General features: G+C 59.9%; 54 protein-coding genes and 1 tRNA gene (2 of these 55 only partly in view). 25 read left to right on the top strand and 30 right to left on the bottom strand.

Translation table 11 applies throughout. The features are described 5' to 3' along the window. Positions 1–4, top strand: the 3' portion of a protein-coding gene (locus tag BMZ35_RS07155; protein ID WP_093092199.1) for a COG4223 family protein. The gene continues 1,319 nt to the left of window position 1, outside the view; the window shows 4 of its 1,323 coding nt (coding positions 1,320–1,323); the start codon falls outside the window, past its left edge; its stop codon occupies positions 2–4. Positions 5–14: 10 nt separating this feature from the next. Continuing rightward, positions 15–1,538, top strand: coding sequence for a heme biosynthesis protein HemY (locus BMZ35_RS07150; RefSeq protein WP_093092197.1), 1,524 nt, complete (start codon positions 15–17; stop codon positions 1,536–1,538). 65 nt (positions 1,539–1,603) lie between these two features. On the opposite strand, the gene BMZ35_RS07145 is transcribed toward BMZ35_RS07150, so the two are convergent. From BMZ35_RS07145 to BMZ35_RS07070, 16 genes are all read right to left on the bottom strand, one after another. Further along, positions 1,604–2,254: a DUF3299 domain-containing protein gene (locus BMZ35_RS07145; protein WP_093092195.1), complete on the bottom strand. Its 651-nt coding sequence runs from the start codon at positions 2,252–2,254 to the stop codon at positions 1,604–1,606. Positions 2,255–2,268: 14 nt separating this feature from the next. Beyond that, a complete protein-coding gene (locus BMZ35_RS07140) occupies positions 2,269–3,777 on the bottom strand; it encodes an FtsX-like permease family protein (protein WP_093092193.1) in 1,509 nt (502 codons plus the stop codon). Continuing rightward, positions 3,774–4,463, bottom strand: a complete 690-nt coding sequence (locus BMZ35_RS07135) for an ABC transporter ATP-binding protein (RefSeq protein WP_207502912.1) — start codon at positions 4,461–4,463, stop codon at positions 3,774–3,776. The genes BMZ35_RS07140 and BMZ35_RS07135 overlap by 4 nt, the downstream gene beginning before the upstream one ends. 119 nt (positions 4,464–4,582) lie before the next feature. Next, positions 4,583–5,716 carry a BamA/TamA family outer membrane protein gene (locus BMZ35_RS07130; RefSeq protein WP_093092189.1) on the bottom strand — a complete coding sequence of 378 codons (1,134 nt, stop codon included), beginning with the start codon at positions 5,714–5,716 and terminating at the stop codon, positions 4,583–4,585. 86 nt (positions 5,717–5,802) lie between these two features. Beyond that, on the bottom strand, positions 5,803–6,084 hold the full coding sequence (locus BMZ35_RS07125) for a hypothetical protein (protein ID WP_093092187.1): 282 nt from the start codon (positions 6,082–6,084) through the stop codon (positions 5,803–5,805). Beyond that, complete coding sequence (locus BMZ35_RS07120) at positions 6,041–7,663, bottom strand: nitrite reductase (RefSeq protein WP_479725466.1); 1,623 nt, start codon at positions 7,661–7,663, stop codon at positions 6,041–6,043. Before BMZ35_RS07120 ends, BMZ35_RS07125 begins: the two co-directional genes overlap by 44 nt. Then, positions 7,638–8,852 (bottom strand): heme d1 biosynthesis radical SAM protein NirJ, encoded by a 1,215-nt coding sequence (gene nirJ / locus BMZ35_RS07115; protein ID WP_093092185.1) that lies wholly within the window; start codon positions 8,850–8,852, stop codon positions 7,638–7,640. Before nirJ ends, BMZ35_RS07120 begins: the two co-directional genes overlap by 26 nt. A gap of 1 nt (position 8,853) precedes the next feature. Then, positions 8,854–9,342 (bottom strand): siroheme decarboxylase subunit beta, encoded by a 489-nt coding sequence (gene ahbB, locus BMZ35_RS07110; RefSeq protein ID WP_093092183.1) that lies wholly within the window; start codon positions 9,340–9,342, stop codon positions 8,854–8,856. Then, on the bottom strand, positions 9,339–9,791 hold the full coding sequence (locus tag BMZ35_RS07105; protein ID WP_093092181.1) for an Lrp/AsnC family transcriptional regulator: 453 nt from the start codon (positions 9,789–9,791) through the stop codon (positions 9,339–9,341). The genes ahbB (BMZ35_RS07110) and BMZ35_RS07105 overlap by 4 nt, the downstream gene beginning before the upstream one ends. Next, a complete protein-coding gene (ahbB, locus tag BMZ35_RS07100; protein ID WP_093092179.1) occupies positions 9,788–10,789 on the bottom strand; it encodes a siroheme decarboxylase subunit beta in 1,002 nt (333 codons plus the stop codon). Before ahbB (BMZ35_RS07100) ends, BMZ35_RS07105 begins: the two co-directional genes overlap by 4 nt. A 3-nt stretch (positions 10,790–10,792) precedes the next feature. After that, positions 10,793–11,938, bottom strand: a complete 1,146-nt coding sequence (locus BMZ35_RS07095; protein WP_093092177.1) for a cytochrome D1 domain-containing protein — start codon at positions 11,936–11,938, stop codon at positions 10,793–10,795. Continuing rightward, entirely contained in the window at positions 11,935–12,315 is a 381-nt protein-coding gene (locus BMZ35_RS07090) for a c-type cytochrome (RefSeq protein WP_093092175.1), read from the bottom strand. The genes BMZ35_RS07095 and BMZ35_RS07090 overlap by 4 nt, the downstream gene beginning before the upstream one ends. Next, positions 12,308–13,075: a uroporphyrinogen-III C-methyltransferase gene (gene cobA, locus BMZ35_RS07085; protein ID WP_093092173.1), complete on the bottom strand. Its 768-nt coding sequence runs from the start codon at positions 13,073–13,075 to the stop codon at positions 12,308–12,310. Before cobA ends, BMZ35_RS07090 begins: the two co-directional genes overlap by 8 nt. A 691-nt stretch (positions 13,076–13,766) precedes the next feature. After that, entirely contained in the window at positions 13,767–14,183 is a 417-nt protein-coding gene (locus BMZ35_RS07080; RefSeq protein ID WP_093092172.1) for a plastocyanin/azurin family copper-binding protein, read from the bottom strand. Between the two features lie 59 nt (positions 14,184–14,242). Beyond that, positions 14,243–16,036, bottom strand: coding sequence for a NapC/NirT family cytochrome c (locus BMZ35_RS07075; protein WP_093092170.1), 1,794 nt, complete (start codon positions 16,034–16,036; stop codon positions 14,243–14,245). Between the two features lie 199 nt (positions 16,037–16,235). Next, entirely contained in the window at positions 16,236–17,912 is a 1,677-nt protein-coding gene (locus BMZ35_RS07070) for a cytochrome D1 domain-containing protein (protein ID WP_093092168.1), read from the bottom strand. Between the two features lie 267 nt (positions 17,913–18,179). Here BMZ35_RS07070 and BMZ35_RS07065 point away from each other — a divergent pair, with 267 nt between their 5' ends. From BMZ35_RS07065 to BMZ35_RS07035, 7 genes are all read left to right on the top strand, one after another. Then, complete coding sequence (locus tag BMZ35_RS07065; RefSeq protein WP_093092166.1) at positions 18,180–19,364, top strand: NnrS family protein; 1,185 nt, start codon at positions 18,180–18,182, stop codon at positions 19,362–19,364. A gap of 141 nt (positions 19,365–19,505) precedes the next feature. Continuing rightward, positions 19,506–19,958, top strand: coding sequence for a c-type cytochrome (locus tag BMZ35_RS07060; RefSeq protein ID WP_093092164.1), 453 nt, complete (start codon positions 19,506–19,508; stop codon positions 19,956–19,958). Between the two features lie 14 nt (positions 19,959–19,972). After that, positions 19,973–21,340, top strand: coding sequence for a cbb3-type cytochrome c oxidase subunit I (locus tag BMZ35_RS07055; protein WP_093092162.1), 1,368 nt, complete (start codon positions 19,973–19,975; stop codon positions 21,338–21,340). A 5-nt stretch (positions 21,341–21,345) separates the two neighbouring features. Next, positions 21,346–22,158 (top strand): CbbQ/NirQ/NorQ/GpvN family protein, encoded by an 813-nt coding sequence (locus BMZ35_RS07050; protein ID WP_242654715.1) that lies wholly within the window; start codon positions 21,346–21,348, stop codon positions 22,156–22,158. 8 nt (positions 22,159–22,166) lie between these two features. Continuing rightward, positions 22,167–24,104: a nitric oxide reductase activation protein NorD gene (locus BMZ35_RS07045; protein WP_093092158.1), complete on the top strand. Its 1,938-nt coding sequence runs from the start codon at positions 22,167–22,169 to the stop codon at positions 24,102–24,104. Further along, the gene (locus BMZ35_RS07040; RefSeq protein WP_093092156.1) at positions 24,101–24,658 is read left to right on the top strand and encodes a cytochrome c oxidase subunit 3; all 558 of its coding nucleotides are present in this window, start codon (positions 24,101–24,103) and stop codon (positions 24,656–24,658) included. The genes BMZ35_RS07045 and BMZ35_RS07040 overlap by 4 nt, the downstream gene beginning before the upstream one ends. Positions 24,659–24,663: 5 nt before the next feature. Further along, positions 24,664–24,912 (top strand): cytochrome C oxidase subunit IV family protein, encoded by a 249-nt coding sequence (locus BMZ35_RS07035; RefSeq protein WP_093092660.1) that lies wholly within the window; start codon positions 24,664–24,666, stop codon positions 24,910–24,912. A 6-nt stretch (positions 24,913–24,918) separates the two neighbouring features. Here BMZ35_RS07035 and BMZ35_RS07030 read toward each other — a convergent pair whose 3' ends face one another. Continuing rightward, entirely contained in the window at positions 24,919–25,602 is a 684-nt protein-coding gene (locus BMZ35_RS07030) for a Crp/Fnr family transcriptional regulator (protein ID WP_093092154.1), read from the bottom strand. 172 nt (positions 25,603–25,774) lie between these two features. Here BMZ35_RS07030 and hemA point away from each other — a divergent pair, with 172 nt between their 5' ends. From hemA to BMZ35_RS06975, 11 genes are all read left to right on the top strand, one after another. Then, positions 25,775–27,001 carry a 5-aminolevulinate synthase gene (gene hemA, locus BMZ35_RS07025; RefSeq protein ID WP_093092152.1) on the top strand — a complete coding sequence of 409 codons (1,227 nt, stop codon included), beginning with the start codon at positions 25,775–25,777 and terminating at the stop codon, positions 26,999–27,001. Between the two features lie 199 nt (positions 27,002–27,200). Further along, positions 27,201–27,707, top strand: coding sequence for a ferredoxin-type protein NapF (gene napF / locus BMZ35_RS07020; RefSeq protein ID WP_093092150.1), 507 nt, complete (start codon positions 27,201–27,203; stop codon positions 27,705–27,707). Continuing rightward, positions 27,701–27,964 carry a chaperone NapD gene (locus tag BMZ35_RS07015; RefSeq protein ID WP_242654712.1) on the top strand — a complete coding sequence of 88 codons (264 nt, stop codon included), beginning with the start codon at positions 27,701–27,703 and terminating at the stop codon, positions 27,962–27,964. Before napF ends, BMZ35_RS07015 begins: the two co-directional genes overlap by 7 nt. A gap of 12 nt (positions 27,965–27,976) precedes the next feature. After that, positions 27,977–30,478, top strand: a complete 2,502-nt coding sequence (gene napA, locus BMZ35_RS07010; protein WP_093092148.1) for a nitrate reductase catalytic subunit NapA — start codon at positions 27,977–27,979, stop codon at positions 30,476–30,478. A 43-nt stretch (positions 30,479–30,521) separates the two neighbouring features. Continuing rightward, positions 30,522–31,382, top strand: a complete 861-nt coding sequence (gene napG, locus BMZ35_RS07005) for a ferredoxin-type protein NapG (protein WP_093092146.1) — start codon at positions 30,522–30,524, stop codon at positions 31,380–31,382. Beyond that, a complete protein-coding gene (gene napH, locus BMZ35_RS07000) occupies positions 31,382–32,302 on the top strand; it encodes a quinol dehydrogenase ferredoxin subunit NapH (protein WP_093092144.1) in 921 nt (306 codons plus the stop codon). Before napG ends, napH begins: the two co-directional genes overlap by 1 nt. Before the next feature lie 21 nt (positions 32,303–32,323). Next, positions 32,324–32,758, top strand: coding sequence for a nitrate reductase cytochrome c-type subunit (locus BMZ35_RS06995; protein WP_093092143.1), 435 nt, complete (start codon positions 32,324–32,326; stop codon positions 32,756–32,758). A 23-nt stretch (positions 32,759–32,781) separates the two neighbouring features. After that, on the top strand, positions 32,782–33,498 hold the full coding sequence (locus tag BMZ35_RS06990; protein WP_093092141.1) for a NapC/NirT family cytochrome c: 717 nt from the start codon (positions 32,782–32,784) through the stop codon (positions 33,496–33,498). A 3-nt stretch (positions 33,499–33,501) separates the two neighbouring features. Further along, entirely contained in the window at positions 33,502–33,759 is a 258-nt protein-coding gene (locus BMZ35_RS06985) for a hypothetical protein (RefSeq protein ID WP_093092139.1), read from the top strand. An 85-nt stretch (positions 33,760–33,844) separates the two neighbouring features. Next, positions 33,845–34,351, top strand: coding sequence for a DUF2478 domain-containing protein (locus tag BMZ35_RS06980; RefSeq protein ID WP_093092137.1), 507 nt, complete (start codon positions 33,845–33,847; stop codon positions 34,349–34,351). Between the two features lie 135 nt (positions 34,352–34,486). Then, on the top strand, positions 34,487–34,933 hold the full coding sequence (locus tag BMZ35_RS06975) for a DsrE family protein (protein WP_093092135.1): 447 nt from the start codon (positions 34,487–34,489) through the stop codon (positions 34,931–34,933). Between the two features lie 92 nt (positions 34,934–35,025). Here the strand turns inward: BMZ35_RS06975 and BMZ35_RS06970 are convergent, their stop codons facing one another. The 12 genes from BMZ35_RS06970 to BMZ35_RS06915 all read right to left on the bottom strand — a co-directional run bounded on the left by BMZ35_RS06970 (position 35,026) and on the right by BMZ35_RS06915 (position 50,851). Continuing rightward, a complete protein-coding gene (locus BMZ35_RS06970; RefSeq protein WP_093092133.1) occupies positions 35,026–35,895 on the bottom strand; it encodes an FAD:protein FMN transferase in 870 nt (289 codons plus the stop codon). Further along, positions 35,892–36,413, bottom strand: coding sequence for a nitrous oxide reductase accessory protein NosL (locus BMZ35_RS06965; RefSeq protein WP_093092131.1), 522 nt, complete (start codon positions 36,411–36,413; stop codon positions 35,892–35,894). Before BMZ35_RS06965 ends, BMZ35_RS06970 begins: the two co-directional genes overlap by 4 nt. After that, positions 36,410–37,231: an ABC transporter permease gene (locus BMZ35_RS06960; RefSeq protein ID WP_093092129.1), complete on the bottom strand. Its 822-nt coding sequence runs from the start codon at positions 37,229–37,231 to the stop codon at positions 36,410–36,412. The genes BMZ35_RS06965 and BMZ35_RS06960 overlap by 4 nt, the downstream gene beginning before the upstream one ends. Next, positions 37,228–38,145 carry an ABC transporter ATP-binding protein gene (locus BMZ35_RS06955; RefSeq protein WP_093092127.1) on the bottom strand — a complete coding sequence of 306 codons (918 nt, stop codon included), beginning with the start codon at positions 38,143–38,145 and terminating at the stop codon, positions 37,228–37,230. The genes BMZ35_RS06960 and BMZ35_RS06955 overlap by 4 nt, the downstream gene beginning before the upstream one ends. Then, a complete protein-coding gene (locus BMZ35_RS06950; RefSeq protein ID WP_093092125.1) occupies positions 38,138–39,394 on the bottom strand; it encodes a nitrous oxide reductase family maturation protein NosD in 1,257 nt (418 codons plus the stop codon). Before BMZ35_RS06950 ends, BMZ35_RS06955 begins: the two co-directional genes overlap by 8 nt. Positions 39,395–39,398: 4 nt before the next feature. Continuing rightward, the gene (gene nosZ / locus BMZ35_RS06945; protein ID WP_093092123.1) at positions 39,399–41,309 is read right to left on the bottom strand and encodes a TAT-dependent nitrous-oxide reductase; all 1,911 of its coding nucleotides are present in this window, start codon (positions 41,307–41,309) and stop codon (positions 39,399–39,401) included. A 13-nt stretch (positions 41,310–41,322) separates the two neighbouring features. After that, positions 41,323–43,488 (bottom strand): 4Fe-4S binding protein, encoded by a 2,166-nt coding sequence (locus BMZ35_RS06940; protein WP_423227750.1) that lies wholly within the window; start codon positions 43,486–43,488, stop codon positions 41,323–41,325. Between the two features lie 14 nt (positions 43,489–43,502). After that, positions 43,503–43,988, bottom strand: coding sequence for a DUF2946 family protein (locus tag BMZ35_RS06935; RefSeq protein WP_093092119.1), 486 nt, complete (start codon positions 43,986–43,988; stop codon positions 43,503–43,505). A gap of 322 nt (positions 43,989–44,310) precedes the next feature. Next, positions 44,311–44,931 (bottom strand): glycine zipper domain-containing protein, encoded by a 621-nt coding sequence (locus BMZ35_RS06930; RefSeq protein ID WP_093092117.1) that lies wholly within the window; start codon positions 44,929–44,931, stop codon positions 44,311–44,313. Between the two features lie 83 nt (positions 44,932–45,014). Beyond that, a tRNA-Thr gene (locus BMZ35_RS06925) sits at positions 45,015–45,090 on the bottom strand. Between the two features lie 95 nt (positions 45,091–45,185). Next, positions 45,186–48,599, bottom strand: coding sequence for a translocation/assembly module TamB domain-containing protein (locus tag BMZ35_RS06920; RefSeq protein ID WP_093092115.1), 3,414 nt, complete (start codon positions 48,597–48,599; stop codon positions 45,186–45,188). Further along, on the bottom strand, positions 48,599–50,851 hold the full coding sequence (locus BMZ35_RS06915) for an autotransporter assembly complex protein TamA (protein WP_093092113.1): 2,253 nt from the start codon (positions 50,849–50,851) through the stop codon (positions 48,599–48,601). Before BMZ35_RS06915 ends, BMZ35_RS06920 begins: the two co-directional genes overlap by 1 nt. Here BMZ35_RS06915 and BMZ35_RS06910 point away from each other — a divergent pair. The 5 genes from BMZ35_RS06910 (at position 50,780) to BMZ35_RS06890 (ending at position 56,599) form a co-directional block, all read left to right on the top strand. Continuing rightward, a complete protein-coding gene (locus BMZ35_RS06910; RefSeq protein ID WP_093092111.1) occupies positions 50,780–51,610 on the top strand; it encodes a flagellar motor protein MotB in 831 nt (276 codons plus the stop codon). The genes BMZ35_RS06915 and BMZ35_RS06910 overlap by 72 nt on opposite strands. 92 nt (positions 51,611–51,702) lie before the next feature. After that, positions 51,703–53,004 (top strand): flagellar hook protein FlgE, encoded by a 1,302-nt coding sequence (locus BMZ35_RS06905; RefSeq protein WP_242654711.1) that lies wholly within the window; start codon positions 51,703–51,705, stop codon positions 53,002–53,004. A 29-nt stretch (positions 53,005–53,033) separates the two neighbouring features. Beyond that, on the top strand, positions 53,034–54,479 hold the full coding sequence (flgK, locus tag BMZ35_RS06900) for a flagellar hook-associated protein FlgK (protein WP_093092108.1): 1,446 nt from the start codon (positions 53,034–53,036) through the stop codon (positions 54,477–54,479). 3 nt (positions 54,480–54,482) lie between these two features. Next, on the top strand, positions 54,483–55,493 hold the full coding sequence (locus tag BMZ35_RS06895; protein WP_093092106.1) for a flagellin: 1,011 nt from the start codon (positions 54,483–54,485) through the stop codon (positions 55,491–55,493). 5 nt (positions 55,494–55,498) lie between these two features. After that, entirely contained in the window at positions 55,499–56,599 is a 1,101-nt protein-coding gene (locus BMZ35_RS06890) for a flagellar basal body P-ring protein FlgI (protein ID WP_093092105.1), read from the top strand. Positions 56,600–56,628: 29 nt separating this feature from the next. Here the strand turns inward: BMZ35_RS06890 and fliP are convergent, their stop codons facing one another. Further along, positions 56,629–57,094, bottom strand: partial view of a flagellar type III secretion system pore protein FliP gene (gene fliP, locus BMZ35_RS06885; protein ID WP_093092103.1) — the 3' portion only. Its footprint extends 275 nt past the window's final position; only the last 466 of its 741 coding nucleotides appear in the window; its start codon lies beyond the right edge, outside the window; the stop codon is at positions 56,629–56,631.

The raw sequence follows: 57,094 nt of genomic DNA, 5'->3' as shown, positions 1-57,094 counted from the left end.
CTGAAGGTCATTCCATGCTCTGGTCATTGATTAAAATTCTTGTCTTTGTCGCCGTCATTGCCGGTCTGACCTATGGTTCCGTCTATCTGCTGGAAAGCGAAGGCGGGGTCATGATCACGGTTGCCGGGGTCGAGTATTCGCTGGGTCCGTTCCAGGCGGTGCTGGCGCTTGTGGCGCTGGTCGCGATCGTCTGGTTGGCGATCAAGCTGGCGGCGCTTCTTGTGGCAGTGCTCAAGTTCCTGAACGGGGACGAAACCGCGATCAGCCGCTATTTTGACCGCAATCGCGAACGCAAGGGTTATCAGGCTCTGGCAGACGGGTTGATGGCGCTGGCTTCGGGCGAAGGGCGCATTGCCATGGACAAAGCGCGCAAGGCCGAGAAATACCTCAAGCAGCCGGAGCTGACCAATCTGATCACCGCGCAGGCCGCAGAGATGAGCGGCGACAAGCGCAAGGCGGAAGAGGTCTACAAGACGCTTCTCAAGGACGAAAGCACACGGTTTGTCGGGGTGCGCGGCCTGATGAAACAGAAGCTCGACGAGGGCAAGACGGATGTTGCGCTCAAACTGGCAGAGACCGCATTCGCGCTCAAGCCACGCCACGAGGAAGTGCAGGATATGCTTCTGCGGCTTCAGACCGAAACCAAGGACTGGAGCGGGGCGCGTGGGACGCTGAATGCCAAGCTGAAGCATGGCACCCTGCCGCGTGATGTGCATCGCCGCCGCGACGCGGTGCTGGCGCTGGGCGAGGCCAAGGACGTCGTGAATGAAGAAAACTCGATCGAGGCGCGCGAACGCGCGATCGAGGCGAACCGCCTGTCGCCCGACCTGATCCCGGCGGCTGTGATGGCGGCGCGGGGTTATATCGCGCAGGGCAAGCCGCGCAATGCGACCCGGTTGCTGAAAAAGACATGGGATGCGCAGCCGCATCCCGATCTGGCCGCAGCATTTGCCGCGATTGAGCCGGACGAGACGCCCCATGCGCGGATCAAGCGGTTCAAGGGGCTGATCAAGGGCAACCCGGATCATGCCGAGGCCAAGATGCTCATGGCAGAGTTGAATATTGCGGCCGAGGATTTCCCGGGCGCACGCCGGGCGCTGGGCGATCTGTACGAAACCGACCCAACCCAGCGGTCGTTGACCATCATGGCGGCGGTTGAACGGGGCGAAGGCGCGTCGGACGCGGTTGTGAAAGGGTTCCTTGCCAAGGCGCTCACTGCGCCGCGCGGGCCGCAATGGGTTTGTGACAAGTGTCACAACATCCATTCGGAATGGGTGCCGACCTGTGAAAACTGCCACAGCTTTGACACGCTGAGCTGGGTTGCCCCGCCACAGACCGAAGCGGGTGCTGGCACAGGTGTCGAGATGCTGCCGCTGATCGTCGGCGCGCTTGAGGATCACTCGGAAGAAGAGGCAGAAACTGTTGCTGAAGAAGACGAGTCGGACGTCGTAGAAGGCAGCGTGGCCGAAGAAGAAACACCGACCGGGCCGGATGCCGTGGTGTCCGAAGCAGAGGCAAAGGAGGCGGCCAAGACCTGAGCCGTTTCGAAGCAGCCTAATGCAAAAAACCCCGCGCGGCGCTGCCTAGCGGGGTTTTTCATGAATCACTTGTAAGGTTCAACGAGATCCGCTGACATCTGGTAGGTGATCTCCACTTCCGTGGTGCCATCCACCATGTAGAGGTTTTCAGTCGCAAACTCTGACTGCATCTGGCCCGCGATCCAGATCGGTTCGAACATGCCGTCGACCTTGATCCCCTTGGGGTAAGTGACATGCACGATCTGGTTGGCATCTGGTGGCGGGGTGTGGATACAGGCGCCGACTGTCGGGACGAGAAGAAATTCGACCGCTTCCTCACCCTTGAATTCAAGTGGCAGGATGTAGCCAGGCAGACGTACGGATTGCCCGACAATCTCGGGATTGGGTGAGCGGGCTGCCTTGATCCGGTTCTCCATGACCACGAGGCGTTGGGCAAACAACCCATCCACGTCGAGCCCGCGTTCAGTCAGACCCGCGCGCAATTCGGTCGCTTCGGCGCGGATCTGGGGGTCCTCCTTGTCTTCCAACAGGGATTCAAGCCGCAGAAGCTTGGCCAAGGATCGGATGTCGGACTGGTCCAGATCGGCAAACGGGTTCTCATAAGGCTCAACTTCCGGGATCAGCGCATTCCACTCGATCACGGTGGGCTCAGCGGCAAAGGCCGTCGTTGAGAAACCTAGTGCAAGAACACAGGCCGTCGTGGTGGCAAAGCGCATTGTCGTTCCAACTCCTATAGGCGCATGGTCAAGCCGTCCGCCAAGGTCATGCGATAGACACGCAGGGCAGGCAGGAGGCTGGCCAGGAAACCAAAGCAGAAAACGGCGAGGATCAAAAGACCTTCCCTTGGAAGAGACAGGGCCGCACCCATGCGAAAGCCGAAATTCGCCGAAAGCACGGGGTCGGCCACCAATGCGCCGATCGTCAGGAGCGCGAGACCCAGCGCAAGGCCACCAAGGGTGACAAGCACTGCTTCGAGAACGATCAGGCCAAAGATCGTGCCCGGCGTGGCGCCCACGGAACGCAGGATGGCGAATTCACGGCGGCGGGATTCAAGCGCGGCGGACAGCATCACCACCATACCCACCATGCCCGCCACGGCCACGGCCGCCGCCATGATGCGCAGAGCTCCTTCGGCGGTGCCGGTGATCGACCATAGTTGCAACAGGGCGACGTTGGGCATGACAGCCGACAACGGTTCGGGCGCGGTTTCGTTCAGGGCGCGTTGTACGCCAAGAATGCCCGAGGCGGATTTGAGACCCACATAGATCGCGTTGATCTGCTCGGGTTCAGGTTCGTGCTCTTCATGCGCATGGTCCGCGTGGTCGTCATGATCGGCTTTGGTGTGGTCCTTGTGCGCATCGTGTTCATGCTTGCTATGATCCGCGTCGGAGTGTTCCTCATGCGTGTCGTGCGCGTGTGCGTCATGATCAGCTTCGTCGTGGTCCTCACGCGCGTCGTGTTCATGTTCGTCATGATCAGCTTCGGCATGGCCCTCATGCGTGTCCTGCGCATGTTCGTCATGTTCCGCGTGGTCATGATCCGATGTCGGAGCAGAGCGCGCAGCTTCGGAGCCCAGAGCTTCGAAAGGATCACTTTGGACCGGCGCTTCGTCCTGATGCAGGGCATCAAACCCGTCAAGCGAGATCAGAACCATGCGGTCCACTGCCGTTCCGGTTGGCGCCAGAACACCTGAAATGGAAAATGGGGCTTCGTCGTGCTGATGGAAAGCCACCGATCCGCTGCCATGGGCGTTGATGATCTCGGTGCCCAGAGCATAGCCGAATTCGGCAGCGATTTCGGCCCCAATCACGGCGTCATGTGCGTTCTCAAAAGCATGACCGGAGGCAAAACGAAGCTCCTGCCCATTGGAATGTCGGAAATGCTCGAAATAGGCCGTGCTGGTACCGATCACCGGATAGCCACGATGGTTGTCGCCCATCATGATCGGCACAGCCCAAGCGGTTTGAGGCAGGTCAGAGACATATTCGAACGTGTCCCAGTTCAGCCCGGACCCGGTCGAGCCGACCCCAAAGACCGTGGCCATCAGGATTTGCACATCATTGCCGCGTGGCGCGACGATCAGGTCGATGCCCGACGCGGAGTTTGCAAAGGCGAGCCGCGCCTGGCTGCGCAGGCGCTCAACCCCGAGGATCAGCGCCACGCTGAGGGCGATGGAAAATACGGTCAGAAGCACCACAAAACGCCGGTTCCAAAGACTTTGGATACCCAGAGAGATCATGCCGATGCCCCCCTGTTCAGATCACGAAAGTCGACAACCCGGTCGAAATGTTGCTCAAGCCCGGTGTCATGACTGACGAACAAAAGCGCGGCTTTGGCTTGGGCACATTCCCGCATCAGCAGTTCAACGAACTGGTGTTTGGTGGCCTCATCAAGGGCCGAGGTGGGTTCATCCGCGAGGATCAGTTCCGGTGCTCCGATCAGGGCGCGGGCGGCCGCGACGCGTTGCTGCTGACCAACGCTGAGCGTGCTGGCCGGGGCGGACATCAGCGCAGGATCTCCAAGCCCGAGATCCGTGAGAAGTGCGCGGGCCGTTTCTTGCGGGTCGTGTCCGGCTCGATCGCGGCGGCGTTTGGAAAATCGGCAGGGCAACAGCACGTTGTCCAATGTATTGAGCCACGGCAACAGGTTGAAAACCTGAAAGACAAGGCCAAGGTGATCGACACGGAACCTGTCGCGGGCAGAACCGGAGAGCGTCCCCACATCCGTCCCGGCAACGGAAACGGCGTTGGCCGGTATGTTGATTACACCCGCAATGGCCGATAGCAGCGTGGATTTGCCGATACCGCTTGGCCCCTTGAGAAGAACACTCTCGCCCGGGGCGAGCGCGAAACTGGCCAGGTCAAGCACGGGCTTCGTGTTGTTGGGCCACCGGAATTGAAGCGAGTCTATGGTCAGCGCGTTCATGATATGTGATACTATTACAATGCTTCTTACGTGATACCGAATACGCCGGGATTATTCCAGATGGAAAATCCCGGAAACGAATGGTTTTCGAACTTCGCTGAATTTCGGGGTGCCCGGTATCAGAACCGTTCGCCGACTGAGATATACAAAAGGGACTCTCCGTCATCGTTAAAAGACATGTCGACGGCGAAATTGACCGGTATCTTTTTTGACACACGGTAACGAAGTCCGACCCCTCCGGCATAGCCGTTGCGGTTCAGGGCATCGAAAGACGATCCGACACCGCCCGCCCCGGCAAAGGCCACGAAGCCAAAACGATCCGATAGGCGGTGCCGATATTCCGCTTGGGCCGACAGGAGCCGTGGACCCAAATACTGGGTGGGGTTGAACCCACGCATCGCATCCGTCCCGCCAATCGAGCACAGATCAAAAAACGGAACGCTGCCATTCGTGCCGCATCCCGCCACGCGCAGGGCGAGCACGTTTTCCGCGCCAATGGGCGTGTAGTGGGAAAACAGGGCGGTTGTCTTGGAATAATCCGTCACGCTGGAAGATTGCACTTCGTTGGCTAATGCGGTCGCCACAAGATGCGTGCCGTCTTTCGGATAGAGGTCGCTGTCCCGCGTGTCATATTCCGCGACCAGACCAAGGCTATAGGTCGTCAGGCCGCCGAGAAGACGATAGTTGCCGGGCAGACCGGAGAAGTTGGGGTTTCCCGAGGAAATGTCAGTGTCGAGATACTTGCCCAGGATCCCGACCTTGAAATTCGACGCAACCTTGCGATCGAGCTGGACCTTGGCGAACCTGCCGGTCTGCAGAAGCGGAATCGCAACTGGACCCGCCAAAAGGTCGTAGTTCAAATTCGCTTCTGCCAAGGTCGAGGAGAATGTCCAACGATCCTCGTCCAGAGCAAGCTTGAACGAAAGACCATGGGCCTCGCTCCCATTTTCCGATTTCATGGCACCAATCCCGAGCATGGATGTTCGCGAGGCCGGATCTGCCTGAAACAGGTATCCCGCTCCAAGCGCCAGACCGGCCCCGATCAGGGGATTGGAAAAAGGAATCGGTGCAACGATGAATGACCCGTGACGGAATCCGACAGTTGCTTCGGTCTCTGTGACCTTGGCGATCTGGTTGCCGGCCAAGTGCCGATCTTCGGCTTGCGCAGTTGCAGCTGCAAAGGTGATTGCAAGTGTCGCGAGCGTGACCGAAGTGGTGAATGGCCTAAGGAAATCACACAAAAACGAAAACATCGGATCCCCGCGCAGGCGTTAAGAACCCTCGAATTCTAACATGGCAACCAATGAAATCCCATGCGGTACACCGCCCATCCGTAGGTTTAGCGTTCGGCCTCGTCCATCAGCCCGCGAATCCATTTGGCGCAGAGCCAGGTCGCCGGAAAGGCCAGCGGGAATGCCAGAAGGATTGTGATCACGGGCTCCAGCGCGGTCCAGCCCAGCGCCTGCCACATCAACCCGATAAAATACAGGTTGATTGCGACCGCGCCCCACGCAAAGACAAAGAACCAGAGCGACAGGCGCCGAACCGTCCAATAGACGGGTTCGGCATTGTCGGCCTCAGTGGCTGGTGCCTTCGGAGAAGGTGATTTTGTTCCAGACATTGTATTTTCCCGAGGGTTTGCGCATCGGCAGGCGGCGCACTTCTTCCAGAGTTTCGGCATCATAAACGATCACCGCGCCATCGTCTTCCCAGATCGAAACCAGCGCATAACGCCCATCCTTGGTGAATTCGACATGCGCAACGGTCTTGCCGACGGCGGGTTGCAACGTTTTCACGATCTCAAGGCTTTGCTTGTCGATGACGTGCATAAGATCCCGGTTGGGGCCAAAAAAGACATCGGCCCAGACATAGCGCGAGTTCTCGTGGCTGCGCACAAAGAACCCCGGCCCTTTGGCTTCGATCTTCTTGATGGTTTCCCATGTCGACATGTCGATCACCGACACCACGCCACCGCGCATGTGCGGGGTTGCCATCACGGTAGTGCCATTACGTTCCCAGGTGGTGCCCGAACTCAGATGCGGCATGCCCGGCAGGTCGAGATCGGCGATCTTGTGACCGATGACAAGGTCGATGACCTGCCCGCCGGTGCCTTCGGCCCCATCACGGGACGCGCCCATGATGTATTCATAGGTCTGGTCAAAGAAGAAATCGTCGAGGTAATCGGGCAATGTGATCTTGCGAAGGGGGAAGGGAATATCCTTGTGTGCCAGACCCTCGGTGCGCCAGTCATGGGCAAAGCCGAATTGTGGGGGATTTTTGCCGTAAAAGATCTCCCAGATCTCCGGCACATCCTTGAGCGCCAGCACAAAGCTTTCGCGCGGCGGCACCTGATAGACGGCCGACACGCGGCTTGGTGTGCCATCCTTGCCCACTACGGGCTGCACCTTGGCGACGGTCAAGTCTTCGGTATTTAGGATGGTCAGCAGATTGGGCAGATAGCTGGCTACGGCCAGCCATTTGCCGTCACTCGACATCGCGATATTGCGGCTGTTTAGCCCTGCGCGCACCTGACCGACGGTCTGCAGCGCGTAGATGTCATATTTCTGCACCCAGCCATCGCGCGACATGATGAACAGATACCGCCCAGTCGGATCGTATTTCGGCCCGCCATGCACGGCAAAAGGCGTCGGGAACCGGTCAAGTACCTCGAACGTGTCGCCATCCAGAACACTGACGTGATGGTCCCCCGTTTCCACGACAACGGTGATGTTCATCGGGTCTGCATCCCAAACGGGTCCATCCACCGGCGTATAGTCCGGGTTCATCTCGCGGCTGGCGTTGATCTCGGCTTTACCCCACGGAGGGAGCGCCTCAAGCGGGGTTCTGAGCAGTTCGACAATGGCATCTGCCCGCGCCTGATCCAGCTCTTCTTTGAAGGCCGGCATCTGCGTCGCTACGCGCCCGTTCAGGATGACTTCGGCCAGGTTCGGCCCTCGGATCTTGCGCAAGGTTTCGGGGATCAGCGCCGGTCCCGAACCGCCCAGCCGATCTTCTCCATGGCACGAGGCACAATGCTCGGCGTAATCCTCCTTGGCTCCGGCAAACGCCATGCCCGACAGGAACACGGCCGCCAGCGTGGTCAGCATTCGTCCCATCTTCATTTTGCCGAAAATACTCATGCGGTAGGCGTCCGAACGCGCGCCGACGAAGGGGTCAGAAGAACTGGTGTTGCGGGTCATGTTTCTTGCCTCGAAACGGGGTGACGCTCAGCCGTTCGGCCTCATCGACACCGATCTCGGAATTTGTCAGGTAGCAGGCCGGATCTTCGGCCCACGGATCGCCCGTAACCTGCAATGCGCGGATGCGGGTGTTGCCGCCACAGACATCCTTGATCGCGCAGGCGCCGCAACGGCCCTTTAGGGGGCGCGGCCGGGTGCGCAGGGTGGCCAGCATCGGATCGTCACCAGTCCAAAGCTCGGAAAACGGCGTCGTCTTAACGTTGCCGACGGAATAATCCGACCAGTAGGTGTCAGGATGCACCTTGCCTAGGAAATCGATATTGGCCACGCCAAGGCCAGAGCTGTTGCCGCCCCAGGCCACGAGGTGGTCGCGCAGATGGGCGACCTTGTCGGCGTCGAACCGCTCTGCTGCCCATTGCAGGAAATAGCCCGCGTCGGCGTCGTTGTTGCCGGTGACGATATCCAGTTCCCGCCCGCCATTGGCAGATTCCCAAGCCCGTTCCAGCAACAGGTCCATGCCCTTGCGGGTCATCAGGTGATGCGCATCCTCGCCCCGGTTCTTGTCGCCGCGCCCGGCATAGACAAGGTGGCTGAGGTAAAACTTGTCCACGCCTTCGTCGTCGCAAAGCTTGAGAAGATCGGGCAGGTGGTGCTGTGTGCCTTCGGTCAGGCAAAAGCGCAGTCCAACGCGCACATCGCGTTTCTTGAGCTCGCGCACGCCACGCACGGCATCGTCAAACGCGCCATCGACACCGCGGAACCAGTCATTGGTCGCGCCGATCCCGTCGATGGAGATGCCGACATAGTTGAAACCGATCTCGGCCACGCGGTCGGCGGTTTCGCCGTGAATCTTGGTGCCGTTGGTCGACAACGCCAGCACGCGGGTCAGCTTGCGCGCCCGTTCCGCCAGCGGGAAAAGATAGGGGCTGTCCAGCGGCTCGCCACCTGACAGGATAATCGCCGGGACCTTGAACTGACCCAGATCCTCAAGCGTATCGAACGCCTGTTTCTCGGACAATTCGCCGGGGAAATTCACGTCCGCCGACACAGTGTAGCAATGACGGCATTTGAGATTGCAGCGCCGGGTCAGGTTCCAGATCACCACCGGTTTCACGGCGCGGTCCGGGTTGCGGTGCCGCGCGGGTGTCGGCTTGACCAGCTGGTGCATGTATTCGGTAAGGCGGAACATGTCAGTCCCCTTTCTTGCGAAGCCGAAGCCCCGTCTTTTTCAGAATCCGGGTGGAATAGAGCGTGTCACAGCCCCGCAGCGCGTCGCCGAGGAGGGTCACGATCTGCTGGCGTTTTTCCTCGACCTCGTCCTTGGAAGACCCGTGCACCATGGCAAACAGGTTATAGGGCCAGTCAGGAAGCGCGCGCGGACGCTCGTAGCAATGGGTGACAAAGGGCAGGGCACCGATCTGTGCGCCAAGTTCGGCCAGACGATCATCTTGGACATCCCAGACGGTCATGCCATTGGCGGTCATGCCCAGCTTGTAGTGGTTCGGGGCGGCGGCAATCCGGCGGATCACACCGCTGTCTTTCATCGCCTGCAGGCGTTTGGTCAGCTCGCCTTCGGGAATGGCGAGCTCCGAGGCCACCTTGGCATAAGGCGCCGGGACAAGCGGCAGCCCCCCTTGAAGGGCTTCAACGATGCGGCGGTCTGTAGCGTCAAGTGTCATGCGGCAACCCGAAACCCGATGTAGAATTCCTGAAGCTTGGGAAACTGGAGTACCTTGTACCCAGTGTCCTGTTCTATTGCTTCGGCCACCTGTCCGATCGCTTCTGGCGTTTCACAAGCCAGCACGAACCACATGTTCAACCGATGCGTACGTTCATAATTATGCGCAACCTCGGGGCGCGCATTGACTTTGGTTAGCACGGTTTCAAAGTCTTCTTCCGGGATCGCCATGGCGCACAGGCAAAAGTCGCCGCCCATTGCATGGGCATCAAAGAACGGGCCAAACCGGGTCAGAACACCATCGGCACGCAATTGACGAATGCGGGTAAGAACTTCTTCTTCGGTGATCCCGAACTCTTTGGCCAAAACCTTGAAGGGGTGATGGTCCAGCGACAGATCATCCTGCAACCGGTTGATCAGGTCGCGGTCCAGCTGGTCAAGCTCGCTCATGCTGCGCTCTCCTTGGGGGCGGTGATCATCGCGCCGGTCTGTTTGAAACAGCGGGTGGAAAACAGCGCCTGATGCCGTACCCCTTGCAGTTCGGGCAGTTTGGCAGCGTTTTCCAAAGCTTCCAGCGCTTCGCCCCGGCTGCGGGCATGGATCATGGAATAAAGGCGATAGGGCCAGACACCTTCGACGGGGGTGCGTTCATAACACAGAGTAATGCCCGGCTGCGCAGCCAGTTTCGGGCCGGCCACCGTTATCTGGTCTGGTGACAGGTCCCAGACCACCATGGCGTTGCTGCGCCATCCCAGCGCGCGGTGCCGCACGATCACGCCAAGTCGGGCAATGATGCCAGAGTCCACCAGTCGATCAACGCGTTCAAGCACGCTGGCCTCGCTGCGATTCAGCGTCTCGGCAAGGGCGGCATAGGGCTGAGCCACGATCGGCATGCCTTTGGTCAGAAGTTGCAGGATGTCCTGATCACCCGGGCGCAGCGCGGAACAATCGGCCTGTTTTGCAGCGGGAGGTGCGCCGCGTGTCCCCTCGCCACCATTGAGGCGGAAGCCGAGGTCGACATTGAAGGGCCGCACGAGGCGCAGAGCCAGAACACGCAGGCCGGTACGTTCCTCGATCCGCGCCAGCGACGCATCCACATGGGCGCGGTCAGGTCCGGTGGCAACGAACCACAGGTTCCATTCATCTTCACGCTCGTAGGAGTGGTTCACACCAGGCTCCTGTCCGATGATCGCGGCAACCTCTTCGATCCGCTCATCCGGTGCCGCCACGGCGGCCAGTGTGCTGGCCGACACGGTGTTGGGCGCGCAGGTCGCGCCGACCCGCGTAATCCGTCCGCTATTCTGCATCTTCGACAGGCGGTCGAGCACGTCGTCCTCGGTAATCTCCAGCGCCTTGGCCAGCTCGGCAAAGGGGCGCGCGGTGATCGGGAAATTACGCTGGAAATCATCCAGCAACAGGCGGTCAATTGGGTCGGCAACGATCTTCATGGCTTACAGTCCCGTCCTGTGCGCGCGCGCTGTGAAAAAGATGCCAGAGGGGCTGTCGGCGTCAATCTCGCGCAGCTTTTCAAAGCTGTGCGTGTCGTAGATCATGACCTTCCCGGCATCGCGGACACTGATCCAGACCTCGTTGCCGCGCGGCGTGAACTCCATGTGCAGCACCGCGGGGCCGGGTTTGAACTCGTGGATGATTTTCTTGCTTACCGTGTCGATCACTTGGATCGTGTCGTTGAGCGGATGGGCAAAGTTCACCCAGACATGCCGCCCGTCGGGGCGCGCCATGGCAAAGACCGGCTGGCCATAGGTCTGGGTGCGTCCGCTTTCCTCCAGCGTATCGGAATTGATCCACAGAACCTCGTGGTGACCCACGGCGGGCAGGACAAATTCGTTGCCAGTATGCGCCCAGCCTTCGAGGTGGGGCATCTTGTAGACCGGCATTTCCTTTTGGCCGCGCCCATAATTGGGCAGCACGCGGATCGGTTGGGGGTTCTCGTCCCACAGGTCCAGCGCGGTCAGCCCGTCTTCGCCAAAAAGGCCGGTGATATAGGTGCGGCCATTGGCAGTTATCAGCGCGTCATAGGGACGGTCGCCCATGTCGGAGATCTTGGTGATGTCGAGATCGCCCGAGGACAGATCGGCAATCCATGTCTCGCCCGTATCCCACATGGTAAACACAAAGCGACGGCCGGGCGCATCGACAAGGCCGATGGTCTTGCTGTCGGTCGGGATGTCGGCAACCATTTCCAACGTGTCAGCATCAAAGATGCGCACACCGCCGGGCTCATAGTTGGAGACGGCCACGAGGGTTCCGTCATCCGAAATCGCGCCGCCGATCGCGTTTCCGGCCTGTACCACGCGATTTGCAATCTCGCGGGTGACGATATCGACCTTGGTCAGGCCACCGTCACGGCCAAACACATAGGCAAAGCGTTCGTCCGGCGAATAGACCAGCGACGCGTGGCTGAGATCGCCCAGCCCCTCGATCCGTGCCAGCGCGGCGCGTTCGGACTGGTCTACCAGAAGGACCGAGCCTTTTGCCCGCTCGATCACCAGACCGAGATCCCCCGTCGCAGTGGGTTCACCAAACGCAGTCGTCGCAAAAAGCGCCGCTGCCAGCGTCAGGCCAAGCGATTTCATTGCATGTCCTCCGGGGAAAGCAGGTAACGGGCCACCCATTCGGCTTCTGCCTCGCTCATCAGCGGGCGCCAGGGGGGCATGGGGGTGTCAGGGATACCGTCAAGGATCACGTCCCTGAGCACCTCGACGTCGTAATGTTCGATGGTTTCGGGGCGCAGGTCGGGACCCAGCCCACCCTTGAGCGTCAACCCGTGGCAAGAGCCGCAATCCTGAACCACCAGTCGCTTGAGTGCGTCCGGGTCGATCGCGTCCGTGGCCAGCGCCATGGTTGCCAGAAAGAGCGCCCCAGTGAAGACTGCATTGCCTGTCAGGGCGTTGCGCCGCCGCCGGGGTGGGCGCGGGATCGGGTCGCGATATGCTTTTTCAAACCTATCCATTTGCGCTCACCGCTTCGACGGGCAGGTCTTGCGGTTTGGAGGCATAAAGCGAGACGACCTTGCCGATGATAAAGAGAGTGGGGGGCTTCAGACCGGCATCGCGGCAATCCTGCGCGATGGTGCCAAGGGTCGAAACCATGCGTTCTTCGTTTGCCGCCGTGGCACGTGAGATCGCCATGACCGGGGTCGAGGGTTTGAGACCCTCTGTCATCAGGCCTACGGCGATCTGGCCGATATTGGCAACACCCATGTAGACGACCAGCGTCGTGTCCGGGTCCGCCAGACGTTTCCAGTCAAGATCAAGCACCTTGTCCGCCTGACGGTGCCCGGTAACATACTGAACGCCCGTGGCCAGCCCGCGATGGGTCAGCGGCACGCCTGTCGAACAGCTTGCGCCCTGTGCGGCAGTGATGCCGGGGGCGTATTCGATCTCGATATTGCGATCCATGAGATAGGCGGCCTCTTCCGAGCCACGACCAAAGATCATTGGATCACCGCCCTTGAGTCGCGCCACCTTGCGCCCCATCGCTGCCTGTTCCCACAGGATTTCATTGATCCGGTCTTGCGGGACGAGATGATTCTTGGGGCATTTACCGACCGCGATCAGCTCTGCGCCCTCGGGGCAAAGCTCCATGATTTCGTCGGAGACAAGCCGGTCGTAGACCACAACGTCGGCCTCTTTCAGCATACGCAGGGCGCGCAGGGTCATCAGCTCGGGGTCGCCTGGGCCGGCTCCAATCAGGAACACTTTACCGGTCATGGGAAATCTCGCTTGTTGGTGTGGATGCGGACAGGCCCGGACTCCGCACCGTAAACGGTACCGGAAGAGAAAATTCTGGCTTGGGAATCCTGGCGTTTCATGGGCCCGAGATTGGCCCCTGGGCGCCCGCGCTTCCTTGACAAAAGTTAAGGCAGGGCGAAATAGATGCGGCTGATAAATATCTATTAGAGATAGAGGTTTTTGGGGTCAAAGCGTGATCGAAACAGGATTTCGATCAGAGTCACTTGGTGATTGCTTCGAGCCTTCTTGACCGATGTTGCGTGTTGAGTAAGTGCTGGCTATTCGTGTTGGTGGCATAAACGACCGTTTTTGGCACACAGTTCTCTCAGGGGTTTACGTCCGCTCGCCGGACAGAACGACCGTTCGCCCCGCGCGGAATCAAGCCGAGGGCGCCGCGCATCTCTGGGCCGTCCCCCGGCGCAGCGATTTGGCCGAGTTTGACGCACGACTGTGTGGGTATTCGGGTTTTGCGGGCATAAAGTGCTGTCCTTCAAATGTTGGTCCGCTGCGCCACGGCCCAGCGATGCGCTATTGCAAGCGGGGCACTTTCGGTACACTGCGGCCCTTCTCGGCTCCGCTGAATGTGCCAAAAGCAGTGTCGGACCATGCAGCACTTCCGGCTAGAGGCTCGCGAAGGTCGACCTTCCTGATTTTCAGGACAACGGCGGGTTCACTCCTGAACCTTGACCATTCCGATCATGTTCTGGGTTTCCCAATGCGGGCCACAGAGTGTCTGGGCATCGACCGGTTCAAGGAAGGTGAATTCGACATGCTCTTCGGGGAAGGCGCGGTCGGATTCGGGCATGCTGGCATCGGGCGAAAGAACGCTGTGGCTCGTGCGTTTGTCAACGTTCACCCAGCGCACTGTGGTGCCAACGGGCACGGTGATTTCGGCTGGGCAGAAGTTGTATTTGTACATGGTCACGACCGTCACGCCTTCGGCCTCGGACGAGGGTGCGCCGAACATCTCGACATAGCGTTCCTCGGCTTCGGCGCAGATCGCGGCCTTGTCGTCGTCACCCGCCAAAACGGGAAAAGCTGCCGCGAGCGACAGCAGGGCAGGGGAGAGAAATCTGGATATACGCATGGGTCCACTCCTTACCAAAAAAGCGGTGGCCGGGAAATCCCCGGCCACCGTCCGTTTGTTTACTGACCAACCACGTTGATCTGTGCTTCGCCGTTGTCCAGCGCCATCGTCGTGTTCAGCGTCACGTGATGGAAGCGTGCGGCGGCAAAGTCGTCGTGGATGGCAAAGCCCACAGTGTAGGTCTTGCCTGCCTCGAGCGGCACGTCACCCACACCCCCGGCCAGAGGCCGCGAGAAGACAACGGTCCACATACCGGCCGACAGATTGGCAGAGGCGGCAATCTCGCCTTCGTTCTGCACCCGGCGTTCGAGCAGGTAGCCGTTGGTGGCGCTGCCGTCGGCGTAGACACGCATCAGGTCCATGAAGGTGCCATCGTTGAGATAGGCGTCAAGTTCTTCCGCAGACTTCAGCTTGTCCCAACCGCCCTGCGGCGCACGACGTCCCTTGATCTCGATGTCGGTACGGGACTCTGCGAGGTACTTGGTGATGGTGTCGGTTGCCTGAAGCTGAGCGGCGATCTCGGCAGCTGAAGCGATGGCATCCGCACCCGGATCGGCGGGCATGTAGGTGTTGTCTGCGTGGCAGGTCGCCCAGCAGCCAACCTGCTCGCCCATCTCGATACCGGTGCCGGTGATCATCATGGCCACCTTCACCTGGTTGTCCGGGTCCATCTTGCCGCCGTCCACAAAGGGTGCGGGGGCGTGCGGATTGTCGGCCCATTGCAGGCGGAAATAGACATTCTCGCCGTCATGTGCCGCCTGAACCGTGGCATTGATGATGCCAGGCTTGCCGGGGATCGGGGTCGGCTCAAGCTCGCCGTCCTTGCCTCCGGCGCCGCCGACGACCTTGTTGCCGATGGTTTCAAGCTCTGCCGCGTGGCACGTGGTGCACTGATCGCCACCCTTGGTCAGCGGACGAGCGCCGCCGTGGGTTTTGCCGTTCTGCACCCATTCGAACGAGGCCTGACCGGGGTAGAACAACGTCAGGTCGGCGCCACTGACAGAGGCCCAGTCGACGTTTGCGCCAACTGCGTCACCGGCATCGGCTTCGGTTGCTTGACCAGCAGCCTTGGCCTGTTCCTCGGCACGGGCCGCGTCGACCGCGCTGGCGATCTGGGCCTGAACCGCGTCACGAGCAGCTTTTTCCGCAGCTTTCTTGGCTTCGGCTTCCTCTGCCTCGATGGCTTCGATCTTGGCAAGGCTGTCGAGGTATTTCTGCGGCACTTCGCGCACGAATTTCGGGTTCGGCGCTTCGAGGGCTTCAAGATACTCCTCGTCCGCACGGCCCCTCAGGTCGCTGTGTGCAATGCCCTTGTGACAGTCGATACAGGTCTGACCGGCGGTCATGGCGTTCAGGTGTTGTTGACGGGCACGCGGTTTCTGGAACTCGGGCAGCATCGAGTCGAAGTGGTGACAGTTGCGGCATTCAACCGAGTCGGTCTTCTTCATCCGCTCCCATTCGTTCATCGCGAGTTGCAGGCGGTGCTTGTCGAATTTCTCGGGTGTGTTGATCTTGCCGGTGATCTTGCCCCAGACTTCCTTGGAGGCCTTGATCTTGCGGATGATCTTGTGTGTCCAGTCTTTCGGCACGTGGCAATCCGAGCAAACGGCGCCCACACCCGAGCGGTTCACATCGTGAATCGTGCCCTTGTATTCCTGGTATACGAAGTTCTCCATCTCGTGGCACGAGATGCAGAAATCCTTGGTGTTGGTAGCTTCCATGGCGGTGTTGAAACCACCCCAGAAGACGATCCCGGCGATAAAGGCCACGAGGACCCCACCGATGGGCATACCCCAGAGCACATAGCGCTTCCACAGGGGCTTTTTGGTTTCTGGTTCGTTGGTCTGGGTCATCTCCAGGCTCCGTCTGTCACTCTTCTAAGAGGGCCCCGTTTGCCGGGGTCTGAGGGTGTTGGATTGCAAGGAGCGGGGGGCAAAATCCGGGGTTTATGCTCTGCCCGGGTTCCCCGCGGTCGTCGCAATCCGGCACCGCGGTGCAAGAAAAGAAGGGCGGGCGCGTGGCCCGCCCTTCCGAGGTGGTCTCAGGTCACGATCAGGTGACGTGGTTCGAACGGTTGTAGACGTTGAACTTGCCGGTCGGGGCGTAGAGGCCCTTCACGCGACCAATCTCTTCCAGCGTTTTCGCGTCGAAGATCACGATCTCGCCGTTCGGCTCTTTCGAGGTCGACAGGTTCCACTTGGACACCCAAACTTCGGTACCGTCAGCGTTGAACTCGAAGTGAACAGCTGCGCTGCCTTCTTCTTCGGTGATCTGGATCGTTTTCACGATTTCGCCGGTCTCTTTCGAGATGACCTGCACCGACTGCTGAATTTCAGGCTCGGGGTGCTTGGTCTGGTCCGCCCAGATGTAGTCCGAATTCGGGTGAGTCCGTACGAACAGGCCGGCACCATCGGTTTCGGTCTCGTAGCAGACTTTCCACGCCTGGTCCGGGTGGCCTTCGGGGTCGTTGCCCCAAACGGTCACAGTACCAACACCCAGGTGGGTCGTACCGGCAACCGGACCACAGTTCGGGTCGTTCCAGTTGGCGCCGGGGCCGGGGTGCGGCAGGGCTGCGGTGTCGATCATCGCTTCCAGCTTGTGGGTTTTGGTGTCAACCACAACCATCTTGTTCGAGGCGTTTGCCGCGATCTGGAAGTAACGACCTGTCGGATCAAAGAACCCATCGTGCAGGAACTTGGCCGAGTTGATCTTGTCGATCCGCAGGTTGTCGAGATCGGTGTAGTCCACCTGCCACAGCTGGCCGAGTTCTTTCACGGCAACGATCCAGGTCGGCTCGTTCGGGGTGGTGTAGATGGCGGCCACGCGGGCTTCTTCCACATAGTCCCCGTCCACGTTTACACCGCGGGTCGAAACGACTTTCAGCGGTTCCATGGTTTGTGCGTCGACGATGGCGAAGTGCGGAGGCCAGTAACCGCCACCGATCACGTATTTGCCGTCGCCGGAAACGGCCACGTCACGTGCGTCGTATGCGATCTTGACTTCCGAAACCAGCATCTTGTCCGGCGTCTGCCAGAGGTCGATCTTGGTCATCTTGCCGTCGCGGCCCATCGTGTACCAGAAGCGGCCCGGGTTTTCCGGCTCTTCCAGCTTGTGGTGCTCGGAGGCTTTCAGAACGTGCACGGCGTAACCGGTGGGGATGTGCGTCAGCACTTCCTTGGTGTCGCCGTCGACAACGGCCACTTTACCTACGTCACGCTCGATGACGACGAAGAAGTTTTCCCAGTTGCGGCCGTGCAGCGGCTCGGTCGGGTAATCGGCTTCTTCGACATAGACCTTGCGGGTCTCTTTCATCTGGGCAAGCGACATCTCCGGCGGCTTCGGCGGATCCATCATGATGTAGGTCGCCATGTCCTTGATTTCCTGCTCGGTCATGATGTCCGAGAAGTTGTTCATCCCGCCTTCGGTACCCCAGGCGATGATTTTTTCAAGGCGTTCCTGGCCAAGCTTCAGCGTGCCACCTTCGGTGACGGTGCCATCCTTGGCAGTCTTTTTCCAATGCGGCTCCAGGTTTTTGCCGGTGGCGCCTTTACGCAGAACGCCGTGGCAGCCCGCGCACTGTTCAAAGTACAGTTGTTTGGAGGCTTCAAAGGCTTCCTCACTCAAGGTGGGGCCTTCTGCCAATGCGGGCGCAGCGGTGGAGCCAAGCAGCAAAGCAAAGCCGACTCCCAGTGCCCGACGAGATTTTTTGTAGGTGATTCCAAGCGACATGATCACTCTCCTTTGCTGGTGAGGCAGGTCGGATATGAGGGGGATCGCCGATTCCAATCCTTGACTTTTGTTAGCTCCCCTTCCGATTTGCAAAGACGTCGCAGTGAAAAATATCGCCGCCCTTTGACAATTGTTAAGAGCAGTCGCAGGCGCCGACATATTCTTGCACGCAAGAGCAGATGGCGCGCCGCTCCCTTCTCATCCAAACGGCACGCCGCCAGAAACCCGCCCCTATCCGGGCGAGCGCAGATCAATGGAGAAGGTCAGGTGTCCACTCTGAAACGTATTCTGAGCGAAGGCTTTCGGGTCTTTTTCCTGTTGGCCGGTCTTTACGGGGTCTTTGTCGGCGTGATTTGGGCGATGTGGCTTGTCGCCGTCGAAAGCAGCGGCGAGTCGTTGCTGCGGGCCTCGGATCCGGTCATGTGGCACGCCCATGAGATGATCTTTGGCTATGCCGGGGCGGCGATGGGCGGCTTTTTCCTGACCGCGGTGCCGAACTGGACCAACACCCCGGCCGCGCGCCTGTCATTCCTGTCGGTGGCTGCCGGATTGTGGCTGGCGGGCCGTCTTGCGATGTGGGGCCTTGGCGCCTTGCCGCCGGGTCTTGTCGCCGCGCTCGACCTCGCGTTTGTGCCGATTCTCGGCCTCAAGATCGCGACTCAGCTGATCAAACGGCCCAAGCCGCAAAACATGATGTTCCTGTTGATTCTCACGCTGCTGTGGCTTGGCAACCTTATGGTCCATCTCGAATGGAGTGGTGTGACCGGCGCGACCGCTGATGCGGGTCTGCGGGCTGGTCTCTTCGCGCTCTGTGCGATGATAGTTGTACTGGGGGGCAGGATCACCCCGGCCTTCACCCGCAATGCGATGAAACGTGAAGGCGTGGGCGAAGAAGACTGGCCCGTTACATGTGCCGTGTCCGACCGCGCGTCTTTGGTACTGGGTCTCCTGTTGCCGGTTCTGATGCTGCTTTCGGTGCCTGGCTTCCTGTCGGCGATCGTTGCGATCCTGTTGGGGGTCGTGCAGATCATTCGGCTTAGCCGCTGGCGTGCGGGCTGGGCATGGAAACAGCCGATTCTCTTTGCCTTGCATCTCGGGCTGGGCACGCTGGGCGTCGGGCTGATCCTGTGGGGCGCTGCGGCCTTTGGACTTGGCCAGGAGATTGCGGCCCTGCATGTGATTGGAATCGGTGGAGTCGGGGGCATGACGCTCGCGGTGATGAGTCGCGCGGCCCTTGGCCATTCCGGGCGACCTTTGGTTGCACCGCGTGCAGTGGCTGTTTCTTATGGGCTTCTTGCCCTGACCGCACTGGCCCGCTGGCTGGTCTCGATCCTGAGTCCCGAAGCGTATTTTCCAATGATGGCAGGCGTCAGTCTGCTTTGGGGGTTGGTCTTCATCCTGTTTGTCTTCAGTCTTTGGCCCGCGCTGACGCAGCCGCGCGTAAGCGGCTAAGCTTTTGAAGATAATATCAGAAGTTGAAAAAAGAAGACTTCTCCACAGCAATGAATCCGCAAGCTTGACTTTTGTTAAGGAAGATCGGCGGACCTCCGCCGATAAGTGTTCTACTATCAACCTGGCGCAAAGGAGAGCCCAATGCGCGAAGTCATGACAAAAAGCATGGCCCGGAACATCTTCTACGGCGGGTCACTGTTTTTCATCATCATCTTCCTGGGACTATCGTTCCATTCGCATCGCTATATCGTCACTACCTCCACCAACGTAGAAACCCTGTCCGAAGAAGTCGCGCTGGGTAAAAAGGTGTGGGAAGATAACGCGTGTATCAACTGTCATACGCTCTTGGGCGAAGGGGCATACTTTGCACCTGAGCTTGTGAACGTGATGACCCGCTGGGGCGTCGATGACGACCCGGAGGCCGCTTTCGAAACCCTGAAAGGCTGGATGGAAGCCATGCCGACCGGGATCGAGGGACGCCGCCAAATGCCCAACTTCAATCTGAGTGACGACGAGATCCGTCACCTGTCCGAGTTCTTCCTGTGGATCAACACGATCGACGCGCAGGACTGGCCACCGAATGAAGCGGGTTAAGGAGGTCTGAACCAATGAAATACAAATCTCAAAAAATCGCGCTGGTCTACTTTGCCGTGGCAATGGGCCTGTTCGCGATCCAGGTTCTGGGCGGCCTTCTGGCTGGCTGGATCTATGTCTCCCCGAACACGCTGTCCGAGCTCCTGCCGTTCAACATCGTTCGGATGCTGCACACCAACTCGTTGGTTGTCTGGCTTCTGCTCGGCTTCTTCGGCGCTGCCTACTTCCTGATCCCGGAGGAATCCGAGCGGGAAATCCACAGCGAGAAGCTTGCCTATCTCCAGCTTCTGATCCTCGTGGTCGGCACGCTGGGCGTGGTTGTGACCTATGTCTTCAACCTGTTCGAAGGTCACTGGCTGCTGGGTAAAGAAGGCCGCGAGTTCATCGAACAGCCCAAGTGGGTCAAGGCCGGTATCGTCGTGGCCGCGCTGATCTTCCTCTACAACATCTCGATGACGGTGTTGAAGGGCAAGAAAACCGCGATCACCAACATCCTGCTTCTGGGTCTCTGGGGTCTGGCACTGCTGTTCCTGTTCAGCTTCTACAACCCGCACAACCTGGCGCTCGACAAAATGTACTGGTGGTACATCGTGCACCTGTGGGTGGAAGGCACCTGGGAACTGGTGATGGCATCGATCCTCGCCTACCTGATGCTCAAGCTGACCGGCGTGGACCGCGAAGTTGTCGAGAAATGGCTCTACGTGATCGTGGCTGCCGCTCTGTTCTCGGGTATCCTTGGTACAGGTCACCACTACTACTTCATCGGTACGCCCGGTTACTGGCAGTGGATCGGCTCGATCTTCTCGTCGCTCGAAGTTGTTCCTTTCTTTGCCATGATGGCCTTCGCCTTTGTCATGGTCTGGAAAGGGCGTCGTGACCACCCCAACAAAGCTGCCCTCCTGTGGTCGCTTGGCTGTGGTACTCTGGCGTTCTTCGGCGCGGGTGTCTGGGGCTTCCTGCACACGCTGCATGGTGTGAACTACTACACCCACGGCACGCAGATCACCGCCGCACACGGTCACCTGGCCTTCTACGGTGCCTATGTCTGTCTGAACCTCGCGATCATCAGCTACGCCCTTCCGGTGCTGCGCAACCGTGATCCCTACAACCAGGTTCTCAACATGGCCTCGTTCTGGATGATGACCTCGGGCATGGTGTTCATGACCTTCGTCCTGACCTTTGCTGGCACCGTGCAAACGCACATGCAGCGTGTTCTTGGCGAATACTTCATGGACGTTCAGGACTCGGTGGAACTCTTCTACTACATGCGCTTCGGTGCGGGTCTGGTGGTTGTCCTTGGTGCGATCCTGTTCATCTACTCGATGGCAGTACCGCGCAAGGAAATCATCGAAGCCGGCTCGGCTGAGACGCCTGCGGAGTGATGAAAATGGACGGTTCAATGAACCCCGAACTGAAGGGGGCGGCAGACGCCCCCTTCTACCTCGCCCAAAGCGACGAATGCGACGTGTTCGAAGCTGCCTCATCCAACAATCTGCCGGTTCTGCTCAAGGGTCCGACCGGCTGCGGTAAAACCCGCTTTGTGGCCCACATGGCCGCGAAACTGGGCCGCCCTCTTTACACGGTTGCCTGTCATGACGACCTGGCCGCCGCTGACCTGATCGGGCGCTACCTTCTCAAGGGTGGCGAAACGGTCTGGGTCGATGGCCCCCTCACCCGCGCGGTGCGCGAAGGGGCGATCTGTTACCTCGACGAGGTGGTCGAAGCGCGCAAGGACGTGACCGTGGTGCTGCACCCGCTCACCGACGATCGTCGCATCCTGCCGATCGACCGCACCGGTGAAGAACTCGAAGCCGCTCCCGGCTTCATGCTCGTGGCCTCCTATAACCCGGGCTATCAGAATATCCTCAAGACGCTGAAACCGTCGACACGGCAGCGTTTCATCTCGGTCGAATTCGACTTCCCCGCACCCAATCTCGAGGAGAAGGTCGTGGCCGAGGAAAGCGGTCTGGAGCTGGAGCGCGTGAAACCGCTCGTGCGTCTGGCCAACAAGCTGCGCGGCCTCAAGGGGCAGGATCTGGAGGAAGGGGTTTCGACCCGCCTCGTGGTCTATGCTGCCACCCTGATCGCGCAGGGAATGAACGTGGATCGCGCCATTCGCGCGGCCATGATTGAACCGCTTACTGATGACGAGGACATCAAACGCGGCCTCTTCGATCTTGTCACTGCTGTCTTTGGGTGAGGCCGGTAATGGCTAAGATCGAGTTTGAGCCATGGGAACCCGAAGAAACCGTCGGGAAACTGTGGCACAATTTTGCCAGTCGCCTTGATGCGCCAGAGGCGCATGATGAGGCCGGAGTCGACCTTTCCGAGGTTGGCGGGCGGCTGGCAGTTCTTTTCAGGGGATTGGGGGGCAGTTCGAGCGTCGAACTGCGCCCCGTCTCCGACGAGATTTCCCGTCACCGTCTGAGCTGGCGCCGTCGCCTTGGCACCGAGGCCGAGTTGGTTGCGCGCACGAGCTTTGACGGTGAAATCCTGCGTCTGCCCTCGCGTCTCGCTGTGTTGCCTACGCGCGAGGCAAACGGCGCGATGTATGTCTGGCTGGCCGCCGTGGCGGCCCATGCACCGGACCGCGTGGCCGAGGATGACCCGCTGCGCGCCGATCTGCGCGCGCTGGCCGCATCGCGCAAGATGGTCGCTGACACGCTGGAAGACGCACCGGGCTTGCGCGATCTCTATCATGCTCTGTGTCAGGGCATCCTGCATTATCGCTTGAAATCGGACCTGCCCCGCGACGAGGCGGCGGTGGATGATATCGTGCGCCACATGCTAGGCGACGACCTTCCTGCCAGTGCGCAACCGCTTTGGCAGGCCATGGAAAACGACGCGCTTGACGGAATTTCCGCACCGCGCGGATACCAGACATTCCGCCCCGTTCCGCTCTGGCCCGAACTGCGCCCCGTACAGTTCTCGGAAGGCCACGAGGTCGAGAACCGCGAAACCGAAGGCCCGCCGGAAGAAGGTGACACCAACGAGAAAACCCACCGTGCCCGCCGCCGCAAGTCGGATCAGGCCGAGCGCACGGACAGCTTTATCCTGCACAAGTTCGAAGCGATCCTGAGCTGGGCCGAGTTCCTGAACCTCAACCGCCGCGTGGATGACGACGATCCCGACAATGCCAAGAAGGCGGCGGATGATCAGGACGAGATCGGCCTGGGACAGATTTCCAAGGCCCCGCCGACCAAGCTCAAGCTGCACCTTGATCTCGCGCCCGAAGACGTCGACCGCGAGAAGCTTTCTGGCAAGATCATGTATCCCGAATGGGATGTGCGCACGGGCCAGTATCTGCAAGATCACGTCTGTGTGCTGACCTCGGACGCCGAGGCGAAAGAAGAAAATCAGGCCTATGCCCGCGATCCGGTTGCGGCGCGCCGCATTCGGGCCGTCAAGAAGCAGTTCGAAGCGTTGCGCCCGGGCCGCGTGACCACGCGCGGGCATCTGGACGGCGATGCGCTCGACATGGACGCCACCGTGCGCTCGCAGGTCGACCGGATTGCCGATGGTGAAGGGTCCGATCGGATCTGGCTGCAATCGCGCCCCGAAGCGCGCGATCTGGCGGTGTCGATCCTGCTTGATGTCAGCCGCTCCACCGAGAGCGCCATTACTGGCCGCGCCGTGATCGACATCGAGCGCGAAGCGCTGGACGCGCTGGCGTGGGGTCTGAATGCTTGTGGCGATGATTTTGCCATTCACGCGTTCTCCTCGCTCAAGCGTGACCGGGTATATATCCAGAAATGCAAAGGCTTTGACGAACCGATGAGCCCCCTGGTGGAACAGCGGATCGGCAGCTTGCGCCCCGGCTTCTACACCCGCCTTGGGGCGGCGATCCGACATGTGTCCGCGGATCTGTCCGAACAGACCCGCAAGCGCCGGTTGCTGCTGGTGATCACCGATGGCAAGCCAAACGACCTTGACCACTACGAAGGGCGCCACGGGATCGAAGACACCGCGATGGCGGTCCGCGAGGCGCGTCGCGCCGGACATGCGGTCTATGGCGTGACGGTGGATCGGGACGGCAAAAGCTGGTTTGCGCGGATGTTCGGGCAGGGCGGATTCTCGATCATCCCGGACCCGGACAAGCTGATCTATGCCTTGCCGCAAATCTACAGGCAGCTGGTCACGGGATGAGCCAAGCAGACAGCACGCATCCACCGGGCGCCTTGCCGGGCGAACTCATGATGTGGGTGCTCATCATCTCGGAACTGTTGGTGTTCGGAGCCGGGCTTTTGGCCTTTATGGGCGTGCGCCTGACCGATCCGGTTGGTTTTGCCGAGGCGCAATCGCATTTGCACCGCACCGGGGCCGCACTCAATACCGGGGTGCTTGTCACCTCGGGGTATCTTGCGGCGCGGGCCTATCTGTGGCGTGGGGTCGGTGCGCGCCCGAAAGCGCGCCTTGCGCTGGCCGGCGCGGCGGCGCTGGGCGTCGTGTTCCTGATCATCAAGGGCGCGGAGTACGCGGATAAGGCGGCGCAGGGGATCGCATGGGATACCCATCCGTTCTTTACCTTCTACTACCTGCTGACTGGATTTCACGCGGCCCATGTCGTTGCCGGGGTGGTGCTGTTGCTGCTGGTCGCGTGGAAGGATGCGCCCCGCAATATCGAGGCCGGAGCACAGTTCTGGCACATGGTCGATCTGGTCTGGGTGCTTCTGTTCCCAGTGATCTATCTCTTGGGGTGACGATGATGACTCATGCAAACCTCACCCGCGCCTGGGCCCTGCTGGTCGGACTGTCTCTTGTTGCGGCGGCATGCTCAATGGGATTGCCGATCCGCATCGCGGCTCCGGCAATCCTGTTGCTGGCGCTGCTCAAGGCGCGGATCATCCTGCGCGACTATCTTGACCTGGCCTCCGCGCCAAGCTGGGCGCGGGGCTTTGCCCTCACGCTGAGCCTGTTCTGCGCAACGATCCTGGGTCTATACCTCGCCGGGTGATCCGCCTTAGTGCTCGACCTCGACATAGTCTCGCAGCGCTTCGACATCCTTGATGCGCGCCACGTCTTTCTCGATCTTCACACCGGCATCCTTGAGCCGTGCAAAGGACCGCGACAGGCTTTCTGGTTTCATCCCCAGCCTGCCCGCAATCAGCACCTTGTCATAGGGCATTTTTACCGAGCACGACCCGCTTTCGCAGTCCGCAAGGCTCAACAGGAACTCGGCGACACGCTGTGCACCGGTCTGCGCCTTAAGCTGCTCCAGTTGACTGACCAGCGAATGCAGGTGGTTAAAGGTCGATGACAGGATGGTCAGGCCAACTTCGCTATCGTGCCGGATCAGATCGACAAGCGCGTTGGTCGGGATATGCATCACGTCACAGGCGGTCGCCGCCTCTGCCGAAACTGGATAGGGCATATGACGCAGCGCCACGGCTTCGCCAAAACTTTCCCCACGCGCAAACACACTCACCACCGCTTCGTTGCCGTTTGGTGTGACGCGGTAAAGCTTTACCCACCCATCCAGCACGATATGGATCGCGGTGGCTTCCTCATCCTGAAGAAACAGGGTTTCGCCGCGGTCGTAATGCCGCCAGAGCGCCTTGCTCAGAAGCGTTTCGATATGTTGATCCGGCAACGCCTTCATCAACAGCGCGTTCCGCGCAATTGCCTTGTGAATTTCGTGTGGCACGCGTGTTTCCTTAAGTCCTGTGGCCCGCTCTGCGGCCCAACATGGCAACAGCCCTATCAAATGAATGACGAGACGTCCATGACATGCGGATCGACGCCACTCTTGACGATTGTCAAGAATTCGCCGGCCTGAATGTGGTTTCTGACAATCAAGAAACCGCAAGAGGCCCGCCATGGATTTTCAGAGCTACTTTTCAGACCGCCTGACTGCGCTGCAAGACGAGGGTAACTACCGCGTCTTTGCCGATCTCGCCCGCTATCGCGGCGATTTCCCCCGTGCGGAGCACACCGCGCAATCGGGGCAGCAGCAGGACGTGACGATCTGGTGCTCGAACGACTATCTCGGCATGGGTCAGCATCCCGACGTGACCGGCGCAATGCATGACGCACTGGATCGCTGTGGCGCCGGGGCAGGGGGCACGCGCAACATTTCCGGCACGACGCATGACCACGTTCTTCTCGAACGTGAACTGGCCGATCTGCATGGCAAGGACGCCGCGCTTCTCTTTACCTCCGGCTATGTCTCGAACTGGGCGGCGTTGGGGACGCTGGCTTCGGAAATTCCTGACATGATCGTGTTTTCGGACGCGCTCAACCATGCTTCCATGATCGAAGGCATTCGCCACTCACGGGCACAGAAAGTCATCTGGAAGCATAATGATCTGGCTGATCTTGAGGCCAAGTTGGCTGCGGCGCCAGCCAATGCGCCCAAAATGATCGCTTTTGAATCCGTATATTCCATGGATGGGGACATCGCACCGATTGCCGAGATTTGCGACCTTGCGGACAAATACGGCGCCATGACCTATCTTGATGAGGTGCACGCGGTTGGCCTTTACGGCCCGCGCGGCGGTGGCATCGCAGAGCAGGAAGGCCTTATGGATCGCCTGACCGTGATCGAAGGGACGCTGGGCAAGGCATTCGGCGTTGTCGGCGGATACATCGCCGCTTCGACCGAGCTGTGCGACTTCGTGCGCAGCTTTGCCAGCGGGTTCATCTTCACCACGGCATTGCCGCCAGCAGTCGCCGCTGGTGCGGCCGCGTCGGTGCGCCGCCTCAAGCAATCAGGCAGCGAACGCAAGGGTCAGCGTGACCGCGTGGCCGCAGTGCGTGCCGGTCTCGACGAGCTTGGCATCCCGCATCTGCCCAACCCGAGCCACATCATCCCGGTGATGGTGGGTGACCCAGTCAAATGCAAATTCATCTCCGACACGCTCATGGAAGAGTTCGGGATTTACATCCAGCCGATTAACTATCCGACCGTGCCAAAGGGTACGGAACGTCTGCGAATCACTCCGTCCCCGGTTCATTCCGAGGCGGATGTCGCTCAACTTCTTGGTGCTCTTTCCGAACTTTGGAATCGGTGCCAAATGGCAAGGATTCCGTGCGCCGCCCAGTAACAAACCTCTAAAAGGTGCACGATCTAGTCATGTTTTATTGGCCCGCAGCAACATTGCTGCGGGGCAGCATCTACTTATTCAATTTTCGGAATTCTTACAGGGACTTAATCCATAAAAATCTGCATTTGTATGATGCAGATCAAGTACCCGACTCAGGGTTTCGCACTATGGCTATGTCGATGTTTTCGCGAGCAAGAGCATGTCTCATAAGCCAGCCCGTCGTTCTTTTCTGAGAGGCCGCTTTACGCGGTCCAATGTCATGCGTCCTCCCGGCGCATTGACACCGGACGACTTTGCCGAGACCTGCACCAAGTGTGATGCCTGTATCAAGGCCTGTCCCGAGGCGATAATCTTCCATGATGAGGACGGTTTGCCCAAGGTCGATCTGGCCAAGGGGGAATGCACCTTCTGTGGAGTGTGCGCATCGGTTTGCGAGCCGGAGGCCATTCTACCCGCCTCGGGCTGGAACTGGCGTGCGAAACCCACGTCGTCCTGCCTGAACCTGCAGGGTATAACCTGCCGGACGTGCGAAGATCAGTGCGAACAGCGGGCCATCCGGTTCCGTCCCCAGCTCAACGGACGGGCCGATATCACCTTTGACAGCGATAGCTGCATCGGCTGCGGCGCCTGCGCGGCGGCCTGCCCGGCGGGCGCTGTTGCCTTTCATCAAGTCACCCCCCAGCACAGCGAGGAAAAGCCATGCTGAACATCTGCGGATGCCTGGTCCATGCGACTCCGGAAAAGGCCGAAGAAGTCATTTCCGCGATCAACGCGACCGAAGGCGGCGAGGTGCACGCCCATGAAGACGGGCGCATCGTTGTCACCGTTGAAGACACCGCTGACAAACGCGCATCGGATCAGATCATGGACATGCACCAGATCCCCGGCGTGCTGACCGTCACGCTCACTTATCACCATTTCGAACCGCTCGGCCCCGACACGGCCGCCGCGCATACGCTCTGAGGAGGCCCTGCCATGACATTGCCAACGTCCCGACGTTCCTTTCTGAAAGCCTCGGCCGCCGCCGCAACCGCTTCGGCTGCCGGGATCACCCTGCCCAGCGCCGCTGCCGCACAGGTCGGCACCCCCGATATCCGCTGGGACAAGGCCGCCTGCCGCTTCTGCGGCACCGGCTGCTCGGTTCTGGTCGGCACCAAGGACGGCCGCGTCGTCGCCACCCAGGGTGACCCCAAGGCACCCGTGAACCGGGGCCTGAACTGTATCAAGGGCTACTTCCTGTCCAAGATCATGTACGGCGAAGACCGCCTGACCCAACCGCTGCTGCGCAAGACCAACGGCAAATACGACAAGGAAGGCGAATTCACACCCGTGTCGTGGGAAGAAGCCTTCGACATCATGGCCGAGAAGTGGAAAGCCGCGCTCAAGGAAAAAGGCCCCGATGGCATCGGCATGTTCGGCTCGGGCCAGTGGACCGTCTGGGAAGGCTATGCCGCGTCCAAGCTCATGAAGGGCGGTTTCCGCTCGAACAACATCGACCCGAACGCCCGTCACTGCATGGCGTCCGCCGTGGCCGCCTTTATCCGTACCTTCGGCATCGACGAACCGATGGGCTGCTATGATGACCTCGAGCATGCCGATACGTTCGTGCTCTGGGGCTCGAACATGGCCGAGATGCACCCGATCCTGTGGTCGCGCCTGACCAACACCCGCCTGACCAAGCCGGGCAGCCAGGTGCATGTGCTCTCGACCTTCGAACACCGCTCTTTCGAGCTGGCCGACAACGGCATGATCTTCAAGCCGCAGACCGACCTTGCGATCCTGAACTTCATCGCCAAGTACATCATCGACAATGACGCGGTGAACTGGGACTTCGTGAACAAGAACGTCAACTTCACCAAGACCCCGACCGATATCGGTTATGGCCTGCGCCCCGAACACGCGCTGGAACAGGCAGCCGCCAATCCCAGCCACGAAGGCAAGCACGGCAAGCTCGAAAAGATCGATTTCGAAGCCTACAAGGAATACGTCTCGGAATACACGCTCGAGAAAGTCAGCGAGATGTCCGGCGTTCCGGAGTCCGCGCTGCTGCGCCTTGCGGCCCAGTATGCCGACCCCGACCGCAAGGTCATGTCGCTCTGGACCATGGGCTTCAACCAGCACACCCGCGGTTCCTGGGTGAACTCGCTGATGTACAACGTGCACCTGCTCACCGGCAAAATCTCCGAGCCGGGCAACTCGCCCTTCTCGCTCACCGGTCAGCCGTCGGCTTGTGGTACTGCGCGCGAGGTTGGCACCTTTGCCCACCGTCTGCCCGCCGACCTCGTGGTCGCCAACGAAGGCCACCGTACCTTCTCGGAAGAAAAGTGGAAGCTGCCCAAGGGTCTGCTCAACGGCAAGGTCGGCGCCCACGCGGTTTTGCAGCACCGCCACCTCAAGGATGGCAAGATCAACGCCTACTGGGTGCAGTGTACCAACAACATGCAGGCGGCGCCGAACATCAACGAAGAAGGCTGGCCGGGCTATCGCAACCCCGACAACTTCATCGTGGTTTCCGATCCCTATCCAACCGTTACCGCGCTCGCCGCTGACCTCATTCTGCCCACGGCGATGTGGGTCGAAAAGGAAGGTGCCTATGGTAACGCTGAACGCCGCACCCAGTTCTGGCGTCAGCAGGTCAAGGCACCGGGTCAGGCACGTTCGGACGTCTGGCAGGTGATGGAGTTCTCCAAGCGCTTCAAGACCGACGAAGTGTGGCCGGCCGAGATCCTCGATGCCAACCCCGAATACAAGGGCAAGACCCTGTTCGAGGTGCTCTATGCCAACGGTCAGGTGGACAAGTTCCCGCTGTCGGAAACCGCAGAAGGTTTTGACAATGACGAATCCGAACATTTCGGCTTCTACATTCAGAAGGGCCTGTTCGAGGAATACGCGTCCTTCGGGCGCGGGAAGGCGCACGATCTGGCCGACTTCGACGTCTACCACAATGCCCGCGGTCTGCGCTGGCCGGTCGTCGATGGCAAGGAAACGCTCTACCGCTTCCGTGAAGGCTATGACCCCTATGTGAAAGAGGGCGAAGGCGTCAAGTTCTACGGCAAGCCGGACGGCAAGGCGAACATCATCTTCGCACCGTTCGAACCTGCCCCGGAAGAGCCGGATGACGAGTACAACCTGTGGCTGGTCACCGGCCGTGTGCTTGAGCATTGGCACTCGGGCTCGATGACCCGTCGTGTGCCGGAGCTGCACCGGTCCTACCCGTCCGCCGTGGTCTACATGCACCCGTCGGACGCCAAGGATCGCGGTCTGCGCCGGGGTCAGGAAATCACCCTGTCGACCCGCCGTGGCGACGTGGTGAGCCGGGTCGAAACCCGTGGCCGGAACAAGATGCCCAAAGGGGTCGTGTTCATGCCGTGGTTCGATGAAAGCCAGCTGACCAACAAGCTGACGCTGGATGCGACCTGCCCGATCTCGAAAGAGACCGACTTCAAGAAATGTGCCTGCAAGATTGAGCGCGCCTGACGCGCTCACCTACTGGCTCGATAGCTGACCTCAAGAGAAACCCATGTCCGCCAAGACGACACAGATCAAGAACCGCGACCGCCGCCGCTTCCTTCAGGATGCAGCGCGCGGGGCGGCAGGCTGTGCCGTGGCGGGCATGGGACTTACCTGGCTGGTTCAGGACGCCCGCGCCCTGCCGGACCGCGCCATCCGCCCTCCCGGGGCTCTGGCCGAAGATGATTTCCTGTCTGCCTGTATCCGCTGTGGTCTTTGCGTGCGCGATTGCCCCTATGACACACTGGTGCTGGCCGAACTGGGTGTGGATGGCGCTGCCACCGGAACGCCGTTCTTCACCGCCCGCGACATCCCTTGCGAGATGTGTGACGACATCCCCTGTGTCGCCGCCTGCCCGACAGGTGCGCTCGACAAGGGGCTGACCAATATCGACGACGCCAAGATGGGTGTCGCCGTCCTGATCGATCAGGAAAACTGCCTCAACGCGCTGGGCCTGCGCTGTGACGTCTGTTATCGCGTCTGCCCCGTCATTGACGAGGCGATCACGCTTGAGACCACGCACAACGCGCGCTCGGGTCACCATGCGATTTTTATGCCCACGGTGCATGCCGACAAATGCACCGGCTGCGGCAAATGTGAAAAATCCTGTGTGCTTCCGGGCGAAAGCGCGATCAAGGTGCTGCCGATGCGCACCGCCCGCGCCGAAGCCGCCGACCACTACAAACGCGGCTGGGAGGAAAACAACCCGCTGGTTGACGAGTTGATCGACCTGCCCGACCGCCTGCCCGGACCGGGCACGGACAACCTTGTTGCGCCCGGTGGCTTCACCGGAGACGCGATCCCCGATCCCAGCATGGAAGGCGGGTTCAAACCGTCCTTCTCGCTGCCCGGCACAGGGGGGTCTAACTGATGAGTGACAAGACCCACCTCCCCGTTGGCGCCGAAGCGATCCGGGACAAGGGCTGGTTCAATGCCCATCGGTATCTGATCCTGCGTCGGGTCAGCCAGACGTTTTTCCTGTCGCTGTTCCTGTTGGGGCCGTGGTTCGGCATCTGGTGGGTCAAAGGCAACCTCTCGGGGTCGATGACCTTTGACATCCTGCCGCTGACCGACCCCTTCATCACGCTCCAAGGTCTGGCCGCCGGCCACTGGCCCGAACTCACGGCGCTTATCGGCGCGCTGATCGTGGGCGTGGCCTACGCGCTCATTGGTGGCCGGGTCTATTGCAGCTGGGTCTGCCCGATCAACCCGGTGACAGACGCCGCCTCTTGGTTGCATCGCAAGCTCGACCTGCCCAAGGGCTGGCAGCCCAAACGCAACACCCGGTATTTCATGCTCGGCATGGTGATCGCGGTTTCGGCTCTGACCGGGACCATCGCATGGGAGTTCGTCAACCCGATCTCGATGCTGCATCGCGGGTTGATCTTTGGCATGGGCTTTGCCTGGGCCTTCGTGATCGGCGTCTTCCTGTTTGATCTGATCTTGGCGCGGCGCGGCTGGTGTGGCCACCTCTGCCCCGTGGGCGCCTTCTATGGTCTTCTGGGACAGAAATCCGTGCTCCGCATCACCGCCGACAAACGCGAAGCCTGCGATGATTGCATGGACTGTTTCGCCGTGTGCCCGGAAATGCACGTGATCACCCCCGCCCTGCGCGGCACGGACGAGGACACCCCTCTGATCCTGTCGCCGGATTGTACCAATTGCGGCCGCTGCATCGACGTGTGCTCGGTCGACGTTTTCCACTTTACCCATCGTTTCGACGAGACGCCCGCGCCGGGGCGTGTCCGAACTCGATCCAACCCTGCGCCAAAGGTCGGCAAAGCCGCCTGAGCGAGCCAAGGAGATAGCAAGATGAAAAAACAACGCCTCATCAGTGCCCTGACCATAGCGGCCGTGGTTGCCGCAGGCGGCCTGGCCGTCGCCCAGCAGGCCAGCAATGTCAAAAGCCTGCGCGGATCGCAGGTTGATGAATACGTGCCGCTCGAAGACAACTACCGTCAGGAAGAAAAACGGTTCGTGCGCAACTACCGTCAGCAGCCGCCGCTGGTCCCGCACCAGATCGACAGCTACCAGATCGACCTCTCGGCAAACCAGTGTCTGGCCTGCCATGACTGGAGTAATGCGGGTGAACGCGGCGCACCGACCTTGTCGATGACCCACTATCTCGACCGTGACGGCAACCAGCTTGACAGCGTGGCTGGCACCCGTTGGTTCTGTAACCAGTGTCACGTACCGCAGGCCGAAGCGCCCGCGCTGGTCGACAATACCTTCAACCCCTCGAACTGAGGCGCGCGGAAAGGATAACGATCATGTCAGACCAAGACAAAAGACCGGGGCTGCTCGGCCGCATCTGGGGCTGGTTCTGGAGCCCATCCGGGGTGCTCAGCGTGGGCTTCACGCTGATCGTCGGCTTCATGGCAGGCATCCTGTTCTGGGGTGGATTCCACTGGTCCATGGAAATGACCAACACCGAGGAATTCTGCACCGGCTGCCATACCATGGAAACCAACCTCGGTGAGTATCGCGAAACGATCCACTACAACAACCACTCGGGTGTGCGTGCGATCTGTTCGGACTGCCACGTGCCCAAGGAATGGAACCACAAGGTCAAGGCCAAGGTGATGGCCGTGAAAGACGTTTATCACGAGCTGATGGGCACCATCGACACGCCTGAGAAATATGAAGATCACCGCCTGAAGATGGCCTCGCAGACCTGGAAGAAGATGAAAGCGTCCGACAGCCGTGAATGCCGGAACTGCCATAACTTCGATTATATGGACTTCACCATTCAGGAGACCCGCGCCGCCAAGGAACACCAGCGCGCGATCGACAACAACATGACCTGTATCGACTGCCACCAGGGTATCGCGCACCGCCTGCCCGAAGGGTATCTCGACGAATACAAACGCGTTGTTGACGAGTTGGCGATGGAGAAAGGGCCCAAGTCGCTCAAGACGGCGGATGCCAACCCCGGAGCTATCAAGGGCTACCTGAACAAGACCACTTCAGAGAAAACCGGAGACTGATCCATGCTTAACTTTCTGGGCACGATTGCCGGTAACATTCTTGGCCTTGCCGGTATTCTGGGCTTCACGCTTGGCCTGATGACCCGCAACCTGTTCCTTGCTGCAGGTCTGGGCGCCGTGGTCGGCTTTGTCGAAACCATGGGTTTTGCCGGGTTCGACATGGCCAAAGTCGAAACGCTCGACCTGATCATCGCGATCGGCGTGGGCCTGATGGCGGGGGCGCTGGGTTGCGCCGTCCGCGTCAAGGGCACCACCGTCTGAGTCCGGATCGAATGACCGGGACGGGCTGACGAAACATCGTTGGCCCGCCCCTCGCGACAACCTCCATTTTTTCCCGGAGAACGCAATGAAACTCGCCTATGTCCTTACCGACCAGACCGGCGAACTGAACCGCGCGCTGGCCGCAACGGCGCAAGCCCTGATCGCTCAGGGTGTTCGAGTGGCCGGAACCACTCAGACCGATACGCCGCGCCCCAAGACCCACCATTGCGATATGGATGTGAAAGTGTTGCCGGATGGCCCGATCCTGCGCATCAGTCAGGACCTTGGCGAGGGTGCAAAGGGCTGCCGGCTGGATGCTGATGCGCTTGAACGCGCCGTGGGTCTGACTTTGCCGCGTCTTGACGACGCGGAACTGCTTATCATCAACAAGTTCGGCAAGCACGAGGCTGAGGGGCGCGGGTTCCGCGAGGTGATCGCAGAGGCGTTGAGCCGCGACATCCCGGTTTTGGTGGGCACCAACGCGCTCAATGTCGAGGCGTTTCAGACGTTTTGCGATGGTCTGGCGATTTCTCTGCCCGCCGATACGGATGCGCTTCTGGGCTGGCTGCGCCCAACCGCCAACGCGGCCTGATCCACAACACAATATCCCGCTACGAAAAACGCCGAGGGCCATGCGACAAGTTGGCCCTTGAGCCTCGGAGCAGCTTCCCTCACATATTCCATAACAAAGATATTAGAAATATGGAATATTGAGTCGGAGGATCCCATGACCAACATCTTTAAAACGCTCGTTCTGGTATTGGCCGTCGCGCTAAGCCCGTTTTCGGCGCAGGCCGAGGATGACAAACAACGCCTGTTCATTAACCTGACCACGGATGACACGTGGGCGGCCGCCAAGGCGATCATGTTCGCCCATCAAAGGGCGCAGAACGCCGGGTATGACGCGGCGATCTGGATGAATGTGCGCGCTGTTTACCTGGCGGACAAAAAACGCCCGAGCCACGTGCATGGCCTGATGGCTGACAAGGGCACGTCGATTCAGGACATGCTAACCGCGTTTATGGCGGATGGTGGTACGGTCATCATGTGCGGGGCCTGTTCCAAGGCTGCCGGATTGACCAAGGCGGACTATATCGACGGCATCCAGATGGGTAGCCCCGAACTGGTTCAGAGCTGGCTGTTTGATCCCAACACTAAGACCCTGGGTTGGTAACCCCCCCCGCGCGTCGTCCATACGGCGCGTGATTTTCCCGGGCGCGGGGAAAGGACAGGCGGTGCTCCGGCGCCGCCTGTTTTGTGATTGGTTCAGACCGCAGCCTCGATCCGGGCACCCGCATACTGGGACACCAGCGCGGCACCAGCGTCTTCGCTCATCAGGCACAGCGCCGTGGACAACCCGTCAGCAATGACAGCACGCGGGGCCGATACCGACACGAGGGCGCGTTGCGGATCCTTGCCTGCGGGATGCAGGATGTGACCCTTATCCCCGAGAACCGTTCCCCGAACCGCCGACGTCGCCAACGCGCGATCCTTGAGCGTCAGGCGGGCAATCACGTCGCCTTGCGGCGTGGCAACACCCGCTTTCCACGGCGTCCCATCCGCACGTGCACCCATGGCAGCAACTTCGCCCATGTCCATGAGCACATCCCGTAGCCCCTCGTTGCGCAACAGCGCCGTGATCCGGTCGGTTACAAATCCTTGCGCAATGCCGTTCAGCGTCAATGCCATCCCCGGTTCCAGCACCACCTTGCGCGCATCAAACCGCACGCGGCTCCAGCCCACCGGCCCATCTGCGCCCTGGCCGGCCATCGCCCGCCATTTCGGTTGAATGCTGGGGTCAAACACGCCACCGCTCGCACGGTGCAGACCATCTGCAAGGCTCAGTACCTCAAGCAGTTCCGGCGCCGGGGCGTCAAGCTGCCCATCCCGGTTCAACGTCACCAACGAGCTGTCGAGATAGAGCGAGAAAATGCTCTCCAGACGCGTCAGTTCCTGCTCAACTCGGGCAAAGATCGGCGCCGCTTCGGCATCGCTCAACCCCGCGACTTTCATCTGTGTGGTCGCGCCAAGCGCCTGTCCGCGCCAGGTCGCACTTGTCAAAGATGCGGCCCCGGCAGGCAGGGCGACGCTCGCCGCGGCAATGGTCAAAAAACGGCGACGGTTCAAAACACTCATGAAGGTGTCTCCAAAGTCAAAGTCATATCAATAGCGCCAATCGCGGCTTCATCGGGGATCGCATCAAGCGACACCACCTTGCCACCCCAGCGTTCGGAAAACGCCTCGGCAGCACCGCGTCCGGCAAATGGAACAATTTCCGGTGCGCCCATGCCCCCACGGACAGGCGCACCCACAACAAAGACCGCCGTCTCGGCGTCGATCCAGTTGCCAATTCCAGGTGTTTCCCAATTCTCGGCCACACCCATGTCACTGACATAAACCGCAGTGATTTCTGCATCCCGCTCGGGGCTCTTGAGGTAGGCCACCATGTCCCGCACCTGTGCAAAGAACAGCGGGGCGGGGTGACCGTCGAGATGTATCTGCCCCTTGGGGCCACCATGTTCGGCGACATTCATCTGGCAGAAATAGCTCAGCGCCTCTTCTGTCAGGTCCGCGGGCGGTGGCGGCGCCTTGGCGACGTCCTCCTTGCAGGCGACAAGGGTCAGCGCGGCGATCAGAGCAACGGCAAACCTCATGGCTCAACCCTCCGAAAGGCTCCCCGTGCGGCGACAAAGCCAAGGAACGGCCAGATCAGCAGCGACAGGGGCGCCGCCCATGCGGGCAGGGCGCGCGCTGCGCCCACCATTCCGGACGAAAGCGCCACGCCTTCGCTCCCGGCAATGTTCCACACGCGGAACGCATCCGCTGGGTTGGCCACCATCAGCCAGGGGAACAGCGTCTGGGTGAACCAGCCACCGGAATCCATCACCACGGCACCCAACAGGCCAAGGTCGTAAAGCACCACGAAAATGAGCCACAGACCCGCCGACATGCCCGCTGCCGCCGTGCTCGATTTCGACAGGGCCGACACCAGATAGCCCAGCGTCAGGAACACCGCGCCCAAAAGAACGCTCGTGGCGATCAGCCGGGCCAGCGCCAGAAGGCTTTCTGATCCTGCCCCACCAAACCACGCAGCCACGGCGCCCGCGCTGCCAAACCCCACTACCATGGCGATGCTCAGCGCGGCCAGATGCGCGGCGAACTTGCCCAAAAGCACTTCACCCCGTCCCGCAGGATAGCTCAGCAAAAGGCCCAGCGATCCACGCTCGGCCTCGCCCGCCACGGCGTCAAAGGAAATCATCAACGCCAGAAGCGGTGCCAGATACACCGACAGGGTCGTCATGGACGCCACCGAAACGGTCAGCATGTCCACCCCCAGAGACCCTGTCGGCGCACTGCCCGCGAACGTCAGAGCCAGTGCAAAGAGCACCATGATCAGCGTGGCCATGAACAGCCAGCGATTGCGCCGCAGGATGCGCATTTCGCATTGCGCGATTGCCAGGAAACGGGTCATTGCAGCCCCTCCTTTGCGTAATGGCGATAGAGATCTTCCAGCCGGGGCGGCGTGATCTCAAGATCGGCCACCGCATCGCCCATCGCCGCGATTTCGCGCAGCGTGGCCATCTTGTCAGCAGCCTGAATTTCAATCTCGACCGAGGCGCCATTGATCCGGCGCCCGCCGGTCCGAGCTGCAATCGCGGCGGCGTCTTCGCTGGCCCTGATCCGCACGCGCGTTGGCAAACCCGCCTGCGCGCTCAGACCCTGAAGGCTGTCATTCGCAACCAGAACGCCCTTGCGCATGATTGCAATCCGGTCGGTACGTGCCTCGACCTCGGTCAACGCATGCGACGCGATCAGCACGGCGGTGCCTTGCGCGGCCAGCTCGTCGATGATGGCATAAAGATCCTGCCGTGAAATCGGGTCGAGCCCGCTTGTCGGCTCATCCAGAAGCGCCAGTTTTGGCTTGCCCAAAAGCACCTGAGCAAGGCCAAGCCGCTGTCGCATCCCCTTGGAATAGGTGCCGATACGCCGATCCAGCGCTTCGCCAAGACCAACACGTTCCAGCAAACCGACAATGTCGGCCTTGACCCCGGCCAGACGGGCAAACAGCGTCAGCTGTTCGCGTCCCGTAACAGCGGGGTGAAAGCTCACCGCTTCGGGCAAAAAGGCAGTGGCCGCGCGCGCCTTGGCGCTGCCCGGTTTGCTGCCGCAGATCGAAATCTCGCCGCCCTCGGCCTTGATCAGACCCAGAACAGCCTTGATCATGGTCGATTTCCCGGCTCCGTTATGGCCCAGAAGCGCGACGCGCTCTCCTGCATAGAGATCAAGATCGACCCCGTGCAGCACCTGCACCTTGCCGCGAAACTTGTTCAGGCCCCTGATGCTCAGCACCGGATCAGAGCCAACTCGCGCGTTTCCCTTATCCATCAGTCTTCACCTTTCTGCCCGCCTCGGGCATCTGTGGCGTCATCAGCGGATTGCTGTCGATCACACCCCCCGGCAACAGAGCCGGGAAAGCGGATTGCGACCAGCGTACCAGCTGTACGGCAGGCGACCCCATCAAAAGCTTGGCCGCCGGTTGGGTCCACAGCACGTGATCCATGCTGTCATTCGGGCGGAACGGCTGATCTGCGATCCCGTCGCCATCGACGTCGAACCCGGAATTGTCACTCCAGTAATTGCCCCGCCCGTCGCGGGACCATTCATACCAGTTGGTCGACACCAGCTTGACCTGCGTGCGGTTGCCCACAAAGCTGTTGCCAAGGATGTCGTTCTTGTCCGACCCGGTGAAATGGATGCCAATCGCGCAGCTTTCGAACCAATTGCCGGAAAAATCATTCTTGTGCGAGTTATACAGGAAGGCGCATTTTTCCTTGGCGCCACGGACATAGTTGTCCCGGATCTCGCTGCTGTTGGTGTAGTTGAACGCAATCCCGTGTTCCCGGTCATCCAGCGAGGCATTGCCGATCACCTGCACGTTCTTGGTGAACATGATCGCATAGCCAAGATCATTGCCGATCGAAACGTTGCCGCTGACTTCGCTGCCATTGGCGTACATGAAATGTACGGCAAAGCGCAGGTCGCGGAACAGGTTGTTCTTGAACACGTTATCGCGGCTGGAGTTGACGAAAATCCCGTCCCGTCCCCAGCGAATATCATTGCCGTCCACGACGGCGCCGGGCGCGTTCCAGATGTAAACACCGTTGCCCCGGTCGTTCATGCGTTGGTCCAATCGGCCCTCGACCACGTTTCCGGTCACAAGCGAATGCTTGGCGCCGTGAATGTCGATGCCGTAAAGGTTGCCTTTGACCACGTTGTCGCGCGCAATCGCGCGATCCGCGGTCTTGGTCAGCTTGATGCCACTGTCGATCTCACCATGATCCGAGCCCGAGCCGATCACTGTCAGACCCTGCACAATCGCATCCTTCGCGGTGACGGTCACAACCGTGCCGCTGCCTTGCCCGTCAATCGTGGCGTGGCCCTGCCCATCAAGGGTCACGGCGCGGTCGATTACCACGTTTTCCGAATAAGTGCCGGGACCAAGGCGAAGGACGTCGCCGTCCGCCGCCTTGGCCAGTATCTCGGAAATGGCGCCTGCCCGCACTGGCACATCCCATTCCGCCGCACCGAGGGGAGCAGCCAGCAGGGAAAGCAGGAGGGGCAGGAACCGTTTCATGTGTTTATGCTCCGCGAGGCTCAACAAACATCCGGCCGCGCATTTCCATGTGCAGCGCGTGGCAGAACCACTGGCAATAGTACCAGTGTACGCCCGGACGTTCAGCAACGAAGGTAACAGATGCAGTCGCCTGCGGCCCAATCTCCATCGCGACACCAAAGTTCGCCATGCAGAAGCCGTGGGTCAGGTCGTCGATGTCATCCAGGTTGGTGACGATCACGGTGACCTCGTCGCCCTGTTTGACGGTGAAGCTCTCCAGCGAGAAGCTCGGCGCCTGGCTCGACATGTAGACGCGGACCTTGTTGCCGTCGCGGATGATCGTGTCCTGATAGTCGTCAAGATCCACGCCATCGGCCTCGGCCTGTGCCCGTGCATCGGCCCACATCGGGTCATTCCGCTGCCAGGTGTCGGCAGGGTTGACCTTGGAGCGGTGAACGATGATCGAGTCGTGCGGCTCGGCAAAGGTCGGGCCGTCATGGACCACCTTCATCTTGTCGCCCGAGATGTCGATCAGCTGTTCGTTCTCCGGCTTGAGCGGACCCACGTTCAGGAAGCGGTCTTTCGAGAACTTGTTCATCGAAATCAGCCACTTGCCATCGGCTTCTGCGGTTTCACCCATCGAGGTCGAGTTGTGACCCGGCTGATACTGCACGTCGACCTTGTCCATGATCGGATCAACGTCGGCACCTGCATAAGCTTCGATGGCCTTGCCGATGTTCCACTTCACGACCTGAGAGTCGAGGAACAGCGTGGTATAGGCGTTGCCTTTGTTGTCGAACGCGGTGTGAAGCGGGCCAAGACCCAACTGCGGTTCTGCAACCACGGCCGAGCGCGGATCGGCACCACCAAAGACGTCAGGCAGCTTGGTCACGTCGATCACCGAAACGGTGGGCGACAGCTTGCCGTTGATCATGATGTGCTTCTTGTCCGGCGCGGCGTTCACGCCGTGCGGGCTGTTCGGGATCGGGATGTACTTGGTCACATTCAGGTCCGAACCCTTGCGACCGTCGACAACCTTGACGCCTTTCAGCTCCTGGTAGTTGCCAGCAGCAACAGCAGCTTCAATAGCCTTGAGGTCGAAGACAACAACGTGGTCCTGCTCGGATTCGGTCATCTCGGCCAGGTTCATACCCATTTCCGAGTTGTACGAGGTCGAGAAGGCATAGTTGCCCTGATAGTCACAGTCGGTGTTGTCGAGGTTACCCGACACGATCACCTGCCATGCGACTTCCATCGTGTCACCGTCGATGGCGGTGAAGATGTTGACGTATTCCTCGGGCTTGTCGAGGATCGAGCCGTCATTGACCAGCGGCGCTTCGTGCTCACCGTTGGCAAACACATAGCCGGTGCGCGGGTATTTCTGCGGACGCAGGCCGTGGATGTCATGCGCGTTCGGGATCTCGATGATCTTGTCGCATTTCATCACGTCACAACGCACGCGTGCCACGCGGGTGTTGGCCTTGTCGTTCATGAACAGGAAGCGACCGTCATAGGTGCCATCCGTGAACGACATGTGGGGGTGGTGAAGGTCGCCGTTGTCATAGGTTACCTTGCCGTTTGCGGCGAGGAATTCCTTGGTCTCGGGCAGCAGGTTCTCGGTCAGAACCTTGAGCGATTCATTGGTCTGACCCCAGCCGGTGGCCGAGCAGCGGTTGAACACCGGCACACGCATCAGTTCGCGCATGGACGGAACGCCCATAATCCGCAGTTCGCCGGTCTGACCGGACGACCAGAAGCCGTAGTATTCGTCAAGCTCACCGGGCTCGAGAGCGAACTTGCCCCCGGCAGCTTTGGCCGGGGTGGCGCTCCCCAGCAGTCCGGCGCCCCCACCGGCGGCCAGAACGGCCCCCGTGGCGGTCGCGCCCAGCATACCCCGACGGGTCATGCTCAGGCCTTTTTTTACCTCTTCAGTCATGGTTTTCCCTCCTTCAAGAAGCGGTCTTGGTTTTGGCATTAGGGTGATTGGCTGGCGGAGCCTTTTTCGGAATCTTGATCTCCGCCGAGCCGGTCTTCTCGCGCCGCTTGAGCTGGCGGATGACGACCGGACATTTCTCTTTGGACTGGTACAGAACCTGACAATGCAGACAGTCCACACATTCATTCGGATTGATTTCCCCGGTGGGGTGGATCGCCTGAACCGGGCATTCATTGGCACAGGTCTGGCACGGGCTGCCGCAGTCCTTGTAGCGACGCAGCCAGTCGAACATCCGGATGCGTGCCGGGATCGCCAGTGCCCCGCCCAGCGGGCAGAGGTAGCGGCAATAGAAGCGCTCGATGAACAGGCCGGCCAGAAGCAGGAGCACAGCAAAGATCACAAACGGCCACTCGCGCACGAACTTGAGGATGATCGCCGTCTTGAACGGTTCCACCTCGGCATATTGCTCGGCCAGCGGGATCGACACCATCGACAGGCCGAACAGGCCAAGGAAGATCATGTATTTCAGCGGCCAAAGGCGTTCATGCAGGCCCCAAGGCAAGGTCCATTGCGGCACTTTGAGCGCACGTGCGGCCTTGTTGAGCAGTTCCTGAAGCGCGCCGAAGGGGCAAAGCCAGCCGCAATAGGCGCCCCGTCCCCAGAACAGCAGCGCGGCGGCAATCGCGAACCATTGGATGAACACAAGCGGGTCCATCAGGAACGCATCCCACGTGAACCCCGTGCGGATCGACCCGGCCAGCGCCATCAGGTTGACCACAGAAAGCTGGGCATTGGCATACCAGCCAAGGAAGACCAGCGTGACCGACAGATACCCGATGCGGAACCAATAGAAGACACGCGCATTTGCGGTGGCCTGGAACTGGAAGAAGAACACCCCCGTGAGCACCAGTAGCATCACGCCCAGAACGCCAATCTCAAAGGTTTTGTCCTTCCAGATACGTTTCCAGAGCGCAGACTTGGCGGCGGCTTCCGCGGTGGCATCCTCGACATGGTTGGGGGCCTGCACCGGTAACAGGAAACGTTCCGGCAGCTTGTAACCCAGATCCCATGTGAGGAAGACGCGGTCCAATGCTCCGACGGAACGCTGCACCAAAAGCTGCAGGCGGAAGGGTTCTGCCGGATCGAATTCGCTGTCGGCGGGGATTTTGAAAACATCAAGCTCGGTGAAACTCGGCGCGCCTTCGGCGGCCACTTCGCCAAGGCGGCGTTGCTGCTTGTCAAAGAAGCGAACCGAGTTATCGCCCTGGATGAGCTGGATACGGTCAAAGATCCCGCCGCGCACATAGCCCGATCCCTTGAAGGAATAGGCCCCGCGCCCCAGCACCAGAATCGCGTGCTCGCCCTCGTCGAGCCATTCGACGAGGTTTTTGTATTCCGCGTCCCCCAGAAGGCTGCGACCGATGCTTGGCACGCTGACCAGCGCCATGTTCATGTCAATGAAGGTGTCGCCCGGTTCGCCCGGTTCGGGGCGTTTGATCGCGCGGGCATCGCCGGTTTCCTCGAAGGCGGTGTTGACTTGTCCCACGTCAAGCGTCATGCGCCGCACCGATCCGTCACCGGCCAGCTTTTCCCAGTTCTCAACCGTGTCCTTTGTCATGTCCAGTTCGCGTTTCGGACCCAGCTCGACCGGGGACAACCCGCCAAGCCCAAGCGCGCGCGCGACCTTGATGCCGCCGCGTACAAGGCTGTCGTCGATCACCATGATCGTCACGGTTGCACCCGAAATAATGTCGAGGTCATGCCCCTCGCCACCCGTGGCTGCTTCGACCTTGAGGTCCAGTCCGGCATAGCTCTCGGTCAGCGCAACCATCTTGGAGTTGGGAATACCGATCAGCACAATCGGTTCCGAGTGTTTGACCAGTTTCACACCGGTCAGAACGGCGTCGGCGTCAATCGCTGCGACGACGTGAATGGGTTTGCCGGAGTAACCGGTCGTGCCCACGAAATCAGATGTCAGAAAGGCCCAGGCGACGGTTTCGCCGTTCTTGAGAACCGGGGCGACCTTCACATCATCGCGCACCGGGCCAAAGGCATCGGCGCCGGGGGCAAGCTCTTCGGGGGTAATCTCGGGTAGAAAGCTGGCGAGGCTGTCGGCGCGGGCTTCTGCGGCCACGATCGCACTCAGAATCAGAATAACGGCACTTAACCAGGAAAAAATTGTGCGCTTTGCTCTCACAGCGCATCTCCTTTTTGGGAAAATTGCGCCATGCCAGCGGACCGCGCAGGGTCCATGTCGACTTGGAACACGCGTGGAGGACCGCGAGTCATGGTGCTTACAAATGGTTTGGAGGAGGACATCCGGAACCCTGCACCTGTAACAAGGACGCAGAATACAGGCGCAGGGCCGGACAGTGTTGCAGCCACAGGTTGGGCCGCAGGCGTCGCAACTGTACAGAGAAGACAGTCACGGCATTCGCTATGGCGGGGCGCCTTAGTGTCCGAGTCGGGGTCGAACTCGTCTTCGACCGCAATCCAGACAGCGCCCGCTTCCGCGCAGATCTCGATCCAGCTTGCCCCGTTGGCGGCGGCTGATTGTGCCAAAGACGGCGTGATCAACTGCAGCATCAGGGCTAGCGCTGCCAGCATCGCGGACACCGGGCGCATGCCGATCCAACGGGATCGGAAAGGGCCTTGGTCTGCTGCCTTGCTGGCGGGCATCGTAAACCTCTCGCGTTTCAGGTTGCCCGTTTCTAGAATCGCTGCGGCGCCCGCGACTTGACTTTCGTTAATTCGGATCCGGATTCTGACCCGGCCTCCAATACCGACGCGATACCGACGCAATACCGACGTGATGCCGAAGCGGTTCTTGGCGATTCACTGGGTTCCCGGAGATCCGACTGATTTGGTCGCCCGGCAGTGCGGGTGATTGGCTCATTGGTCAAAAAAACAAACCCGGCCAGCTTGAATCCTGACCGGGTTTGCGAGCGAGCCAGCGAGTCTGGCTCAGGTTGGAAGGGTTTAACCTATCCGGTTTGTGCTTTTAGCGACGGTTCTTGCCGGCTTTTTTGTAGTGGCCGTTGCCATGCGCCTTGTTGACCTTGCCGTGGTGGTTTCCATTGTGGTGGTGGTCGTAGCGGTCTTCGAAGTCGTTTTTCTGTACGACCCCAGCCACTGCGCCAACCGCTGCGCCAACTGCCGCGCCCTGCGCGGCGTCTCCGCCGGTTGCCTCGGCCACGGCGGCACCAGCAACCGCACCTTTGACTGCCTTTTCAGCGACATAGTCGGCATGTGCGGTCATGGGGAGAGCCACTATAAGAGCGGCGGCGAGGGTTGCGAGTACAGTGTTTTTGCGTGCGTTTGTCTTAGTTCCAACCTTTTTGACTTTGTTTTTGCGTTTGACGTTCGATGTGTTCGCCTTGGATGATTGATATTTGGAGGTATCGAGCCGTTTTTGATTTGGAATTTGAGACATTTGCATTTGAAAATGAGACACCCTTAATGTTCCGCCGCCAAAACCGTGTATGATGGTGCTGTCATCTGCCAGCGAGGTCCTTGGAGTGCTTGGAAAATGCGTTTCGCTGGCGCTTTCGGGCCGCAACGGCATGTTGAGACATCCCGAGATGCTGGAAAAATCAAGGCGCGATTCTTCCGGCTGCTTCACAGGTATTCGGTGCAGGCGAGGAAAATGAGAAATCCGGCGTCCCTGACTTCTGCAAAAACTGCCAGTGCATTTTGAGGGGAAACTGGTGCCGGTGATAGGACTCGAACCTACGACCCCATCATTACGAATGACGTGCTCTACCAGCTGAGCTACACCGGCGCCGCGTTGGGGTATAGTTGCATGAAGAATGCGTGGCAAGAGGAAACCGGACCCTGCAAACACATGTGTTTTGCGGCCTTCGGCGCGGCTCCGACTCAGTAATCCTTCTGGAAGAAAAGCCCAATTCCACTGTCGGAATCGGAGTCAACCCGGCCCTTGACCGTAAGGCTTTCCGTGACATCGAGATTGAGGCTGATCGAACTCTTGCCCTCGCTGTCTACACCCACCTCGGTATAGACGTTTTCGTTGATGTATTTGCCCGCTCGCAAACCGGGAGTACCCGATTCGTCGAAAGTAAGTGCAAGTTCATCCAACCCGGTGTTGCGCCCCAGCCGCGGTCGCCCCGGTCCGTTACCCGAAAGAGAAGCCAGCGCCGCCGCCAGCTGCGCCGCCTGAAGCCCCGAGATGCTAGAAAGGTCGCGCCCAAAGAGTAGTTGAGACAGCACTTCGTCTTCGGGCAGTTCCGGTTCCGATTCCAGAATGATTTCGGGATCGTTAAGCCGCCCTTCGAGAATGACGCGAACCGTGGCATCAGTTTGCTTTGAGGTGGCCTGAACCCGCATCCAGGGGATCAGATCGCCTTCGAGCCGGATCAGTCCTTCGTCGATATCAAAGGTTTTGGTCAAGAAGGCCATGCGCCCCCGGATCAGTTCCAGCTGCCCTTGCGTATCAAGGTTGTTGGTCGTTCCGGCAATCGTCATACCCCCGTCGAAATCCGCATTGAGACCCATCCCGCGCACCGATATGCGTTCGCCAGTCCGTATGCGCAGGTCGAGACTGAAGGGGGCTGATGCATTGCTTTTGGTGGTCTCTTCCTTGATCAGACCCGCATTTGCGCGCGTGCGCCGTGCACTGGCGGGTTCGCCTACATGCGCAATCTCCGGCACGTCACCAACCCCGGCCAGAGCCGCCGAAGCAATGCGGATATTGGTTTGACCGAGAACCAAATCGCCGGAAATGGTGCCGCCGCCGGTCAGGGGGCCAGCCACTTGAACCATTCCGTCAACGACTGTTTCCAGCAATTGACCGTCCCGATACGCGAGATCGCTCACGCGGATTGGCAGGTTCGCATTAAAAGGCCCCGAGAGGTCGACAGAGCCGTCAACGGAAATGGTGCCACCTCCGGAAAACGCTGTTGTTACCGCAACGCCTGCGGTCCCATTGGCAAGGGCAATCGTGCTGTTGATGTCGTCCAGCGAAGCGCGCAGCGAAGGCAGGGAGAAGCGCGCACCGGCCGTGCGTATCGTTCCCGAGATGTTTTCCAGTGCAGGCGCCCCTTCCAGACGCAGATCATAGGTGGCCAGACCTTGTACCGAATTCGGCGCCAGCTGTCGGTTGGCGATGGCCAGTGGCAACGATCCGGTCAGATCAAAGAGGCTGTTATTGCCTTCGATATCGATCACGCCCGACCCGGCTGCCTGTGTTTCAAACGGACCAGAAGCCGTGAGATCAACTTTCCAGCCTGTCTCAAGTTGGCGTGTATCGGCCTGAATGCGCGCCTGTCCGGGCAGGGCGTCCAGAAAAGTTTCGAGTCGGCCTACGGTCATATCAATACTGGCATCCATTGGGCCAGAGGCTGGAACTCCGCCGTCGATCGTCGCGACGGTCTCGCCGGGGGCGGTTGCTTTTACGTCAAAACTCCAGTCCCCGTTGGTCAGCGTGGCGGTTCCGTCGACAGTGGACGGACCGGACACGCCCTCCAGAACAACGGCCGTGTCCTCCAGCCGCGCCGCAAGGACCACGTTGCCGTTGTTGCTGTTCAGATCTCCTTTGACGGTGATATCAAATCCATCCGTGTCGAGCGCGGCGTGGCGCAGGTTCAGTCCATCAAAGTCTCGCTTGCCTGAAAAGGCCAGCACGGTTTCTCCTCTGGCCAGCCTGTCAAATCGCGGGTCGTTGATCGTGAGGTCACGGCCACGTGCGGTGATATCAGCGTCGAATGCGCCGGTCAGGGGTGCAAAAGACCCTTCGACGATCGTTAGCAACTCACCCGTCAACGGCCTTGCCGCAAGGCCGCTGAATCGGGTGATGTCGGGCGCGAGCATCCGCAAGCGACCGTTCAACATAAGGTCATTGCCAAGCCCGCCAATCGCCGCCTTGCCATCCACCAAAAGCCCACCCGCAGCCAATTCGAAATCCGAAAGCTGTATGTCGGCGCCCTCTTCCCACAAGACATTGCCGGTGAATTGGCCTCTCGATCCAATCGCCTGATCAAGCGCTGGATCGGCCAGCTTCAAACCGTCCATGTCCAGACGCAGGGCCGCAGATACGCGCGAGGGTGTATCGCGCCGGATCAGGCCATTTGCGGCAATTGCCGCCCGACCGAGATCGACGGTGTCGGTGTCAAATCCTTCCACGATGCCAGACAGGGCCCAGCGTTCCCCCTTTGCCGCATCAAACGCGGCTGTCAAATCCGCTCTTTTCAAAAGGGTCCGCGCTCCGGCCACCGGCAACAGCACCGGCTTGCCTGACGGGTCCGCCATTTTCAATGTGACGTCAAACTTGTCCGGCAACCCATCCGAAGACAGGCTCACAGCACCTTTGAGCGCCATCGATGCTGTGGTCAGCGACAGGTTGTCGAGCGTCGCTTCTCCATTGGCATAGAGATGTACCAACGATTTGAGAGCGATCTCGGAGCCGAAGAAATCCCGGTATTCCGGGGCGAACAGGGGCGCCATGTCCCCCGAGATATCCGCAAGAATGACCCGCGTCGCCGGGGTTTCCGGGGTTTCGGAAGCTTCGGTAGACAGGATGACCTGCCCGGCCAGGCGCTCTTCGCCAGCGCTGGCAAGACGAATATCGGCGGTGAAATCATCCAGCGGTCCTTCACCCTTGACGCGCAGGTCGATGGCTGGGGTTCCGGGCAGGCGCAAAAGGCTGGCCACAATGCCGTCCGCCACCTCGGCCGCTTCAAGATCAATACGCAATTGGCGCGTCGCATTCGAGAACGCCGCATCAAGGTCGAACTTGCCCGAAGGTCCTTCGATCCGCGTCGCTTCCAGAATGGCTTCGCCGTCGCCCTCTAGAAGGACCAGTTTGGTTTCTAGCGACAGGACGGCTTCCTGCCCGAGTACCGGCTCGCCCAGTTCGATACGTCCGGCGCTGAGTTTTTGGATATTGATGCTGACAGGCAGTTCCGGAAGGGAAAACGGTGTGGCCTCTGCGGTTGGCGCCTCGGGGTCAGGTGTTGTTTTTGGAAGGCGGGCGAGCACAATGCTGTCGGCCGAAAGCTCGTTAACGTTGATGTTGCCCCGCAAGACAGCGAGCCGGTTCCAGTTAAGCTTGATCTTGGAGAGCGTGATCCAAAGCCCTTCATCGTCCGAAATCCGGATTTCTTCGATTGTGGCTTCCGAGCTGATTGCGCCGCGCAATCCGACAACTTCGACAGACCGACCAGCCCCGGATAGCGAGGACTCGAGGAATTTTGTCAACATCCCCTTGTCGTCTTCTTCCTGCGCCAGACCCATGACTGGCAGGAAAAGAAGGCATATCATAACCAACCGGCGCATCAGAACGCGTGCCCTATGCCGATATAGAGCTGCAGCCCGTTACCTGTGCTCCCTGATACCGGGGTGGCGAGGTCGACGCGCAGCGGGCCGAAGCCGGTGTTGTACCGCACCCCAAGACCCGCACCGGAATGCCAGTTGCCTGCGCCGGAGAAATCAGAGGACTCGCCCACGAAACCCGCGTCGTAGAAGGCGACCGTCGAAATGTGATCCGTGATCTTGACCCGAACCTCGCCGGACAGTGTCAAAAAGGACAGCCCCCCGCTATCGATGCCGTTCACGGTCACGAAATTAGACTGGTAGGGCTGACCCCGCACGGTGTCGCCACCGCCTGTGTAGAACAGCATGTCCGGCGGCGTGCCCCTGATTGACGGTCCTAAAATGGACCCGATTTGCACGCGACCGGCTAGGACGACGCGGTTCTCTTCCATGATGCCGCGATACCCCCGCAAATCGGCCTTGAGATAGAGTCCGCTATCAGCGTCCTTTTGGCCCAGATAGGGCACCACATCTGCCAGAAGATAATAACCACGGGTGGGATTGGCGAAATTATCCCGCATATCCCAGGTCACTCCGGATGGAATGCCGTAGATCGCAAAATTGCGATTGCCAAAGTTGTCTTCGACCTCCGAAAACCGGAACCCGAACGCCGCGCGTGTTTCCAGCCGCTCGGAATGGTAGCGCCGGAAACCGACCTGCATACCTGCCTGCCGCAGAAAATACAGCTCTTCGTCTTCCTGCTTGATTTCCGCCCCAATCAGAAGGTCGGTATCTGCGCCCAGTGTTGCCGGGCGCGTGTAAAGGGCGCCCAGCCGCCAGTCCATACCGCTGTTCTGGCCGCCGATATTTTCGACTGAAGCATCGAACCTGAGGCTCTCGGCACCGCCCAACAGGTTCCGGTGCAACCAGAAGGCCGAAAGACCCAACCCGTCGCGGCTCTCCAGTTCGGCACCGAACCCGATGCGGCGCGGAAGATCGTCGACCAGCGATAATGTCATGTCCTGTGTATCGTTCGGGCCGATATCCTCGGCCTCGCGCAAGTCGACGGATCGGAAAGTTCCGGTACGCCGCAGCCGTGTGGCAACGCGCTTGGCTTTTTCCGGATCAAAAGTTTCCCCGGTGGGCAGATCGGCAATCTTGCGCACCCGCTTTTCCCGGACCTTGCTTTGGCCGGTGTAAATTAGGTTGCCAAAGGCGAGCTGGGGGCCGGGCGCCACTTTCAGGTCAACATCGAGCTGTTTTTCGGGGTGATTGGCGGTGATTTTTTGATCCGAGATGTCCGCCTTGGCGTGCCCGACGGCGCGCCATCCGTCCACGGCGGCCCCGGCTGCGTTCTGGATCACCGACAGGCTTGCCCGTTCTCCCGTGGCGAATTCCTTGGGAAGTTCGGTTTCGGGTGCAATGGGGGCAACCTGGGTCTTGCCGAAATCAAAGCGGGGCCCCGGGTTGATCTCGATGGCTACGTTGCGCACATTCGCAATGTTGGCAAATGGCGAAATGGCCGCCGCCTCCTGGCCGTTCACGCGGATTCGGATATCAGGTCCAAAATATCCCTGTTCATAGAGCAGGCTGACCAGCCGTTTATAGTCCGATTGCGCGGCGGCGATGATGTCCTGACCATCAGTCGTGCCTTCCGTTTTTGCAGCAAAAATCAGCGAAGAACCCGAGATCCTGTCACGAAGGTCTTCGTCGTTTCCCGCGACGTTGAGAGCAATTTCGAATGCAGATAATTGTGTGGGCAGAAGACAAAGCGCCACCAATGCCGCCGGGGCAAATTTAGCAAACAGGACACCAATTGCGCGTTGCCGCATTCTCTTCCCCAAGCAGGGCCTCAAAGAGCCCAACAGCCAAGTCACGCCGAACCCCTGTTCGGCTTTGAAGCAGACTAAACCAAGGTTTGGTAGCTGACCATAGAAGAGCCGCCAGATAGGCGAATTTCCGGCGATGTGCGTCTTGCCCTTATGGCTTGATTCGAGTCCGTGTCGTCCACCGATCAAAATCGGATGCGTTGTGTTGGGCTGCGAATGAGTTGGACGCGCTCCGGAGATCCTTTTGTTGGGGGTCTTCCACGGCCCGCCGACACGGCTGATCCCCCTGACAAGATATCTAAAATTCAATGTGTTAATGGCAAAGTAACACCTCGCCGGTAATGCTGGATGCGGGTGAGAAATAGGTGGTGAGACATGGCAGCGCGCTCGAACGCGGCGCCAGTTATCATCAAGAAGAAAAAGATCATTAGCGGCGGTGGGCATCATGGCGGTGCCTGGAAAGTCGCTTATGCCGACTTTGTGACGGCAATGATGGCCTTTTTCATGTTGATGTGGCTGTTGAACGCGACAACTGAAAAACAACGCAAGGGGATCGCGGATTACTTCAATCCGACGACACCGATCAACCGCATTTCCGGCGGTGGTAATGACATGTTCGGCGGGGACAGCATCCTCAAGGAACAGTTTTTGGCCAATAATGGGGTTGGCGGGCTGCCTACGCGGTTGTCTGGCGGCCCTAAGCCGTCGGACAGCGAAAGCGGGGCTCAACTAGAAGAAACCGGACTTTCGGAGGTTCAGGATTTCCTGATCGGCGGTGGTGGTGAAAGCTTTCTGTCAGACGACATCCGCAAACACGTGGTGACGCGACTGACCGATGAAGGCCTGGTGATCGAGTTGTTCGACAGCGACGATGTGCAATTGTTTGTCGAGGCACAATCCAGACCATATCGCGCTCTTCTCGAACTGCTGCGAGTTGTGGCCGATGCCGCCAACCTCGTGCGCAACGAAATTGCCGTGGAAGGGCATGTGCGTACGGCGCCGGTGGTGCAGATCAGTGCGCAATCCTGGGAATTGTCCTCCGAACGGGCGCATACGGTACGCGGACTGCTGGAGACCCATGGCATTGACCCCGATCGGTTCTCGCGCGTTACCGGGCATTCCGACAGAGAGCTGGTGTCCACGGACCCGCGCGCCGCGCGAAACAACCGCATTGAGATCATTCTTTTGAGAAAGGACAGGCGCTAACTATGTAAGATTTTATCTGTTAGCGCGCCATTAAGGGGCTGCGACTTATCTGTTGCATTGAAGTTTGGTTGATGCAGCAGAAAGGCGTATTCATGACAATTTCCTCTTCGCTCAACGCGGGGGTGGCGGGCCTGTCCGCCAACGCGACACGGCTTGCAGCCATTTCCGACAATATCGCGAACTCTGCCACCTATGGTTATCGTCGCATGGAATCGGATTTCCATTCGATGGTCACATCGTCGTCCGGTGGCGCGTATTCCGCCGGGGGTGTGCGGGCGACAACCCAGCGCCTGATTGATGAACGCGGTTCGCTTGTGTCGACATCGAACGCCACCGATCTCGCGGTGCGGGGTCGTGGTATGCTGCCAGTGGCCCTGGCGTCCGAGGTGGGTCTTGGTCGTGGAAACGCGCAAATGCTTCTGACCACGACAGGGTCGTTCCGCACCGACGCACAAGGCTATCTGACGTCGGAATCCGGCCTTATGCTACTCGGCTGGCCGGCAAGCCCGGATGGGTCGGTTCCGCCATTTCCGCGCGACACAAGCGATGGCCTGGAGCCGGTTCAAATCAACGTGAACCAACTTACGGGAGAGCCGACGACCTCAATGTCGCTGGGCGTGAACCTGCCGGCGACGGAAACCGAGGCCGGGGCCGCCGGGGACACGCAGGATCTCTCGATCGAGTACTTCGATAATCTGGGACGCTCCGAAAGTCTCCAGATTGAATTTGTGCCGACCGTGCCCGCTTCCGGCACATCCAATGAATGGACGATGATCATTCACGACACCGCATCCGGCGGGGCTGTGGTGGGTGAATACACGCTGACCTTTGACGACGGGCGGGCGTCCGGTGGCACGCTTCAGGCGGTTTCGGCGGTTTCTGGCGGGGGGTACGATCCCACGACCGGTTCCGTGATTGTCAACGTTGCTGGTGGCCCCATGGAGATAACCATTGGTGAACTGGGGACCAGCGGGGGCCTTACCCAACTGTCCGACAGCTTCGCACCGCTGCAGATTTCCAAGGATGGTTCACCCGTCGGCAACATGACGTCGGTAGAGGTGGATGCGAATGGTTTTGTGCATGCGTTCTTTGATACCGGCGTGACTCGAACGATCTACCAGGTACCGCTCGTCGACTTGCCAAACCCCAATGGAATGGTCTCGCTCGATCACCAGACCTACGCGCCTTCTCCCGAAAGCGGGTCGTATTTCCTCTGGGATGCCAGTGATGGGCCAACCGGCGACATCGTTTCCTATGCCCGTGAAGAATCGGCCACTGATGTCGCGGGTGAGCTGACGGACATGATCCAGACGCAGCGGGCCTACAGCTCGAACGCCAAGGTCATCCAGACGGTTGACGAAATGCTGCAGGAAACCACCAACATCAAACGGTAAAGGCCCTCGTCGGCCGGAAAGTGTGAACCATGAGCATCTCAGGCGCCCTCTCCAACGCCCTCTCCGGGCTGACCGCGGCAGCGCGGTCGGCCGAGATCGTGTCTTCGAACCTGGCCAACGCCATGACCGAAGGGTACGGGCGACGGCAGATTTCCCTGTCTTCACAGAACCTGCGGGCCTCTGGTGGGGTGTTGGTCAATGGCATTGTGCGCCATTCCAATCCCGCTCTGCTGGCAGAGCGGCGCCTGGCGGATGCCGAGTTTGGGAATGCGAGCGCGCTGAACAATTTTTACAACCGGCTGGAAATGAACTTGGGGACTCCGGACAAAAGCAGCAGCTTGAGCGGAAGGCTGGCGACGTTCCAATCCAGCCTCATCGGTGCGTCCGGCGCCCCCGAGAGTCAGACGCGCCTGCAAACCGTTGCGCGCGATGCCGCAGCGCTTGTCAACACGTTCAACACGGCTGCATCCGATATCAAAACTTCCCGCGAACAGGCCGACCGGACCATTGGCACAATGGTCGAACGGCTGAACACCCTGCTTTCGCGTACCGAGGAGGTGAACCAGAAGATTTCCGCTGCCATCAATCAGGGCCGGGATACATCGGCCCTCGAGGATGACCGCCAGAAGCTGATTGACGAAATCTCGGTTTTGGTTCCGATCAAGTCCGTCGCGCGCGATCGCGGCGGGGTCGCGCTTTACACGACAAGCGGGGCGATCCTTCTGGATGGGAAAGCGCCGGAAATCGGGTTCGAACCCACTCCGACAATCCTGCCCCATATGACGCTCGAAGGCGGGCTTCTGTCGGGGTTGACGGTGGGGGATGTCGCCTTGGACGGGGTCGGTGCCCTTGCAGGCGGGGCCTTGGCCGCGCAGTTTGACATTCGCGACACCCATACGCCGCAAGCTCAAGCCGAGCTGGACGCGGCCGCGCGAAGCCTCGTTGAACGGTTTCAATCCTCGGGGGTGGACCCCACCCTTGCGCCTGGTCAGGCGGGCCTGTTTGCCGATCAGGGAAGTGCTTTTGATCCTGCCGACGAGGTTGGCCTGTCAGGGAGATTGACACTCAACGCATTGGTCGATCCCGACGGAGCCAACGAAGCCTGGCGGTTGCGTGCAGGCCTTGGTGCCACGGGTCCGGGTCTGGCCGGGGATGCGACTTTGCTGAACGCGATGTCAGATGTCCTTGCGGAAAAGCGCAATCCCGGATCGGGAAGCCATTCAAGCGGTGCCCTGTCAATGGGTCAGCTTTCGGAAAGGGTGCTTTCTGCCGTGGCAGCCAACCGGGTGAGGAGCGATGAGGAACTGAGCTTTTCAGCCAATCGGCTCTTCGGTTTGCAAGAGGCGGAGCTTTCCGAGGGCGTGGATAGCGATCATGAGATGCAACAGCTCATGTTGATCGAACAGGCCTACGCAGCCAACGCCCGGGTGATCGAAACCGTTGACGAAATGATGAGTCAGTTGCTGAGGTTGTAAATCATGAGCTTTATTCAAGTGGGCGACCTTGCCCAGCATCTGATGATGCGCCGCCAAAACACATTTCTGAAAACCCAGATGACCACTCTGACCCAAGAGCTGGCATCCGGCAGGAAAAGCGACATCGCCGGTGCGGTTTCCGCTGATTTTTCGGTTCTTGGCGACGTCGAACATACGCTCACCTTGCTGGAAGGGCATGCGATGGCGCTCAAGGATGCGCGTTTGTTCACCGACACGGTCCAGAATGTGCTTGAGCAGGTCCAGACCCAATCTCAGGCACTCGGGACGTCGCTTCTCTCCGTGATGTCCGCAGGCTTGGAAGAGCCGATCAACAGCACCATCGGCAAGGCACGAGAAAGCTTTGACGCAATCGTGTCGAACCTCAACGCGCAGGTCGCAGGGCGGGGTTTGTTTTCAGGCGCTGCCACACAAAGCGCGGCACTTGCCGCGGCGGACGCCATGTTAAGCGATTTGAGCACGGCCCTGACTGGTGCGCTTACCGTTTCTGACATCGTGAATACGGTCGATCAGTGGTTCATGGCGCCCGGCGATGGATTTGAATCGATGGGCTATCAGGGTGCTGCCGAAAGCCTTGCACCCTTCAAGCTCGGCGAGCATGAAACGGTCCGCCACGAACTCACGGCGGACAGCATGGAACTGCGTACCTTGCTGCGCGACACCGCGCTTGCGGCGCTCGCTGGTGATTCAGGGCTGAGTCTCGATTTGAGCCAGAAGAAACAGCTGCTCGAAGTCGCAGGAGAGGGTCTTCTGACACAGCAGGAAGGATTGACCCGGATACGGAGTGATCTTGGGTTCGTGCAGGAACGGATTGCGAATATCGAAACACAAAACGCGGCGCGCCGAACAAGTCTTCAGATCACCCGGAACACGCTGACTGCGGCGGACCCTTTTGAAACCGCCACGCAACTCGAAGCCGCGCAGGTGCAGCTTGAGACATTGTACACGGTTACCGCGCGGCTTTCGCGCCTTTCATTGATGGATTATCTGAGGTGATTGCCATGCGGTTTTTCAAGATGGCGCTGCTCTGCCTGATGCTTCCAACGTTTTCGGTCGCGAGCCCGATCCGGATCAAGGACCTTGTCGAGTTCGAGGGTGTTCGAGGCAATGATTTGGTCGGCTATGGTCTTGTCGTTGGTTTGAATGGCACGGGCGACGGTCTTCGAAACGCGCCTTTTACCGAGGAAATCATGTCGAATATCCTCGAAAGGCTTGGCGTCAACGTCACCGGCGAACAGCTGCGGCCCAAGAACGTGGCGGCGGTTTTTGTTACAGCGGCGCTTCCGCCATTTTCGCGCGCCGGGGGCCGGATCGACGTCACCGTTTCCGCGATCGGAGACGCCAAAAGCCTTCTTGGGGGCACGTTGGTCATGACGCCGCTTAACGCGGCCGATGGCGAAATTTATGCTGTGGCTCAAGGCACAGTAATCGCTGGCGGCGCGTCAGCCGAAGGCGATGCGGGTGCGGTCGTCCAGGGAGTTCCGACGGCCGGTGTCATCCCGGCAGGGGCACGGGTCGAGCGTGAGATCGATTTTGACTTTTCATCGTTGACCAACCTGCGTCTCGCGCTGCGAGAACCGGATTTCACGACGGCGGGCCGGATTGAACAAGCCATCAATAAAAGTTTTGGGCGCCGGGTGGCCCTGATGCTGGATGCAGGGACGGTGCAGTTTGACATTGCACGCAGTGGTCAGATCTCGGCCGCGCATGCGCTGGGCAAGGTCGAGAATATCGCCGTTGAACCGGAACGAAAGGCACGGGTTGTCGTCGATCAACGCTCTGGAACCATCGTCATGGGGGACGATGTGCGCATTTCACGTGTGGCCGTGTCCCAGGGCAACCTGACGCTACGAGTTCAGGAAACACCGATCGCGATCCAGCCGAACCCGTTCGCCAACGGGCGTACCGTGGTGGTGCCACGCACGAATGCAGAGATCGAGGAAGAGCCGGGAGTTGGTCTTGCCGAAGTGCCGGGCGGAACGTCGCTGAGCGAAGTTGTTGCCGGCTTGAACGCTCTCGGGGTCGCGCCCCGTGACATGATCGACATCCTCAAGAGCATCAAGGCCGCCGGCGCCTTGCATGCCGAGTTCATCGTTCGCTGATGTATCGGTTCTGAAGGGTGCAAGCCCCTTCAGAAATAGCTGCGAACCAGACTGCCAGCGATAAGGCTCCAGCCATCCGCGATAACAAAAAAGGAAAGCTTGAAAGGCAGGGACACGATGGCTGGCGGCACCATCATCATCCCCATCGACATCAGGATCGCGGCAACGACCAGATCAATGATCAAAAAGGGCAGAAAGATCAGGAAACCGATCTGGAAAGCGCGGGCCATTTCCGAGAGCAGGAAGCTCGGTACGAGAACCGACAAGGGTGAGTCTGATGTCGGGGCTGTCGAGGGTGCGTTGGGGCGCAGCTCGGCCATGGCCTGATAGGTTTCCGGGTCAAGGCGGGCTGCCATGAATCCTCGGAACGGTTCCAGCGTTCTGGAGAATGCGGTTTCAACGTCGATTTCTTCGTTCATCAGGGGGGCGATACCGTCGATCCACGCTTTGGAAAACACGGGTTCCATTACGAAATAGGTCAAAAACAACGCCAGA

Origin of the sequence: Shimia aestuarii, assembly GCF_900114635.1 — a bacterium.
Taxonomy (GTDB): Bacteria; Pseudomonadota; Alphaproteobacteria; order Rhodobacterales; family Rhodobacteraceae; genus Shimia; species Shimia aestuarii.
The sequence above is the reverse complement of the archived record's forward strand: the minus strand, read 5'-3'. Positions and strand labels throughout refer to the sequence as shown.

Coding starts and splice junctions, on each gene's coding strand:
- BMZ35_RS07150 (WP_093092197.1), top strand. CDS start 15: ATGCTCTGGTCATTGATTAAAATTCTTGTCTTTGTCGCCGTCATTGCC.
- BMZ35_RS07145 (WP_093092195.1), bottom strand. CDS start 2,254: ATGCGCTTTGCCACCACGACGGCCTGTGTTCTTGCACTAGGTTTCTCA.
- BMZ35_RS07140 (WP_093092193.1), bottom strand. CDS start 3,777: ATGATCTCTCTGGGTATCCAAAGTCTTTGGAACCGGCGTTTTGTGGTG.
- BMZ35_RS07135 (WP_207502912.1), bottom strand. CDS start 4,463: ATGAACGCGCTGACCATAGACTCGCTTCAATTCCGGTGGCCCAACAAC.
- BMZ35_RS07130 (WP_093092189.1), bottom strand. CDS start 5,716: ATGTTTTCGTTTTTGTGTGATTTCCTTAGGCCATTCACCACTTCGGTC.
- BMZ35_RS07125 (WP_093092187.1), bottom strand. CDS start 6,084: ATGTCTGGAACAAAATCACCTTCTCCGAAGGCACCAGCCACTGAGGCC.
- BMZ35_RS07120 (WP_479725466.1), bottom strand. CDS start 7,663: ATGACCCGCAACACCAGTTCTTCTGACCCCTTCGTCGGCGCGCGTTCG.
- nirJ (WP_093092185.1), bottom strand. CDS start 8,852: ATGTTCCGCCTTACCGAATACATGCACCAGCTGGTCAAGCCGACACCC.
- ahbB (WP_093092183.1), bottom strand. CDS start 9,342: ATGACACTTGACGCTACAGACCGCCGCATCGTTGAAGCCCTTCAAGGG.
- BMZ35_RS07105 (WP_093092181.1), bottom strand. CDS start 9,791: ATGAGCGAGCTTGACCAGCTGGACCGCGACCTGATCAACCGGTTGCAG.
- ahbB (WP_093092179.1), bottom strand. CDS start 10,789: ATGAAGATCGTTGCCGACCCAATTGACCGCCTGTTGCTGGATGATTTC.
- BMZ35_RS07095 (WP_093092177.1), bottom strand. CDS start 11,938: ATGAAATCGCTTGGCCTGACGCTGGCAGCGGCGCTTTTTGCGACGACT.
- BMZ35_RS07090 (WP_093092175.1), bottom strand. CDS start 12,315: ATGGATAGGTTTGAAAAAGCATATCGCGACCCGATCCCGCGCCCACCC.
- cobA (WP_093092173.1), bottom strand. CDS start 13,075: ATGACCGGTAAAGTGTTCCTGATTGGAGCCGGCCCAGGCGACCCCGAG.
- BMZ35_RS07080 (WP_093092172.1), bottom strand. CDS start 14,183: ATGCGTATATCCAGATTTCTCTCCCCTGCCCTGCTGTCGCTCGCGGCA.
- BMZ35_RS07075 (WP_093092170.1), bottom strand. CDS start 16,036: ATGACCCAGACCAACGAACCAGAAACCAAAAAGCCCCTGTGGAAGCGC.
- BMZ35_RS07070 (WP_093092168.1), bottom strand. CDS start 17,912: ATGTCGCTTGGAATCACCTACAAAAAATCTCGTCGGGCACTGGGAGTC.
- BMZ35_RS07060 (WP_093092164.1), top strand. CDS start 19,506: ATGCGCGAAGTCATGACAAAAAGCATGGCCCGGAACATCTTCTACGGC.
- BMZ35_RS07055 (WP_093092162.1), top strand. CDS start 19,973: ATGAAATACAAATCTCAAAAAATCGCGCTGGTCTACTTTGCCGTGGCA.
- BMZ35_RS07050 (WP_242654715.1), top strand. CDS start 21,346: ATGGACGGTTCAATGAACCCCGAACTGAAGGGGGCGGCAGACGCCCCC.
- BMZ35_RS07045 (WP_093092158.1), top strand. CDS start 22,167: ATGGCTAAGATCGAGTTTGAGCCATGGGAACCCGAAGAAACCGTCGGG.
- BMZ35_RS07040 (WP_093092156.1), top strand. CDS start 24,101: ATGAGCCAAGCAGACAGCACGCATCCACCGGGCGCCTTGCCGGGCGAA.
- BMZ35_RS07035 (WP_093092660.1), top strand. CDS start 24,664: ATGACTCATGCAAACCTCACCCGCGCCTGGGCCCTGCTGGTCGGACTG.
- hemA (WP_093092152.1), top strand. CDS start 25,775: ATGGATTTTCAGAGCTACTTTTCAGACCGCCTGACTGCGCTGCAAGAC.
- napF (WP_093092150.1), top strand. CDS start 27,201: ATGTCTCATAAGCCAGCCCGTCGTTCTTTTCTGAGAGGCCGCTTTACG.
- BMZ35_RS07015 (WP_242654712.1), top strand. CDS start 27,701: ATGCTGAACATCTGCGGATGCCTGGTCCATGCGACTCCGGAAAAGGCC.
- napA (WP_093092148.1), top strand. CDS start 27,977: ATGACATTGCCAACGTCCCGACGTTCCTTTCTGAAAGCCTCGGCCGCC.
- napG (WP_093092146.1), top strand. CDS start 30,522: ATGTCCGCCAAGACGACACAGATCAAGAACCGCGACCGCCGCCGCTTC.
- napH (WP_093092144.1), top strand. CDS start 31,382: ATGAGTGACAAGACCCACCTCCCCGTTGGCGCCGAAGCGATCCGGGAC.
- BMZ35_RS06995 (WP_093092143.1), top strand. CDS start 32,324: ATGAAAAAACAACGCCTCATCAGTGCCCTGACCATAGCGGCCGTGGTT.
- BMZ35_RS06990 (WP_093092141.1), top strand. CDS start 32,782: ATGTCAGACCAAGACAAAAGACCGGGGCTGCTCGGCCGCATCTGGGGC.
- BMZ35_RS06985 (WP_093092139.1), top strand. CDS start 33,502: ATGCTTAACTTTCTGGGCACGATTGCCGGTAACATTCTTGGCCTTGCC.
- BMZ35_RS06980 (WP_093092137.1), top strand. CDS start 33,845: ATGAAACTCGCCTATGTCCTTACCGACCAGACCGGCGAACTGAACCGC.
- BMZ35_RS06975 (WP_093092135.1), top strand. CDS start 34,487: ATGACCAACATCTTTAAAACGCTCGTTCTGGTATTGGCCGTCGCGCTA.
- BMZ35_RS06970 (WP_093092133.1), bottom strand. CDS start 35,895: ATGAGTGTTTTGAACCGTCGCCGTTTTTTGACCATTGCCGCGGCGAGC.
- BMZ35_RS06965 (WP_093092131.1), bottom strand. CDS start 36,413: ATGAGGTTTGCCGTTGCTCTGATCGCCGCGCTGACCCTTGTCGCCTGC.
- BMZ35_RS06960 (WP_093092129.1), bottom strand. CDS start 37,231: ATGACCCGTTTCCTGGCAATCGCGCAATGCGAAATGCGCATCCTGCGG.
- BMZ35_RS06955 (WP_093092127.1), bottom strand. CDS start 38,145: ATGGATAAGGGAAACGCGCGAGTTGGCTCTGATCCGGTGCTGAGCATC.
- BMZ35_RS06950 (WP_093092125.1), bottom strand. CDS start 39,394: ATGAAACGGTTCCTGCCCCTCCTGCTTTCCCTGCTGGCTGCTCCCCTC.
- nosZ (WP_093092123.1), bottom strand. CDS start 41,309: ATGACTGAAGAGGTAAAAAAAGGCCTGAGCATGACCCGTCGGGGTATG.
- BMZ35_RS06935 (WP_093092119.1), bottom strand. CDS start 43,988: ATGCCCGCCAGCAAGGCAGCAGACCAAGGCCCTTTCCGATCCCGTTGG.
- BMZ35_RS06920 (WP_093092115.1), bottom strand. CDS start 48,599: ATGCGCCGGTTGGTTATGATATGCCTTCTTTTCCTGCCAGTCATGGGT.
- BMZ35_RS06910 (WP_093092111.1), top strand. CDS start 50,780: ATGGCAGCGCGCTCGAACGCGGCGCCAGTTATCATCAAGAAGAAAAAG.
- BMZ35_RS06915 (WP_093092113.1), bottom strand. CDS start 50,851: ATGATGCCCACCGCCGCTAATGATCTTTTTCTTCTTGATGATAACTGG.
- BMZ35_RS06905 (WP_242654711.1), top strand. CDS start 51,703: ATGACAATTTCCTCTTCGCTCAACGCGGGGGTGGCGGGCCTGTCCGCC.
- flgK (WP_093092108.1), top strand. CDS start 53,034: ATGAGCATCTCAGGCGCCCTCTCCAACGCCCTCTCCGGGCTGACCGCG.
- BMZ35_RS06895 (WP_093092106.1), top strand. CDS start 54,483: ATGAGCTTTATTCAAGTGGGCGACCTTGCCCAGCATCTGATGATGCGC.
- BMZ35_RS06890 (WP_093092105.1), top strand. CDS start 55,499: ATGCGGTTTTTCAAGATGGCGCTGCTCTGCCTGATGCTTCCAACGTTT.